This is a genomic window from Mucilaginibacter sp. P25 (genome assembly GCF_050859465.1).
Taxonomy (GTDB): Bacteria; Bacteroidota; Bacteroidia; order Sphingobacteriales; family Sphingobacteriaceae; genus Mucilaginibacter; species Mucilaginibacter gossypii.
The window spans coordinates 516,691-574,361 of sequence record NZ_CP193937.1 but is presented as its reverse complement, the minus strand read 5'-3'; the positions used below and the strand labels follow the sequence as shown (position 1 = coordinate 574,361).

Genomic DNA, 57,671 nt, shown 5'->3' with positions numbered 1-57,671 from the left:
CGTCTCTTTATCTTATTTCTTGTATCTCGACTCTTATAGTCTTGATTCTTGTTCCTTACTGTCTTGATTCTTTCTGAAGCTCCTGCTGAAGGCGGCTTATCACTTCCCTCATTTTGGCTGTTACTTTTTCTTTATACTGCTCGGTTAACTGCAGGTAAGCTTTCGCTTTTTCAAAATTACCACGCCTGATGCTGATATTGGCTACACTAACCAAAGCGGCTACGTGGTCATTAACCGAACGCAAAGGGTATTGTGCCGCTATTTCATAGTGCATTTCTGCCCCTTCAAAATCCTGCCTTTGCAGGCATAAACCGCCGTATATAAACTCATAATACCCCCTGCGGTTTTTGCTGAGCCATTCGGGTTTCATGATCTCGTTTAATGAAGCCGCGGTTTTATCATAATCCTTTACATGAAAATGTTTGGATGCTACAACCAACGTACCCTGTCTGAAATAATCCCAGATAAGTAGGATAATCATCATAGCTGCAACTGCCGCAAGCTCATAAATATGAAAATATACCAATATACCTAACGACAGCAGAAATATAAACGCAATAAATATACGTGTCCTGTTACTGAACATTAATGCTGGTTATCGGTAAATTTATACCCAACGCCACGAATGGAATGGAAATAAACCGGGTTTTTAGGATCTGGTTCAAAGTACTTACGGAAGGTTAGGATAAAATTGTCGATAGTACGGGTTGACGGATAAACGTCATAATTCCAAACGGTTTCCAGGATCTGCTCGCGCGATACGGCGTCATTACGACGCTCAATCAACAATTTAAGCAGCATGGTTTCCTTTTTGGTAAGGGCGGTAATGGAGCCATCTTCGTTAACCAGCTCAAATGAGTTAAAATGGATGGTTTTATCACCTATTTTATAGCTGTTAAACTCTTTCAGGTCTTCACCTTTCAGGCTGCGTTTCACCAGGTTGTTCACCCTTAAAATAAGCTCCTCGAGGTTAAACGGTTTGGTAAGATAATCATCAGCGCCTTTTTTAAGCCCGAGATCTTGTCCTCATTGGTGTTTTTAGCCGTAAGGAACATGATAGGTACTTCTGTATTTTCAAGCCTGATGGTTTCGGCAACAACAAAGCCGTCAATTTCGGGCATCATTACGTCCAATATCACCAGGTTAAAGCGTTCCTCTTTAAATAGCTGTAAAGCTTTTTTGCCGTTTTTGGCCGGAGAAACCTTGTAACCTTCCAGCTCAAGGTTAAGCTTAATTGCTTCTAACAAATGCTCTTCGTCTTCGGCCAATAAAATTCTTTTTTGTTTGGCATATTCATGTCTTAAATTTAGGTTAGTCCAAATGTAACTTCAAAAATACTACCAGCAGGGCGGTTATCTTTAACCCTGATGCTGGCCTGGTGTTTATCCAACACCTCCTTAACAATATAAAGACCCAGTCCGGTGCCTTTGGTGTTACGGGTTTCTTCACTGCCTACGCGGTAAAAACGGTCAAAAATGCGGGTTTTCTCCTCGTCGGCTATGCCGATACCATGATCAGATACCTGCAAGTAAACTTTATCATCTTTCGAAAACAGCTTTACCCCAACGGATGAGCAGGGGCTCGAATATTTTACAGCGTTTTCTATCAAATTGGTTACTACTGATGTAAGGGCAAATTTATCGCCCACAATCTCCACCTTAGGCTCAATCTCGGCCTCTATGATCTGCTGGTTGCAATCGCATTTGGAGATCTGCAGGCGGTTAACAATGCTATCAACCAAAACCGAAAGGTTAAAGCTGGCCTTAGGGAAACTGTATGAGCGGTTTTCGATCTTAGATGCAAGCAGCATATTCTCAACCATGTCATCCAAACGCTCAACATCGTTCAATGATTTTTCAATAAAATCAAGCAGTTGTTCTTTGGTTAGATGGCGTTTCTGGATAGTTTGCAGCAGGATTTTAATAGATGCCAGCGGTGACTTCAGCTCATGCGTAACCGAAAGCAGGAAGTTCTTTTTCTGCTCCTGTAACCTCCGTTCTTTATTGAAAGAACGGTGCAGGTTAATGGCGCCAATTAAAAATACGGCCACAAACATGGCCCCTTCGCCCAGGATCATACCGGTACGGCGCGGTTGCAGCGTAACCAGCATATAGCCCCACCATACCAGTTCGGCAACGGCGTAGGTGATGAGCGCGTAAAAAATAACAAATGACTTTTTCATATCAACCTCCTCTAAATCTCCTCCAAAGGAGGAGACTTCAAGACTTTATTTTTTTAGTCCTCCCCTTTGGGGAGGGTTGGGTGGGGTTATTTACCGTTAAATACTAAATCCAAACTATCAAATATAGCACGTTTTGTTTTCTCCAGGTCTGTTTTGGTATGGGCTGATGATATAAAGCCAACCTCATACCCCGACGGGCCTAAATAAATGCCCCTGTTCAACAATTCGCGGTGGAACTTTTTGAATTTTTCCATGCTTGATACATCAATATCTTCGGCTTTACGAATATACTCTTTATCTGTAAAAGCAAACCAAAATATGGAGCCAATGCCAAACACCTTAAACTTGTAATTGCGGGCGGTAGCAAAACGCTGAATGGCTTCTACGAACTCTTCTGTTTTATTGTTAAGGTCGCGGTAAAAGCCTGTGCGCAGCAGTTCACTTAATTGGGCAATACCGGCACCCATGGCAACCGGGTTGCCTGATAAGGTACCCGCCTGGTAAACCGAACCCTCTGGCGAGATATTGCTCATAATAGCTGCCGACGAACCATAAGCGCCAACCGGCATACCGCCACCGATAATTTTACCGTAAGTGATGATATCTGGTTTGATTTGGTAATAACCGGCAGCGCCTTCAAAGCCAACGCGGAAACCGGAGATCACCTCATCAAATATCAGCATGGTGCCGTTTTGCGTACAGATGTCGCGCAGGTATTGCAGGTATTCTTTTTCCTGCAACAGCAAACCGTTATTTGCCGGCACCGGCTCAATGATTACAGCGGCAATCTGGCCTTTAAATTCTTCAAAAGCTTTAGCTAATGCTTCTTTATCATTAAGTGCTACAACGATAGTTTCGTCGGCAACAGATTTAGGTACACCGGCTGATGAAGTTTCGCCGAAGGTAACCAGGCCCGAACCGGCTTTCACCAGTAAAGCATCGGCATGGCCATGATAGCAGCCTTCAAATTTCAGGATCTTATCGCGTTTGGTATATCCCCTGGCCAACCTGATTGCCGACATTACAGCCTCAGTACCAGAGCTTACAAAACGGATCTTTTCAATAAACTTATTGTTTTTCAGGATCAGCTCGGCTAGCTCATTCTCTAATGCGGTAGGGGCGCCGAAGCTCATGCCGTTTTGCATTACCTCGATAACTTTTTCCCTTACTTTTGCATTGTTGTGGCCAAGGATCAGTGGCCCCCATGAGCAGCAGTAATCGATAAATTCGTTACCGTCGGCATCCCAGATATGACTCCCATCACCTTTTTGAATAAACAGCGGCGTGCCATAAACAGATTTGAAAGCCCTTACCGGTGAGTTAACCCCACCCGGGAAATACGTTTGCGCCTTAGCATACAACTCGGCCGATTTTTCACGACTGATATCGGGCTTGCCCGTAGTATTTACCGGTTCATCCTCTGCAGAAAACATCTTTTTTATTGAATCGAACATTGTTATGAGCTTAAAGCTGAAAGCCAAAGGCTTAAAGCTGTTTTATCAAATTATTGAAGGCCTGAGCCTTTTACTTGGCATCTACCCAAGTCGTAATTATAATTGATGTCATGCTGAACTTGTTTCAGCACCACATCCGCTAAGCAATCATGCTAAGCAAATCGAAATAAATTCGGCATGACGGCGGTGATACTGCTTGGCTTCTAACCTTTCGCCTTTAACCTTTTTCCTTTCGCCTCTACCTACAACCACTTATTCTCCAAAACCTCTTTGGCATGGTAGGTTAAAATAGCAGTTGCACCGGCACGGCGGATACTGGTAAGTACCTCGGTAATGGCACGCTGCTCGTTTAGCCAGCCGCGTTGTATAGCAGCTTTGATCATGGCATATTCGCCGCTTACGTTGTAGGCTGCAACAGGCAATTCGGTATTATCTTTTATCAGTTTAATAACGTCAAGGTAGGGTAGGGCCGGTTTTACCATTAAAAAGTCAGCACCTTCCAGTTCATCCAGTTCAGCCTCTATCAAAGCTTCGCGTTGATTGGCCGGGTTCATCTGGTAGGTTTTTTTATCACCAAACTTTGGTGCCGAATTCAAGGCATCTCTGAACGGGCCATAAAAAGCGCTGGCGTATTTAGCCGAGTACGACATGATAGACACATTGGTAAAACCATTATCGTCCAATACATTGCGGATGTAACCCACGCGACCGTCCATCATATCCGAAGGGGCAATGATATCGGCGCCTGACTGTGCATGAGCCAAAGCCATTTTGCCTAAAATGTCAAGCGTTTCGTCGTTCAGGATCTCGCCGTTTTCCACAATGCCGTCGTGGCCGTCGCTACTGTATGGATCCATAGCAACGTCGGTAATTACACAGGCTTCAGGGAAGTTTTTCTTTACCTCGCGGATAGCACGCAGATACAAACTCTTGTCGCGGTAGCTTTCCGTAGCAAATTTGTCCTTCAACTCCTCGGCAATATTAGGGAACAGGTCGAAAGAGTTTAAGCCCAGTTTAAGGCAGCTTTCAATTTCGCGCAGCAGGTTATCGATAGAATAGCGGAAAATGCCCGGCATTGATGCCACTTCGCTTTTCTGGTTTACGCCATCAATAATAAACAGCGGGAAAATCAGGTTAGCAGCGCTAACATGCGTTTCCTGCACCATCTGGCGGATCACTTCATTTTTGCGGTTCCTTCTTGGTCGTTGTAACATAACTTTGGTCCATAGACCATGGTCGATAGTCCATGGTCAAAATAATATGCTTTTAAAGTCTATGGACTATCGACCATCGACCATGGACTTCAATTAAAGTCCAAACACTGCCTCTGCCAGCCCAACTTCGTCGGGCGAGTAGGGGAGCGTGTATTTTACACCCATTTCGTCAAATTTTTTGCCGGTTGATTTGCCTATGGCCACTACCTTTTGGTAAGGGTCGAGCAAATTATCGGCAAAGTAGGCTTCCACGTTCGATGGACTGGTAAACACCATCACATCTGCACCGCTGGCTTCCACATCTTCTTCCAGTACGGTTTCATATACGGGCAGGTCGATGATCTTGGTATCGGCAGATAAGCCTTGCTGAATACTCCTCATCGGGCTTTCGGCTCCGGGGAATAGCACAATCTTACCGTTAGCCAGCTTGGCAAATTCTTCAGCTACTTCGGCAGTATCGGTACCTTCGCCAACATAGTCGGTAAAGTGACCTTTGCGGCGCAGCATTTCTTCGCTGCCGCTGCCCATTACCCCAAATTTTACCTTTTAGGGAATTGTGGGTTTAACTGGAAAAAGTATTCAACAGCGTTTTTGCTGGAGAAGAATACCCAGTCAATATTTTTTAATATGTATGAGTCAAAGCGGGTGATTACCGGCACCGTACGGATGAGCGAACGGTCTTCTATTGCAATGCCATGTTTTTCAAGCGCTTTGCGGAAATAGCTTTGTTCGCCAAGCTCGCGCGAAATGAATACACTTGATGGATGCTTACGTTCTTTTGCAAATTTGGCTACTACCTTCTCAGCCAAACCTTCGGTAGTTGGCGCTTCTAAAAACAACCTGTCCGGAAATTCATCGCCTTCGTTGGCTTTAGAAGTAAACACCTGGAAAAGACCATCTTCTTTGCGGCAGTAACAGCCTAAAGGCAAGTGGCAACCACCGCCAAATAATTTCAATACGGTACGTTCAACAGCCAGCTCTTCGGCTACATCAGTATGGTGTAATGCCTGTAGTGCATTAAACAGCTCATGATCGGTTTCACGGATCTGGATAGCCAAAGCGCCTTGAGCAGGAGCCGGGATCAGTTCAACCGGGGTGATCTCTTCTACATGAAACTCGCTCAGGTCGAGGCCTAAACGGGTAACGCCGGCTTTAGCCAGCATAATGGCATCATATTTTTCATCGCGCAGCTTACCAATACGGGTGGGCACGTTACCGCGAAGTTCTTCAATTTCAAGATCGGGGCGGTGGGCCAGCAATTGCGCTTTGCGGCGGTTTGACGAAGTGCCCACAATAGCACCGTATTTAACAGACAATTTTTGATGCACATCGACACAATCTTTCAGGATCAACAACAGTTCAGCCGGGTCTTCCCGTTCTGAAACTGCAGCGATGATGAGTCCCGGAGGATTTTCAGTAGGCAGGTCCTTATGTGAGTGGACCGCGATATCAATAGTGCCGGCTATTAACTCTTCTTCTAATTCTTTGGTAAAAAAGCCTTTACCCTCCAACTTGTCAAAGCTGAGGTTCAGGATGCGGTCGCCCTGGGTTTTAATGATCTTTAACTCGGCGGTGATATTAATGGCAGCAAGGCTGTCTTTAACGAAATTGGCCTGCCATAAAGCCAATTCACTGCCACGGGTTCCTATAATCAGTTTTCTGTCCAAAAGAATGAATGTTTGCGGCTGCAAATTTAATTTTTTATGCCGATGATAAGGTACAACAACTTAATGAATTATTGTTAATTGCAACAAAATGACTGTAATGTGTGGGTTTTGATGGCTGAACAAATTTGCCTTGCATATCTCATACTTAGCATATTTACCACAAGGCACAGCCTTGCGGCCGCGGATGTAACTTTGTAACAAAGCGGGTGTCCCAATTTTTTGATTCCCCAAAAAAAATGAAAAAGTCCGCCGTCTATTTTCTTTAAAAATAGCCATGTTCCATTTTTTAAGAGTGAAACGATGAAACGGGTTAATGGCATTATTGATTGATAGTCAGTAGTTTAGGTTTTTATATAGAACATTGATAACTTGCTGATAATCAGTGTTTAAAATTTTAAGGCGTGTTTGTTTGGTGTTTCATGGCTGCTGAATATAGGAGCTGATTTTTGAATTGATTTTTATCGTTTTTTTGGGAGTTTTTTAAACCGGTGCGAATGTTTGAATTGGATGGTGACAAAGCCCTGCCACCATTTGTTAGGCAGGGATGCTTAGCTTTATACCTTCCTATCTGAATATCACGAAGCGTAGCTTCGTCAGCCGATTCATCTTGATCAGGAAAGGAATTGCAAATAAAATTTAAACGCGATCCGTCTGCTTCCGCACAATTACTGTCCGTAAACGGACAATGTTTACGTTTTTAAATAATATTACTATTTGATATACAGTTAATTATGTTGATGGTATAATTTTGGTAAAATAGCCGGAGTATCGGTAAGGATGACTTTTACCTATGCTAAAAACCGGTTCTGATTATCATTAACACTAAACTTAAACACTTATGCTAAAGATCAACCTCGTACTCGCTTTAAGGAATATTTTTCGCAACAAGCTTTACACAGCTATTAATATTATTGGGCTCGGTACAGCAAGCGCTTTTTGCATCCTGGTTTATCTGCATTTAAAAAACGAACAATCATTTGATAAATTTCATAACGATGCGGATCAGTTGTACCGGGTTGAAGAAACTGGTTTAAATCAGCCGGTAGCAGAAGATAAGAAAAGCAAAGGTTTTTTTCGATGTTAACAAAGAAAGAAGACGAGGAAAATACCATAGTTACCCCTCCAATTTTAGGGCCCGATCTGAAACGAAATTTTCCCGAAGTGGAAAGCGCCGTGAGGTTTGATGGTTATTACAAACCAGTTATTAAAGTAGGCAATCAGAATTTTCAAGAGGACGGGAATACACTTACTTTTGTAGATGCCGATTTTTTCAAGGTTTTTAATTTTCCCTTGTTGCAAGGCAATCCGGAAACTGTGCTATCGGGCCATAACGAGGCTGTGATCAGCGAACGTTTGGCAAAAAAATATTTCGGTAATGCCGATCCTGTTGGCAAAACAGTAATGGTCCCCGGCGAATCGAACCCGGTGCCGGTAAGCATTGTGGGCTTAATGAAAAATTTTCCGGCTAACTCAAGCATGCAGTTTGATATGGTGATGCCTATCACATCAATGGCAGGCTATAAAGACAAAATGGGTGCAGGCCTTAACTCATATAACGAAATATTGGTTATCAAATTAAAAAAGGAACTGATGCAGGCCGCTTTCAACATAAGCTGGATGAGTTTTCGAAAAAATACTTTAATCCCCAAACCGAAGCATCAAAAGCCCCGGCTAATAAAGTTTCTGATACCTATATCCGTTTAAGGCCCTTGGCCGATGCGCATTACAATATTAGCGGGGCTTGGGATCATTACACTAACTTGAAAAATATTTACCAGTTAAGCAGCCTCGCTGTGCTCATTTTGGTAATAGCCTGCTTTAATTATGTGCTGTTAACGCTAACCAACGCAGTTTCCCGCTCGCAGGATGTGGGTGTACGCAAAACGATAGGCGCAGGCCGTTTGCAAATTATATTTCAGTATTATACACAAACACAGGTGCTTGCATTTATATCTGTAGCAGTTGGCTTTTTGTTGGCCATTATCATAATGCCATTCTTTAACCATTTAACAGGGGCTACTATGTCATTCAGTAGTTTTAGGGTTATTGATATGTTGGTGTTGATAACGGTTTTGACTTTGGTACTCGGTTTCCTGGCGGGTATTTACCCGGCTTACGCCATGTCTGGGTTAAAGCCACTAAATATTATGCGCGGGTTTTCGGCTTATCGGATAAGCCCCGTACTATCAAAAAGCCTTATTGTGGTACAGTTTGGTGTTTGTGTGTTGCTGGTAATATCATCGCTCATTATCAATAAGCAAATGCATTTTGTTAGCCAAACCGAAATGGGTTTTGATAAGGACCAGGTGGTAGTGGTAGAAAATCCCTATTGGGGAGGTGATAAACAAATTTCTGCCGCATTACAACGCGAACTTTATCATTGGGCAGATACGCAGCCCTTTATAGCGGGTATTACAAGTACGTCATTTTCATTTGGCGGGGTTAGTAGAAATACACATACCATTAATGGTGAAAAAGTACCAATTGATTACCTGGATGCTGATTTTGAATATTTTAAATTTAACAAGATACCGATTTTACTTGGCCGCGACTTTTCGCGGGATATTGCGACAGACAGCGCCTCGTTCCAGTTAACGGATGATCAGAAAAAACCTCAGGGTACTAAATTAAGACATAATACCATCGTTAATCAAACCCTGTACAAATTGCTCGGTAAACCGGCCCTTAACGTGTATAACCCAACTATTGGCGGGATAATTATCGGTGTTTGTAAAGACTACCATAACCGAGACCTTACTCAGGCAATACAACCAGGCTATCACACCGTAAATCGTGACCATATCGGTTATTTCTGGTTCAGGATCAAAGCCCACCAGAGCATTCCGCCGGCTATGGAAAAACTGAAAGCCGAATGGAATATACTAACCAACAACCTGCCTTTAAATTACAGTTTTATGGATGAACAGATTGCCAGAAGCTACAACGCTTATTTACAATGGATGACCACAATCACCACATCATGCATCATAGCCATATTATTGGCCTGCCTTGGTTTATTCGGCTTGTCGGGACTTACTACTATTAACCGTACCAAAGAGATAGGCATCCGTAAAGTGCTGGGCGCGTCGGTAAGCAGTCTGTTTTTGCAGCTTAACCGCAGTACCATGTACCTTGCCGCCGCCGCATTTGTAATAGCAACCCCGTTGGCCTGGTACCTGTCTAACAGCTGGCTGCAAAATTTCGCATATCGCATTAAGCCCGATTGGCTGCTGTTTGTTACCGGGGCAGTAATATCAGTTATTACAGCGCTTGCATCGGTAAGCTATCACACATTGAAAGCTGCCAGGGCAAATCCTGCGGATAGTTTGAGAAGTGAATAATAACCTCAGCAATATGGCGTATGGGATAAGTATATTGAAAAGCAAAACGCCATTTTTGTTAACATCTGGCTGTTTTTTTACCAAATTAAAACAAGTCACTAAACAGATTACCAACCTGCTTCTCCAACATCTTTAAAAAATTTTGCGGTGACGCGTGGTTGGGATTGTGTTGCCAGCTTCACTATAGGTAGGGCGCCTTGTTCGGCAGTTTTTGCCCCCTGAAATTGATTAAGATCGGTAGCTGTATATCCCGGTGTAACACTATTAACACTAATGCCGGTATCATAAAGCTCATTTGCCAGCATTACCGTAAAAGCGTTTAAGGCTGTTTTTGACGAACCGTAAGCATGGTACTTAGCCCGGTTAGAATTTCTATCCGCAGCGGTGTGCACAACGAGGGAGCCGGTTTCACTGGAAACATTGATGATAGCCCCTGGCCCGATTTTTTCAGTAGCGGCAGAAACTCCTGTGTGGTTTGGACTGCACCAAAAAAATTGGTGTCGAATATCCTGCGTAGGTTTTCGATAGAAACTGCAGCGAGGTTTTGAGGCTGGTCGCCGGCTATTCCTGCATTATTTATTAAAATATCTAACGAACCAATTTTAACCTCCAATTCCGCTCTCGCCTCACGTACGCTTTTGATATCGGCCACATCTATTACTATGGTTTCTATATTGTTTAAACCCAGCTCTTTCAATTGCCTGAATGCTTCAAGCCCCTTTTCTTGATCCCTGCTGCCTAAATAAACATAATAATTTAGTTGTGACAGTTGCCTGGCGGTTTCAAAGCCGATCCCCTTATTTGCCCCGGTGATTAATACTGTTTTCATAGTGATGATTTTTGATTGTGTTTTCAGTAATTTTAGCTGAAGATATAAAGGCAAAAAAATATAATTGATTTATAAACCGCAATGCACAATCAATTGCAGTTATTGGATTATTCGTGGGTTGGCAGAATACCGGCGTTGGAAATCCTTCCAATAAAACCGGACACAACCGTCCGTTTTTATTACGGTAGCTTTGTGTGTAAAATATTATTTGAATTGTATATCAATGAGTTATGAAGTTGGAATAACCTTTGAAACAATAATATAACTTGACCGCGTATAGTTTCCATATCACCCTATATGACCTGGCGTTTTTGGCTGCGATATTTATCGGCCTCACGTTTAGCCTGTTGCTATGGTTTACCAAAAGCATTAACCTCTCTGCAAATCGTTTTCTGGCCCTTGCTATGCTAACCATTGTTTTATGGATGGCCTGGGTGTCGGGAAAAAGCGTTGAATTGAGCGCTTATTTTCCACATTGGAACCGGCTGCCGCTTCAATTTTCGCTGGCACTGGGCCCGTTCATTTATTTTTATGTGCTTAAGATAACCCGGCCGGGATATAAATTACATAGTACAGATTTGCTGCACTTTATCCCCTTGTTATTGCAACAGGGCATTTTTATATTGAAGATTGGGCAAAGCGTCGGCAACATCACGGCAACTTATCACACATCGGTCTTTCGGCAAACGGGCCTGGTACTGAATATGGCGACATTCATTTCGGTACTTGCCTATTTGTATATTTCATTTGGGTTGATTGAAAGCTATTACCAACAGTTGAAATTCAATCACGTAAATGACCGCTACCGCAACCAAATGCGCTGGCTGGTCCGGTTAATCAAAGCCTTTGGTTTTTTATGGTTATTATGGCTGCCATATGCCGTTGCAGATTTTTTTATTTCCACCAACGGTTAGGAATCCAAGCGTACTATCCCTTGTATTTGCTGTTAGCGGGAATGATGATTTGGATAGCGGCGACGGTTCATTCAAAACCAGGAACTTCAGTTATTGTGCAAGCCTCCCCGGTTTTGAAGGCACCGGTTTCAGCGGAGCTCAGGCAAAAAGGAACCTGGCTAAGGAAGGCTATGGAGGCCAACCGGTATTACCACGATGCCGAACTGAATTTGACCTCGCTTGCCGAAAAATTGGGCCTCACCGTTCATGAGCTATCCCGGATCATCAATGTGGCACTCAAGAAAAACTTTAACGATTTTATCAATGAATATCGCGTTGCGGAAGTAATCCGGAAAATGCGGGATCCTACTTTTGCCCATATAACCCTGCTTGGTATAGCACTGGAGTCGGGGTTTAATTCAAAATCTTCTTTTAACCGCATTTTTAAACAGATGACCGGCAAAAGTCCGGCGGAATATAAAAGTGAGCCCCAAAAAGAGTTCCCAAGTTATAACTTAAGACGACACACCCAGTTTGCAGGGGTAATTTCGAAGCATGAAACCACAATTATGTGGCCTTCCCGGAAATTAAACCGCAGCTATATGTTCAAAAATTATTTTAAGATCGCGTGGCGTAATATCACCCGTCACAAAAGTTACTCGGCCATTAATGTAGCCGGGCTGGCGGTGGGCATTGCGGCCTGCCTGCTGATATTTGTAGTTGTTCAATATGAGTTGAGCTTTGATACCTATCAACCCGGTTATAAAAGCACTTATCGCATCGTTACCAAAAAAGACAGGGAAGGCAATATCAGGTATAGTGCCGGGATCTCAACACCCGCTGTAGATGCTTTTCGTCTTTATTTCCCACAGGCTACCATTGCAGGTATCAACGCCATTTATGGCAGCCAGATCGTAGCCCCGGCGGCTAACGGGAACGCCGCCGGCGATAAAAAGTTTGTTGAGAACACCGGCATCATGTTTGCCGAACCTCAGCTTTTCGATATTTTTTCAGCAACCTGGCTTGCCGGCAGCGCGTTGGCTTTAAAAGATCCTAACATGGTGGTGATTGATAAAAGCAGCGCCGTAAAATATTTTGGTAACTGGCAAACGGCAGCAGGAAAAACACTTAGGATGGATAACCTGCTGACGCTAAAAGTAGCGGGTGTGATAAAGGATGTTCCCCCAAATACCGACCTGCCGCTCAAAGTGTTGATTTCGTACATCACCTGGAAGAAGAACCCCAAAAGCTACCATTACGCATATACCTGGGATGAAACCAGCAGCGACTGCCAGGTGTATATAAAATTTCCTGCAAATGTATTGCAAAGCAGCATCGAAAGTCAAATGCTCAGTTTTTCCGAAAAACAATTTAATAGTGATAGTAAACGCGCTGCCAGGAAAAGATATGCTGTAGCGCAACCCTTATCGGCAATCCATTTTGACACCAGTTTTGGCGGCACGCTGGGCGATCATGTAACCGGCAAGTCCACGCTGCGTACCTTGTCGCTTATCGCGGTGCTGATCATCGTTATGGCATCCATCAATTTCATTAACCTTTCAACCGCGCAATCCGTTGGCCGCTCCAAAGAGGTAGGCATCCGCAAAGTGCTGGGCAGCAGCCGCGGGCAATTGGTAGGCCTGGTAATGTGCGAAACGGCCATTATCGTACTAATTTCGGCCGGCCTTGCAATTTGCATAGCCGAAATTGCTTTACCATTACTCAAACATATCGCCAGCGTTCCGGATACCATTGGTTTGTTCAATCCCGGCATATTACTTTGCCTGGCCTGTGTAATAGTTGCAGTGATACTGCTTTCAGGAGTATATCCGGCAATTATCGTATCGGGATTTAAACCTGTTGAGGCGCTGAAAAATAAGATTAATTCGGCGGCTGTCGGTGGTATATCGCTCCGCCGTGTGCTGGTAGTTACCCAGTTTACCATTTCACAGTTGCTGATTATCGGAACAGCTATCGCCGTTAAACAAATGGATTTTGTAAACAATGCCGACCTCGGGTTTAATAAAGAAGCCGTATTGGCCATACCATGCCCTGCCGATAGCATCGGTTTATCACGAATGAACAGCTTTAAACAGCAGGTGCTTACCTTGCAGGGTGTAAAGGCAGCCAGTTTTTCGGCTGACGCGCCATCGTCATCGCATAATAATTCAAGCAATTTCTACTTCAATCATTCAGATAAAGATCCTGGCTTTGATATTTTCATGAAAGTGGCCGACGCGGATTACTTTAAAACTTTTGGCCTCAGGTTTATAGCAGGCAAAAGCTATGAACCCAGCGATACCGCACGAGAACTGGTGGTTAATGAAACTTTTATACACAAATTGGGTATTAAACGTGCAAATGATGCTTTAGGCAAAACCCTTACCTTTGATAGTTACGGAAACCTGCCCATAGCAGGTGTTGTTGCCGACTTTAAAACAAACTCCATGCGCGAGGAAGTTAAACCGCTGGTGATGTTCCCCTCAAAACAATCGGAACAGCAAATAGCGGTAAAAATTGAAAGCCGGAGACTTGCAAAAACGGTAGCATTGGTGCAAAGTGCCTGGGAAAAGAAATATCCAGAATATGCCTACACCGGCTTTTTTGTTGACGATAGCATTGCCAAATTTTACGAACAGGAAAACCAGCTTGAACTGATCTATAAAGTATTCGCGCTCATCGCTATTTTTATCTCCTGCCTTGGTTTGTACGGCCTGGTATCGTTTATGGCGGTACAGCGCACAAGAGAGGTAGGGATCCGAAAGATTTTAGGCGCATCAGTAAGCAGCATTGTGTACCTGTTTTCGAAGGAATTTTTAGCTCTTATCGTGGTGGCATTTATGATTGGCGCGCCCCTTGCCTGGTACCTGATGAACGGATGGCTGCAAACTTTCACCTATCGTATTTCGCCGGGCTTATGGGTTTTTGTGGCAGCCATTACAACTTCGTTATTGATAGGCTGGTTCACGGTAGGTTACAAAGCGTTAAAAGCCGCGCTGGCGAACCCTGTAAAAAGTTTGAGGACAGAATAATCAGGAAGATTATTGTGAGACTACCTTCTCATCAGGGTCTCTTGTAGAGGACCCTGATGTTTCCACTATCAGCCTTGATCATCTTACGAGAAAAGGCGTACCTGCTTGGCGAAGACATCAGGGTCCTCTACAAGAGACCCTGATGGAACGTAAAACTTGAGGACAGAATGATTCGGTAAGGCTTAATCAAATTAAAAAGCTGCTCCTCTATAAGCAAGGCAGCCTTTTATTTGATGGGCTCTATCGCAGGGTAGTAATGCCAGGCAGAAACGCACACCCGTTGTAACGTTTCCGAACGGCATTATAAATAAAATAACATTAATGTACTGTTTGTCAGTGTCTTAAATATGTGGCATGGGTTTTAGGCACTACCAGCGTATCAAATAGTTTATTTAAGTTTAACAACGTCTACAATCAGCATACCTATGTTCAAAACATATTTTAAACTGGCTTACCGAAATATAATAAAAGATAAAGCCTATTCCATAATCAATATATCAGGTTTAGCGATAGGCCTTGGTTCAAGTATCCTGATTTTGCTTTGGGTGCAAAATGAATTGAGCTATGATAAGTTCCATAAAAATGCCGGGCAGATCTATCGAATCGACAGCGATTTTGGTGATTCTAAAACCGCGGCAAGTTCGGCCGGGATGCCTTTTGGATTAAAATCGGAGATCCCTGCGGTTAAAAATGTAGCCCGTTTATATCCCGGTTTTCCATCTGTTTTATTCGAAATAAGTAACCGGAAATTTCAGGAAGAACATGTGTTTTATGCCGATCCCAATTTTATGGACATGTTTTCATATCCATTAATAAAAGGCGACCGCGCTACTGCTTTAAATCAGGCAAATGGTGTTTTAATAACAGAAGATATCGCCACAAAATACTTCGGAAAAGAAAACCCGATTGGCAAGGTAATACGAAAAGATAACAAAGAAAACCTGGTAGTAACAGGGGTTATGGCCAATATTCCGGCTAACTCCGATCTGCAATTTGATATCCTGCTTCCGATGGCTTTAATAGCACAAACCAATAACGATCTGAAGAATAATATCTGGGATAATTTTAATTTTTTTGGTTACGTACAGTTCGATAAAAGTTTTGACCCTTCCGCTGCTAACGTTGCCAAATTGGAAACGCAAATCGGGCAGATTTTTCACAAACATAGCCCGGATACCAAGGCAACGTTCAAATTACAGCCTTTAACCAAAATACACCTTGATCCCGAAAGATTAGGAGATTCGCCGGGGCATGGGAATGCGCAGTATGTAAGCATCTTTTTTGCGATCGCCATATTGATATTGATTGTGGCCTGCATCAATTTCATGAACCTGGCTACCGCACGTTCGGCACGCAGGGCCAAAGAAATAGGCTTACGTAAGGTAGCGGGTGCTGTTCGCGGGCAATTGGTCCTTCAGTTTTTAAGCGAGTCGGTATTTATCTCCTTTCTTTCCCTTTTACTCGCGCTTGTTATTGTTCGGATGTTTTTACCAGTGTTTAATGATCTGGCTAACAGGAAACTTGTTATTGATCTGTCGGATGCCAGGCTTTGGTTAAGTCTTACCGGTATTGCTTTAATAACTGGTCTTATCTCGGGAAGTTATCCTGCCTTATTTCTCTCTGGTTTTAACCCGGTTAAAGTGCTTAAGGGTAACGTGAAATCAATGGGAGGCAATTTGCTGTTCCGTAATGCTTTAGTTGTAGTTCAGTTTATGGTTTCCATTGTATTGTTAGTGGGTACGGTGGTGATCTATAATCAGCTTAAATTTATCAGGGACAGGAATCCCGGTTTCGAGAAAGCCAATCTTTTATACGTGCCAATGACGGGCGAGATCTGGCATAAGCAGGAGGCTTTGAAAAACATGTTAAGGCAAACGTCGCTTACGAGCGATTTTACAACGATTACAGATTTGCCAACTGAACTTGGCGGCTGGACACTTAATGTGCAGTGGAGCGGTAAGGACCCACGTTCGCAATTGTCTATCCCTGTAATGGCCGCCGATGAAGATTTTACGCACACGTTCAGAATGAAGTTAGCCGCCGGCCGAAGCTTTTCGGCAGGTTTTAAAACCGACTCGAATAATTACATGATCAACGAAAAAATGGCCAGCGTAATGGGCCTTACCGCCAGTACTGCAGTAGGCAAACCATTAGCGGTTTGGGGTAACAAGGGTACTATTGTAGGGGTTATAAAAGACTTTAATTTTAAGCCCGTTCAGCAAAGCATTGAGCCGTTGGTTATACCTTTCAATAAAATAGGCGGTTATGTGGTGATCAGGACCTTGCCCGGAAAAACTAATGCTACAATAAAGGCACTGGCGGCTATGAGCCAGGCGCTCAATCCAGCTTATCCCTTCAAATTTGATTTTATTGACCAGGAGTTATCCAAACTTTACAAAGGCGAACAACAAATGGGCAATATTTTTAATCTTTTTGCCGGTTTGGGGATCTTTATTTCGTGCCTGGGTTTATTTGGTTTATCAGCATTTATGGCCGAGCAGCGTACCAAGGAAATTGGCGTACGCAAAGTGTTAGGGGCATCTGTGGTAAACCTGGTTTACTTACTGTCATCAGGTATCACCAGGCTTATTTTGATTGCTATAGTTATCGCTATCCCACTTTCATGGTATGCGGTTAACAGCTGGCTGTCGGGTTTTGCTTATCATATCAATGCTGGCTGGCTGGTGTTCTTTATTGCCTCTGTAGCTGCATTGGGAATAGCCTGGATTACGGTTAGTTATGAATCTGTAAAAGCCGCGACAGTTAACCCGATAAAGAGTTTGAGGACGGAGTGATTGAATGTTTGTTTTACAAGGGAAATAAGCCCCAATAATAGCCAAATAGGTTTAACGAAAAATACCTGCGTTAGGGATGGGAGCGGCTACCGGCCAGCGAGCGTAAAGCCTGCAGGCGTATGAGTGTACAGCCCGGACCGGAGGTAACGCCCATATTCAGTTGGCAGTTATGAGTAAACAGTTTGCAGCATACATTTGATATTTTGCATGGTGATGATATGGTGTTCGGTTAAGCTGAAAGCTTAACTCATTTCAGGACGAAGTTACGCTTCGCTAAACTTCGACCAGTATTAGATAAAATCACAACCAATATTCTGATCAATTCTTAAATTCAAGTAATTCGGTTTCAGACAAAAGCAAGCATTCTGTCAATCCTCAAATCCCGTAAATTCTGATTCAGAAAGTTTTAGTTTTCATTGATCAATATATCTTTCGCCATAACCATGGGTACGCTGATATATTTTTTCTCCATGTAGTTGATCACCTTTTCCAGGATTTCGCGCGATTGCTCATCCAGGCCCTGTACTTCATCCGCAAAAACGGAGTTAATGGCGGTATTGCGGATCTCTTTGATTTTTTCAGGTACCTGGCGCATGGCTAATTCAATACGGCGCTGTTTAAGCTGCTGTACAAATTCGGCAATGTTTTGCTCAATGATAGCTTCGGCGTGTACCAGTTCGTGATAACGTTCCTGCAGGTTCTTTTTGGCAACTTCGTTAAGCGAGTGCACTTCGATAAAGTTAACCGGGAATTGCTCCAGCACTTCGGGAGCGGTATCATTAGGAATGGCAAGATCGACAATGGTTTTCCTGCCGGTTTCGCCGTTGAGCAGCGATTGGTAAATTTCGGTGGTGATGATTGGCTCAACTGCCGATGTGCAGGTGATAATGGCATCAAAACCTTTTTTATAGCTTTTCAAAGCTTCGAGGTCAAACGCTTCTCCGCCCAAATCGGCAGCTAATTTTTCGGCATTGGCCACGGTACGGTTAAATACCGCGAAGTTTGAAAATTTATGTTTTTGAAGATATTTGGAAATGTTACGGTTAGTTTCGCCTGCGCCGATGATCAAAACACGGGCATTTGAACAAAGATTAAGGTCTTTTAGCTTGCGGTAAGCCAGCGATACTACCGAGATTGGGTTTTTGGAGATGTTGGTATGCGTATAAACTTCCTTGGCTGTTTTTACCACGCAGTTCATGATCATGCGCATGGCATCGCCGGTTAGGCCGGCCTCTTTGCACTGTTCATATGCTTTGCGTAACTGGGCCAGGATCTCCTTTTCGCCTACGATCAAACTCTCCAGCGAACAAGAAGTACGCAATAGGTGCACCATGGCTTCCTGGTCTTCATAAATAGACGCGCTATCCATAAAGGTGCTTAGTGAATCATGGCAAAGCTCTGTGTTAAAGGCTTCTATGAATTTTTTGGCAAAATCTTTATCAACGGATTGTGGAGTTGTCATTACAAATTCCACACGGTTACAGGTAGCCAGGTAGAAGATCTCCGGGATGTTGAACTGCTTTTTAACTTGTGCAAGTTTATCTGTCAGATTTTCCTGGCAAACCACCAATCTACCCAATTCCTTCAGTTCAATCTGTTTGTGCGTAAAAGCTATTACCTTTAGATACTTCAAAGCAGTTTTAAAATTTGACCGAACAAAAGTATCACTATTCGGCACATCCAATGTCAACACTTTGTCAAACAGGCTTATTTGGAATGGTTATAAATTATAAAAACGGCTTGTTTTGCAGTATTTAAACTGTTTTGCAATACGTATCACAAAATATTTGTAAATTAAAACATGGATAAGTATAAAAAAATAAGCCTGGTAATACTCGTGGCGTTTTACGTGCTTGCAGGCCTTAATCACTTCCGTGACCCGGACTTCTATTATGCCGTAATGCCCAATAACCTGCTTTACCCTGAGACTGTTAACCTACTTGCCGGGATTGCCGAAATTTCATTAGGGTTGTTACTTATACCATCCAAAACAAGGTATTGGGCCGCCTGGGGAATTGTTTTAATGTTGATTGCCTTTTTGCAGATCCACGTGAGCATGGCATTTAAAGCGCCAATGAAGTTAAATTCCATAACAGTTACACCTTTTTTGGCATGGCTGCGCTTAGCACTGCAGTTTGTACTGATCTATTGGGCCTGGTGGCATACAACCGATGCTAAAAAAGCTTAAACCAAAACAGCGTTTGGCTGTTGCTATCGAAGCAAAATAAAAATATGGATCTGCAAAGTATTGAAATGCGCAACCTGGAAGTACAGGACTACCAGGAGCTAAAAAAGTCAATGAAATCGGCCTATATGGATATGGACGAGGACTATTGGGATGCCAATTCTATTCGCCGGCTCATCAAAATATTCCCCGAAGGGCAGATCTGCATCACCGTTAACGATACGGTTGTTGGCTGTGCATTGGCTATTATAGTCGATTACCAAAAATTTGGCGATAACCACACCTATAAGCAAATTACCGGCGATAGTACCTTTAAAACCCATAATGACAAAGGGGATGTACTTTACGGTATTGATGTGTTTATCCATCCTAAATATCGTGGATTGCGCCTTGCACGTCGCTTGTATGATGCCCGCAAGGCCCTTTGCGAAAAGCTGAACCTGAAAAGCATTATAGCAGGCGGCCGGATCCCCAATTATCAAAAATTTCAGAACGAGCTTACACCCCGTCAGTATATTGATAAAGTAAAATATAAGGAGATCTACGACCCTACTTTATCGTTCCAGCTATCTAACGATTTCCATGTGCGCAAGGTATTGAGGAATTATCTGCCCGAGGATAGTCGCTCAAAAGGCTTTGCTACACTTATTGAGTGGAATAATGTTTATTACGAAGAGGTAAGCGATGTTATTAACCATAAAACGGTGGTACGCATTGGCCTGGTTCAATGGCAGATGCGTTCGTACAGTAATATCAGTGAGCTGATGAAACACGCCGAATATTTTGTTGACGCCGTGAGCGATTACCAGGCCGATTTTATCCTGTTCCCCGAGCTGTTCAATACACCGCTTATGGCCGATTATAACCATATGGATTCGGCCAAGGCCATGCGTGAGCTGGCTAAATATACCCAGCCCATTATCGAGGAGTTTTCAAAGCTGGCGGTATCGTATAATGTGAATATCATCGCGGGCAGCATGCCTTATATTTTTGAGGAGTCGTTGTATAATGTTTCCTACCTGTTCAGGCGGAATGGCAGTATGGAAGAGGTATACAAAATTCACCCAACCCCGGCCGAGATCAGCTCATGGGGCATGCGCGGCGGCGATGAGGTTAAAGTATTTGATACGGATTGCGGCAAGGTTGGCATCCTGATCTGCTATGATGTTGAATTTCCTGAACTATCACGCATTTTGGCCGGTCAGGATATGCAGATCTTGTTTGTTCCCTTCCTTACCGATACGCAAAATGGTTACAACCGGGTTAAGTTTTGCGCCCAGGCCCGTGCAGTTGAAAACGAATGCTATGTGGCTATTGCCGGCTGCGTTGGTAACCTGCCTAATGTAAATAATATGGGCATCAGCTATGCACAGTCGGCGGTGTTTACACCTTCTGATTTTGGCTTCCCTACAAACGGAATCCAATCTGAGGCTACGCCAAATACCGAAATGATTGTTATTGCCGATGTTGACCTCTCATTGCTGGATGAGCTGCATGAGTATGGCAGCGTGCAAAATATCAAAGACAGGCGCACGGATTTGTATAACATTACTTTTAATGGGAAGAGGGTGTAGGTAGTATTTTTTATATGTGCTGTTCTATCAGGGTCTCTCACAGAGGACCCTGATGTTCTACGCTATTCCATGTTATTATGGATCTTAAAATGATGGGCAACCTCAGGGTCCTCTGCGAGAGACCCTGAGGGGACGGGAGGGGTTCAACTTATCAAGATTACCCAATTTGACTATTGATTTTATGGGTAAACTTAAACTGCGGGAGACCCTGATGGGACTGGAACGTTTTTAAATTTTGTGGTTGCTGTTGAATGAATCCCTGAATATTTTCCAGCCGGCTTTGGTGAGTTTCCACAATTTTAAATACTTCCCATCATCAAGAACTTTACCATTTGGGTCAAAAACCTGCCAGGTGCCTTCTTCGGTAATGTAAGCTTTACCATCGCCATAAATATTGTCCGTTTGGAATTTAACACCTTTCACTTTTCCTGCAACAAAGGTATCCTCGAAATCCTTTTTCAGTGCCTTTTTGCCATTTATAGGCAGCATATTCGGCGCCAATAAAATAGCATCATCAGTATACAGGTTTATGATTGAAGCATCACTTTTTGCAAATAGCTCATAATAAAGTGTATTTATTTTTTGAATTGAGCTTTTGATCTGCTGTAAGCCGGGATTATTTGCCTGGGCGATGCCGCTTTTATACGTTAAAAAAAGACACAGGCATATAATTGCTGTAGTTAAGGTTTTTTGTTTCATGATCCTTTAAATATTGAATGAATAATTAAAGCGAAATTATATCCATAAAATGGGCCGAAATTGTAAAAATCGGAACAGCTTAATTATTGAGCGCGGCAGAAAAATCGGTTGAACTTTCGGGCGAGAACCGGGAAGGGAGCGACCCGGTAAAGAATTTAAAATCCTTTATAAAATGCGACTGATCAAAGTACCCGCATTCATAAGCGATGGAGGTGAGCGATAGTTTGTTTTCGGCAACCCGGTAAAGGCTTTTCTGAAACCGTGCTATCTTAGTGTACAAGTTCGGGCTCAGCCCGGAGTAGTTTAAAAATATTTTCTGAAGGTAACGGGAGGAAAGACCGTATTTAGCTGCCACTGTATTGATATTCTCCAGAAAATCTTCTCGGCTTAAGTCAAGCATGATGTTGTTAATCAGCTTTAGCCTACTGAATTTAGGCCCTGATGCTAACAGTCTTTTCATCAGAAACTCTTCCACTAAATCTATTCTCCGGTCCGGCGTTTTGGCCTCCATTAATCTCAAATGTAACAAAGCAGCTTCCTTTCCACCCAGCTCTTTGAAATCAATGACCCGGTCATTAAATTCTTCTATCCGTTCATTAAAAAAACAGGCGGCGGTATGGGTGAAAAAACGGATCCCAAACATACAGTGCTTACCGTAAGAGGTAAAAGTAAATGGCTGTATAGTTTGCCCCCACAATTGTATATCGGGACAGGTTACCATTTCGCCATTTTTTATCTGCTGCGGGCCATCCGCTCCCAGGTTGAATAAGATCTCGATAGCGCCTGTAGCAAACACCTTGTCATCCGTCATAACAGGAATATCTGTCTCGCACACAAAATAACATTGTATGAAATCTTTTAGTATGCCATTAGGACGATATTCGGTATAGCGCATGTCGACTGCAAGCTAATATATTCAAAATTAATATAACTGTTTCGATGATTTTGCTTTTCAAGGTTAAATAAAATCTACGAAAGGCCTGAAAGGGACGGGAAGAGAAGGCTTCAGTCCAATTGCACTTACTTATTTCAATAATATTTTCGGCCTTTAATACTAAATTAGCCTCCATGATCAGGAAAGATAGTTTCACCCTTCCCGGCGCTAAAGGGCGGCCAATGCTTATGGATGTTACCTACGACGATGTTTTTAAAAATACGCCGCTGGTAATTTTTGCCCATGGTTTTAAAGGATTTAAAGATTGGGGCACGCATGATCTGTTAGCCCGGTATTTTGCCGAAAAGGGTTTTCGTTTCCTGAAATTTAACTTTTCGCATAATGGCACAACGCCCGCCAATCCCTTGGATTTTGCCGATCTGACGGCCTTTGCTGATAATACAGTCTCTATTGAATTGGAAGATTTGGATACCATCATTGATTTTGCCTGCAGCGGTGCAAGCATCCCTGTTGCAAATGGTGTATACCTCATTGGGCACAGCATGGGCGGCGGCGTAAGTATTATCAAAACTGCCGAAGATAGCCGGATTAAAAAGCTGGTAACTATGGCCTCCATATCCGGTTTTCGGAACCTGTGGCCAAAACAAATAGAACAGCAATGGCGTTTGCAAAGCGTTTTTTACTTTGAAAATAAACGTACCGAGCAGCAAATGCCTGTTAAATCAACCCTGCTTGATGATCTGGATAGTCATCCGCTCAGGCTGGATATCATCAGGCAGGCAAGCTTTGTAACGCAACCTTGGCTCATTGTTCATGGTGATGCCGACCCTACCGTACCTGCAAGCCACTCACAGCAATTGTATGAAGCTAATCCTGCTGCTCAATACATAGTGCAAAAAGGCGCAGATCATACTTTTGGTGGCGAACATCCTTTTACCGGAGATGCTTTGCCGGCTCCGCTTGTTGAGTTTTGTGATACGGCAATATCATTCTTAAGTAAATAAAGGCTGAGCCGCTTCAACCATTCGTAACTTTTTTGCGTTAGTTATATCATACCTGATATAAGTACTATAATTGCTGTTATGAGTTTACCCGCATCGCGAAAAAGAGGACGAAAATATCTCAATACCATACCTACTGATGAGGCCGGCTTTGGTAAAATGATTCCCATTTTAAGGGAGTACATGAACAACAAGGCCGAAAATACGCCTAAGAAAACTTTAGGCCCTTTTAAAACAGATCTATCGGTTTACAGTACTCCGCCCGCATCGGGTTTGCGCATTACCTGGGTTGGTCATTCCAGTATCCTGATTGAGATTGATGGCAAACGCATCCTTACCGACCCGGTTTGGAGCGAGCGGGTTTCGTTTTCGCAATCGTTTGGGCCGAAGCGGTTTTTTCAGCCGCCGATAGCTTTGGAAAATCTGCCTCCGCTGGATGCCGTGATCCAATCGCACGATCATTACGACCATCTGGATAAGGCTACCATTAAGTTTTTTGCGGATAAGAACATCCCTTTTTTCTGTTCGATAGGAGTAGCGCAATATTTAACCCGCTGGGGAATGGCTGCCAACTTTATCACAGAAATGGATTGGGGCGATAGCGCCATGATCGGTAACGGAATTGTACTTACTGCAACGCCCTCACGCCATTTTTCGGGCAGGGGCATTGTTGGGCGGAACGAAACACTGTGGTCGTCGTTCGTAATTAAAGGTCCGCAGCATAATATTTATTTTGGTGCCGATTCGGGTTACTCGCCCGAATTTAAGGCGATAGGAGAGGCTTTTGGTCCGTTTGATTTGACTATGCTGGAGATAGGTGCTTACGGAAAATTCTGGCCGGACATTCATATGGGGCCTGATAATGCTTCAAATGCCCATCTCGATCTGAAAGGCAAACTGATGATGCCCATCCATTACGGTACGTTTAACCTGGCCCCGCATGCCTGGTACGAGCCTATTGAATGGCTAACCGCTATGGCAAACCAAAAACACATCGATTTATTTGTACCCAAACCCGGTGAGCCAACCGAAGTAAAAGGTGCCTGTAATTCTGATTGGTGGAAGGAATATTTATCTTAGAGGGATAAAAAACAATAAAAAGCAATAAAAAACATGTCATTGCGAGCTTAGCGTGGCAATCGCACGGAGGCAGGTCCCGCCCTGTATAGTATGCGATTGCTCTCGTCGTGCCTCCTCGCAATGACATGGTTATGTAATCGACCATTCTATGTCCCAACCCTACATATTAGTCATCAACGGTAAGCCGGAAGGCCCTTTTACTATTCCCGAGCTAAAAAGCCGAGGCATTAAACCCGGTGATTTTGTTAAAACCGAGGATATGGTGGATTACAAGGAAGCCCAGGAAATAGCCGAGCTACGGGAGCTATTTGGCTTCGCCCGGCCTAAATTACTGATGCAATACTACGGCAGTTTTGACCAGCGCTGGCTGGCCTCGGCACTGGATTGGTTTATCGTGTTTGGCATATTTGTTTTACTGGCAGCAATGGCGGTGTTCCTGTTTATTACAGATAAGCAGGCGCGGATATACACCTCTATTGGCATCGTTGCTTTTACCCCCATTGGTAAATTAATTTATCATGTGTTGATGGAAAGTTCGGTTAAGCAGGCTACTTACGGCAAGCAAATGCTCAAAATAAAAGTGGTTGATATGGATGGTAATAGGATTAGTGTTGGTAAAGCCATTGGCCGCAACCTGGCCAAAATATTTTCGGTATTAACCTTTTTTATCGGCTACCTTATGGCTTTTTTTAATAAACAGCAGCAATGTTTACATGATATGATAGCGGGGACACTGGTAATTAAGGATAGGTTGGTGTGAGTGTTTTGTTTACAGAATTCTGTATATTAGCTATATAATTTAAATCAGATGAAAAAGACGACGGTGCTTGAAACCCTTGATTCATTTGAAGATGAGTTTGATACTGAAAAACTGATTGAGCGCCTTTTATTTGTTGAAAAAGTTGAGAAGGGTTTGCAGGACGTTAAAGAAGGCAAGGTAATGGACTATAAGGATGTAAAAGGAAATTCGCAGATAAGTGGAGCAAGTAAACATTGTTATCACTGAATCTGCTTATGACGATTTATTAGATATAGAAACATATATATCGCAAGATTCTGAGTTAATTGCCAGAAATTTTATCAATAAAATATTTGACAAGATCGATCAGCTTTATAAATATCCTACATCAGGAAAGTTTGTACCAGAGATAGCAGATAGATCAATCAGGGAATTATAATTAAACAAGTATAGAATCATCTACCAAATAGTTGATGATAAAAATATTAATGTGCTTAGAATTGTACACGGAGCAAGATTGCTGGATATCGAGCTATGAAAAACGTTAGTTGATTATGAAATCATTAATTGCACATCCGGAAAATAAAGAGCAATTAGATGCTTTAAAAAAGCTGTTCAAAGCTTTTAACATTTCATTCGATATTAAAAAGTCAGTAAAAAAACAAAAAGTTGATAAAGTAAAAGATGATTATAGCGAAAGGTCATTTACCTAATCTTTCCCGCCTTTAAACATTACAACTTCCTCCCATCAAACAACTTTCGTATTTTTGTAATCTAATTTCCATCATTGATGAATACTGATGCTGTTAAAGTGCTGCCCGGCCGTTATTGTAACTCGTTAACCGAATATTCACGCTTTATTACCCGCGAGGTTAATATTGGCGACGTGCCTATGGGCGGGAATAATCCAATCCGGATCCAAAGCATGACCACTACCGATACCATGGATACCATTGGTACGGTTGAGCAATCAATCCGCATGGTTGATGCGGGTTGCGAGTATGTGCGCATCACCGCACCCAGTATCAAAGAGGCCCAAAACCTGGCCGAAATTAAAAAGCAGCTTCGTGCACGGGGCTATACCGTGCCTTTGGTTGCTGATATCCATTTTACCCCAAATGCTGCCGAGGTAGCTGCACGTATTGTTGAAAAAGTGCGCGTAAACCCCGGCAACTACGCCGATAAAAAGAAATTCGATCAGATTGATTACACCGACCTGGAATACCAGGGCGAACTTGAACGCATCTTTCAGAAATTTACGCCGCTTGTAAAAGTTTGTAAAGAATATGGAACCGCTATGCGCATAGGTACCAACCATGGTTCACTGAGCGACAGGATTATGAGTCGTTATGGCGATACCCCGCAGGGCATGGTTGAATCGGCCATGGAATTTATGCGGATGTGCGAGCAGCTCAATTTTTATAACCTCGTAATCTCCATGAAATCGAGCAATCCACAGGTAATGGTACAGGCCTACCGTTTGCTGGTTGAAACCATGGTTGCCGAGGGTATGAACTATCCGTTGCACTTAGGTGTAACCGAGGCCGGCGATGGCGAAGACGGTCGCATAAAATCTGCCGTGGGCATTGGTACCTTGTTGGAAGACGGCCTTGGTGATACCGTACGCGTATCCCTTACCGAAGAGCCCGAAGCTGAAGCACCTGTCGCTATTGAACTGGTTCGCCGTTACACTATGAGGGAAAAGGCGAAAGGCGAAAGGCAAAAGGTAGCTGCGGAAGAAAAAAACCTTTCGCCTTTAACCTTTGACCTTTCACCTTCAAAACATAGCCCCTACGAATACAAAAAACGCGAAACCTACGAGGCTAACGCATTTATCGGTGGGCATTTAGTGCCGAGGGTTGTTGTTGATTTATCTAAAAAGAACCTGAAAGATCCGGCTGTGCTGAATGAAGCGGGATACCTGTATTCGCCGCTGCTGGATAAATACAACATGGCCGAGCAATCGGTTGATTTTGTTTACCTGGCTAATGAATTACCTTCATTTACTTTACCGGGCAATTTAAAGCAGTTATATAATTATAACACATGGCTTAAACTGGCTGATAAAACCAACTGTCACCCCGTATTCACATTGCAGGAATACATCGGGGATGTTGACCGCTCATCAAAACTGAACCTGGTACATTTAAAACCCGCTGATATTGATTCGGAAGATTTCGGCTCAATTCAACTGGATAAATCGCTGGTATTGGTATTGGAAACAGATGCGCTACATGGCATGGCCGAACAGCGTTCTTTCTTCTTCAAAATGGAAGAACTGGGTTTGGATGTACCGGTGATTGTAAAGAGAAGCTATTTGTTTGAGTCCGAAAGTGCGGAAGCCCATAGTCCATGGACCATGGACCATGGACAAACTCTTCTCCAACTCTACGCCTCTACTGATCTTGGCGCTTTATTAGTTGACGGTTTTGGCGATGGTATCTGGATAGATGCACCTGAATTACCTACCAGTGTAATTACTTCTACTGCTTTTGGTATTTTACAGGCTACCCGGTCAAGGATTTCTAAAACGGAATATATCTCCTGCCCAAGCTGTGGGCGTACCCTGTTCGATCTGATGGTTACTACCCAAATGATCCGCAGTCGTACCAGTCACCTTAAAGGGTTAAAGATTGGCATCATGGGCTGTATTGTAAATGGTCCCGGTGAAATGGCTGATGCCGATTACGGTTACGTAGGTTCTGGTACTGATAAAATTACCCTTTACCGGGGTAAAGAAGCTGTGAAGAAAAACATCAGTTCGGCCAATGCGCTTGATGAGCTAATCAATATCATCAAAGGTGATGGTAACTGGATAGATGCGGTGCAGGAATAATTGTCTGAACCGGGATTAAACCGATTTGTCGGATTCAAGGATTTTTAACGTCCCCTGAAATCTCTCCCAGAGGGATTTCAGGGGACATTCTTTTAGATTACCCACCATTTATCCGGGAAATCCATAAATCCTAAAAATCACGGTTCAGAAACTTTTGCCCCCTCAGGGTCTCTCGCAGAGGACCCTGAGGGAACGAGAAGCAAGGCAAAAATGACTCAATGACTAATGCCCCAATGACCTCTTAAAGAAGGTCAAAGCCAATATCTTTCCTAAAGTACATGCCATCATAATAAATCCGGCTTGCATCGGCAGTAGCCTGTTGCAGGGCGCTGAACATATCATCCTGTACGGTAGTAATAGCTAATACACGGCCGCCTGTGGTTATTACATCATTGCCATCCATTGAAGTGCCTGCGTGGAACACGATCGAGTCGCGCACGTTTTCGGTACCGGTAATCACCTTGTTTTTCAGGTATTCGCCGGGGTAACCTCCCGCAACCATGACTACGGTGGCCGCTGTTTTAGGGCTGATGATGATCTCTTTTTCGTTCAGGTTCCCTTCGGCAACGCCTAACAGCAAATCAACAAAGTCCGAATCGATACGGCGCATTACGCTCTCGGTTTCTGGGTCGCCCATACGGCAGTTGTATTCAATAACCCAGGGTTCACCATTGCTGTTCATCAGGCCAATAAAAATAAAACCTTTATAAGGGATGCCATCTTTCTTCAAACCTTCAATAGTAGGGATGATCACGCGCTCCTCTACCTTTTTCATGTAAGCAGCGTCGGCAAACGGAACGGGAGAGATAGAGCCCATACCACCGGTATTTAAGCCGGTGTCACCTTCGCCAATACGTTTATAATCTTTAGCCTCGGGTAAAATTTTATAGCTGTTGCCATCGGTCATCACAAAAACCGATAGTTCAATGCCTGTTAAAAATTGTTCAACAACCACGCGTGAGCTTGCTTCGCCAAATTTGGCATCGGCCAGCATCGCAGTAAGTTCGGTTTGTGCTTCCTCTAAAGTAAGGCAGATCAGTACGCCTTTGCCGGCTGCAAGGCCGTCGGCTTTCAATACCACCGGTAGTCCGGCGGTAGCTAAATAGGTTAGGCCATCTTGCAGGGTATCTTTGGTGAAAGTTCTATAAGCAGCGGTAGGGATGTTATGTCTCTCCATAAACTGCTTGGAAAAATCTTTACTGCCTTCCAGCTGTGCGCCTTCTTGCCGCGGGCCAACAACCGGGATGTTTTTCAATTGCTCATCGGCCAGGAAAAATCATGAACGCCTTTTACCAGGGGCTCTTCGGGGCCAACCAATACCAGGTTGATATCCTCTTTTAAAACAAGTGCTTTAATGCCTTCAAAGTCGGTAACTTTAATATTTACGTTTGTACCGTATTGGGTGGTGCCGGCATTGCCGGGAGCAATAAAAAGTTTGTCGCAATGAGCGCTTTGGGCTACTTTCCAGGCGAAGGCACTTTCCCTTCCGCCCGAACCAAGGATCAGAATGTTCATGCGGCAAAGATAGTTTTTTTAATAAGCCTTTAATACTATATATGAGGCTACTTGTGTTATAAGTAGTAAATTTACCCCATGGCCCGTAGACTCGAAAAGTTTGAAAAGCTCCCGGTATACCAAAAATCGCAGGAATTATTTGACCTGGCGGATGTAATTGCCGAATCATTAAAGGAAGACAGCATGAAAGAACATCTGGCCATACAGATGTGCAGTAATGCCGCTCTGATCCAGGCAAAAATTGCCGGCGCCGAAGGTGGTAGCCTGTATTCGCTGCGGATGCAAAATGCTGTGCTCATTAAACTTGCGGTGCAGGATATGTTTAATGCCGTATCTTTTGCATCAATGGTGAAAATTAATGAAGAGGACTATGTACAGTTGATGAGGGAAAAGGTAGAGGAGTTTCGCCTGGTTTTTGTAGAATGGATCAGGGGATTTGATAAAAGCTATGATATCCCCGACAATTGGGCCATCCGCTTTGACACCAGTACGCCCGAACAGGAAAAGATGGAAGAACTGATGTTTGATGAAGACCGCTTTTTTGGCGAATTTAATGAGGATGACGAAGACATGGGCAGCTTCGATGATTTTGACGATGATGAAGAGGATGAGGACAAAAACGACGACGATAAATAAAAGCAGAACGACATCGATTTGATTTCGGATATCTAATTTTTGATTTCGGATTTTGAATAACAAAACAAAAGAGCTGAAGGATTTTCCCTCAGCTCTTTTATGTTTTTTAGCTTTCTGCTTTAAGCCTTCGGCCTTCAGCTCAATTAGCAGTATTGTTCAAACGCGTCAATCAGGTTATCGGCAATCATTTGTGCCGGGCGGCCTTCTATCTGGTAGCGCTCAATTATATGCACCAGCTTGCCATCTTTAAACAGCGCCATGGCAGGTGACGATGGCGGGTAAGGCAGCATATAGTTACGCGCGGTATCAACAGCTTCTTTTTCCATGCCTGCAAAAACGGTTACCAGTCTATCTGGATGTTTGCCGTTTGCGGCGGCAATTTTTGCAGCTGGGCGTGCGTTTGCCGCAGCACAGCCACATACCGAGTTAACCATTACAAATACTGTACCTTCGCTTTCAATAGCGTTTTTTACAGCATCGGCATCTTTTAATTCTTCAAAACCAACCCTGGTCAGATCTTCCCGCATCGGGGCTACTAAATATTCCGGATACATCATTTTTTTTGCTTTACAATAAAATCAGTGTTACAAAAATAAGAAATGATACTTGGTTTACGTTTATAAAAACTCAATAATAACAATTGGTTGACGATTAACGTAGGAGGCTATTTCATTGATAGCCTGTTTACATACATTTAATATTGTTTTATTAACAGTAATTTTTAACTTGCATATCCCTAATTATTTTGAATTTGATGAAACTTAAAACACCTGATATTAGCACTGTTGTTATCATCAACAAAAATCAACAGCATACAAAATCATTACAAATAAAAACCAAGCATCTTAACAGGCTTAAACACTACGCGTGGAGCATAGCTGCTATTGTAGCCGTACTTGGTGGTTTGGTGTTTTACCTGCATCATAAAAGCACTGTACAGGAGGCCGAAAACCAGCAGTTACAGGCGCAGATAGCTAAACTTAAAGGCAGCATGCCGGTTGTTAATGCAGAGGTAAATACGCAGGGTACTGCCCAGTCGTACATTCAATCTATCGAGGGTAAACTTAAAACTATAAATGAGTATTTAAAAAGGCGCGGCCTTAAAGGTTTCACAGTAAAAGGAACCGGGGGCGATGGCAACAGGGAAGGAGTAAAACTACCCGATACTGAAGCTTACAGTCTGTATGACGATTACCTCAAGCGTTTAACAAGCACTATTGCGTTTACCCCGATGGGCTATCCGAGGATCAGCTCGTTTACTTCATTTTTTGGTTACAGGAGCGATCCTTTTGATTCGGAACATGCCGAGTTTCACCCTGGTATTGATTTTAAAGGTAACCGGGGCGATGCAGTAAAATGTACGGCCAGCGGCAAAGTTGTTTTTGCTGGATGGGCCGGTGGATATGGTAAATGTGTCAGGATTCAGCATATTAACAACCTGGAGACCTTGTACGGCCATCTTTCAAAAATTGAAGTGAAGGTAGGGCAGCAGGTTACCGTTGGTGATAACATAGGCAAGGTAGGTTCAACCGGGCACTCAACGGGGGCACATCTGCATTATGAAGTACGTAAAAACGGGAAGCCGGTTAACCCGGTAAATTTTTTAACCCTGAATAAATAAGTTCTAAGCAGGAAGTTTGTTAAGTCGGAAGTCTTAAGTCCTGAGTCGGAAGTTGACCATGGATTATTATGATGCAGATTTAGAACTATCGACTTCGGACTTAGAAGTTAAGACTTTAAAAACATGGCTATTTTTTCTAAAAAAGATAAAGTTGCGCTTGATTTACAGGCAATCTCGACCCTCATTAGCGAAGGCAGTGTATTAGAAGGTAACCTGAAAGCCCCGGCTTTTGCACGGATCGACGGACTTGTTAACGGCGATGTAATGGTTGATGAGGGCCTGATCCTTGGCGAAAAGGGAGAGGTTAAGGGAAATATAAGTACCAAAGAGATCTTTGTTTATGGCACGGTAAGGGGCGATATTAATACCTCCTCGCTTGAAATAAAAGCTACAGGCCGCATAACCGGCGACATCAAAACACAGAACCTGGCCGTTGAAAATGGCGGGGTTTATAATGGTAACCTGACCATGCAGCAGGGAGAGGTGCAAAAGCAGTTACAGGCATAGATAGCTTTTTTAAGTTCTTGCTGCTAAATAGCACAATTGCCCGTTCTTGTCAATGAAAACCAAACATTTCATTTTCACAAGGATATCAGTTAACTTTGCACTCTCAAAATAAAATCGATATGTCATCAGTAGAAACTGCATTCGTTAAATACAAAGTAAAAGATCTGTCGCTGGCAGAGTGGGGCCGGAAGGAAATTGAACTGGCTGAGGCTGAGATGCCCGGCTTAATGGCTTTACGTAAAGAGTACGGCCCAAGCCAGCCGCTTAAAGGCGCAAGGATTGCCGGTTGTTTGCACATGACCATCCAAACCGCTGTTTTAATTGAAACCCTGATTGCCCTTGGTGCCGAAGTTACCTGGTCGTCATGTAATATATTCTCAACGCAGGATCATGCTGCTGCTGCTATTGCTGCCGCCGGCATTTCTGTTTACGCCTGGAAAGGCATGAATGCCGAAGAATTTGACTGGTGCATTGAACAAACTTTATTTTTTGGCGAAGACCGCCAGCCGCTTAACATGATCCTTGATGATGGCGGTGATTTAACCAACATGGTATTGGATAAATACCCTGAGCTGGTTGCTGCTATCAAAGGCTTATCAGAAGAAACTACCACCGGCGTACACCGTTTATATGAGCGCATGAAAGCAGGAACCCTGCCAATGCCAGCTATTAACGTTAACGATTCGGTTACCAAATCAAAATTTGATAACAAATACGGTTGCCGCGAATCATTGGTTGACGCTATCCGTCGCGCTACCGACGTGATGATGGCCGGTAAAGTGGCCGTTGTTTGCGGTTATGGCGATGTTGGTAAAGGTTCGGCCGATTCTTTACGCAATTCCGGCGTACGTGTTATTGTTACCGAGATCGACCCGATCTGTGCTTTACAGGCTGCAATGGAAGGTTTTGAAGTTAAAAAACTAAGCACTGCTATCACTGAAGCTGATATCGTGGTTACTGCTACAGGCAACAAGAACATTGTTCGCGAGCAGCACTTCCGCGCGTTGAAAGATAAAGCAATCGTTTGTAACATCGGTCACTTTGATAACGAGATTGACATGGCCTGGTTAAACGGTGTTTATGGCAATACCAAAGTGGAAATTAAACCACAGGTTGATAAATATACCATTGAAGGTAAAGACGTTATTGTGTTAGCCGAAGGCCGTTTGGTTAACTTAGGTTGCGCTACCGGTCACCCAAGCTTTGTAATGAGTAACTCGTTCACCAACCAAACTTTAGCTCAGTTAGAGCTTTGGACAAATGGTGCCGCTTATGAAAACAAAGTTTACACCCTGCCAAAACACCTGGACGAAAAAGTAGCCCGCCTGCACCTTGCAAAAATCGGTGTTGAGCTGGAAGTACTTGACCAGGACCAGGCTGAGTACATCGGCGTAACGGTTGAAGGTCCGTTTAAACCGGAATATTACCGTTATTAATCTTTTTAAGGTTAAAGCATAAAGGCGAAAGCTGAAAGGTTTTTGCTTTGAAAATATGAGAGGCCGCATCACTTGTTTTTGGATACGGCCTTTTTTGATTTATATGATTTGATGTTTTTCATGAGTTAAGCCCGATGAACTATCCCGGGCATAATATGATCAACCGTTTTAGAAGTCGCGGTTGAGACGTGATTTTACACTTGAATAACCGCGCGCAGGCCCTGACAACGTAACTATAATTACACAATATATTTTTTACATAATTAAGTAATATTTATGTGTCCGTAACTGTTAATTGTTTGTCATTTGCTAATATTGACAATCGATTACAATGTGTGATCTGTGCACATTTATACCTGTTTTATGCGTAAATTATTTACTTTATTATTTGTTGTTATTGCATTTTCGGCCCGGAGCCAAACCAGGGGCGACTTTTCGGGCACCGTTACCGATAGCAAGAACCAGCCTATCGCGGGCGCTACGGTGTATTTGCTCAATACCAACTACCAAACCAGCGCCGACAGAAGCGGAAAATTTATTTTAAAAAGCATAACTGCCGGGAAATATACCTTGCATATCAGCGCTATTGGCTATGCGGCTAAAAATATCCCGGTAATTATAATCGGTACCAGTCGCCCAATAACAATTCAGTTGAATGATGCCAGCAACCAGTTGGATGAGGTTACAGTATCGGCGCAAAAAACAGAAGAACAGGCCCAACGTGTACCATTCAGTATTTCAACGCTCTCGGCCAAACAAATCCAGGATTACAGGCTTTGGGATTTAAAGGATCTTACTGCCATTGTACCTAACTTAAACTCGGGCGCCCCCGGCGATGGCCGTACCGTTACCGGCATCCGCGGTATTGTTACCACATCATATGACCCCGCCGTTGCAACCTATGTTGATGGTGTAAACCAATACGGACTGGATACCTATATCCCCCAATTGCTGGATGTGGATAGGATAGAAGTGCTTCGCGGCCCGCAGGGAACGCTTTATGGCCGTAATGCTACCGGCGGTGTTATCAATGTGATCACCAAGCAGCCATCAAACACCCTGAGCGGTTTTGCCGGTGTTGATGTGGGTAACTACAATCAGCAACGCTATACGTTAGGTATTAAAGCGCCGCTGGTAAAAGATAAATTCTATTTAGGCGTAGCAGGAATATATTCTGGCTTTAATGGTTTTTATACCAATACATTTAACAATACCCATTTTGATAAACAGCACTACTTTTTGGGTAACTACTACCTGAAGTTTTTGGCTACCCCCAAACTGGCCTTTACGCTGAATGTAAAAAACTACAACAACCGCAACAACGGCGCGTTCACCTTAGCAGGTTCGCCTGATGATGCTTTAAGCCATCCTTTTGAGGTTAACCAGAACGCTACGACTAAAATGGTTGATAATACTTTTCAGTCATCATTAACGGCCAACTACAGCGGCAATGATTTTAATTTCACTTCGCAAACATCCTACCAGGTAAACAACCGCTATTATACCACACCTATCGATGGCGATTTTTCTCCTATCGACGCCGTATCTATCATAAATAATTATGGCGGCAAATGGAACAAGGTAAAAACCACCATTCAGGAGTTCCGCTTTACTTCGCCGGCATCATCAACCTCAAAATTGAAATGGGCAGCCGGTACTTATGGCTTTTATCACTATGCGCCAAACAGGCAGGGTACTTACTTTGGTGACGATGCCGGCGCTGTTGGCTCACCGATGACTGATTTTACCAGTATCAATACCAATACCGACCGAAACTATGGCATAGCTGTTTACGGACAGGCTACTTATGCCGTGAATGAGCAGTTTGATATCACAGCTGGTTTGCGTTATGACTACGAGCATAAAAAGGAAAACGTAATGGGCGAGTTCCTGCCAAAGGGCGGCGAGTCGGTTGTTACCCGCTCGGATACTTCATCAACGGCGCACTATAAAGCATTTACGCCTAAGGTTAGCCTGGCTTATCATGTATCAGCACATAATAACCTGTTTGCTACTTACAGCCGCGGTTTTCGTGCGGGGGCATTACCGAATTAGGTTCTGATCCTTCTTCTCCGCCGCTTTATTCTTTCAAGCCCGAGTACAGCAATAATTTTGAAGTAGGATCAAAAAACGACTTTTTAGATAATCGGATCCGTGTAAACGTAACCGCGTTTTACACCCGCGTTACCGATGCCCAGGTACCAACACTGGTATTGCCTGATGCTATTACCATTACCAAAAACGCAGGCAAGTTAAGCAGCAAAGGTATCGAGGCCGAAATTAACGCCACCCCAATTAAAGGCCTGGAGTTTGATTACAATTTTGGTTACACCCACGCCCGTTATACTACTTTAGTAGTTGGCAGCAATGGTGAAGAAGTGAATTTAAAAGGCAACAAGCAAATTTATACGCCTAACATCACCAGCATGCTGGCCCTGCAATATGGCTATGATCTGGGCGGGCTGCTGAAAACTAAATTGATTGCCCGCGGCGAGTGGCGCTATCTTGGCGATCAGTATTTCGACCTGGCAAACCAGATAAAACAAAAAGGCTACAACAAGTTCAACGCGAGGGTAGGTGTAAGCACCAAAAGGTTTGGGTTGTTCTTTTGGGAAAGCAATATCGCCGACAAAAAATACATTGATTATGCCTATGATTTCGGCGCGACACACTTAGGCAACCCGCGGACCTATGGAGTGTCGCTGAATACTACTTTTTAAGTTAAACTTCTTATAGAAGAATGTCATTTCGACGAGCATAAAGGCCATAAGCGGTGGCTGCGAGGAGAAATCTTCTACGCTATGCTTAAAGCTGGTTTAGGCGTGTAAGGTTTCTCTTTCGCCCCGACGCACTGATCTCTACCGCTCCGTCGAAATGACATTTTTATTTTAAAACTTTCAGTTATTCTGGCCTATAATATCCCGGATATTTTTTGTTAATTCATTTAAAATCTGATTTATACAAAATCATCATCCGTATGAAAAAGAATATCCTGCCGCTGCTCATCGCTATAATTACCATTGCTATCACTTTTCCCGCGCATTCGCAGGTTATTACCAAATACGGAGATAACGTAAGCACGCTTGATGGCATCATGAAAGCTTATTACGATGTGGTCTCGGTTAAGAAAGGCGAAAAGGTAAGCTATGAGCGCGACAGCCTGCTGCATATTGCCAATGCTCATGTTGGTGCAGGCTATACCGATAAACAAGGCAAACAGCAGTTTAGCTATATGACGTTGAAGGAATACCACAAACTGGCCGACCCATCATTGTCAAAAAATGGTTTTGATGAGCGGGAGATAGCCCGCCGCGTTGAAAAATTTGGCAGTATTTACCATGTATGGAGTACCTATGAATCGCGCAACACAGCCGACGGCCCTGTAACCGAGCGCGGCATCAACAGCATTGAACTCTTTAACGATGGCACCCGTTTCTGGATTCTGGCATGGTTTTATGACGGTGAGCGCAAGGATAACCCGATACCAGCGGAGTATTTGAAATAGTTTTTAAGTCGATGGACCATAGTCGATAGACCATAGCCAAAATTAAGTGCCATGGACTATGGCCCATCGACCATGGACTTTTTCAACTTTCCAACTAAATACCTAACTTCACCGCCCTGAAATCATATACTTTAATTATGAAATTATTAGAAGGAAAAACCGCGTTGGTTACCGGCGCGTCAAAAGGAATAGGCCGCAAGATTGCCGAAAAATTTGCCGAGCATGGCGCTAATGTAGCTTTCACTTATTTGTCGTCTGTTGAAAAAGGCCAGGCCCTTGAGCAGGAGCTGCAAAGTTTTGGCACTAAAGTAAAAGGTTACCGTTCTGATGCTTCCAAATTTGACGAGGCTGATAAACTGATTACCGATATTGTTGCTGATTTCGGTACGCTTGATATTGTTGTCAACAATGCCGGTATCACTAAAGACGGTTTGCTGATGCGCATGACCGAAGAAAACTGGGACGAAGTGCTCGACGTAAACCTGAAATCGATATTTAATGTTACCAAGGCTGCCTCAAAAATCATGATGAAAAACCGTAAAGGTGTATTCATTAACATGAGCTCGGTTGTTGGTGTGCAGGGCAATGCCGGCCAGGCCAACTATGCTGCCTCAAAAGCAGGTATCATTGGTTTCTCTAAATCAGTAGCTAAAGAACTGGGCTCACGTAACATCCGTACCAACGTAGTTGCCCCGGGCTTTATCCGCACCGAAATGACCGAAGTGCTCGACCCTAAAGTTGTTGAAGGCTGGGCAGCAGGTATTCCGCTTAAACGCGCGGGTGAAACTGAGGACGTAGCCAATGCCTGTGTATTCCTTGCATCTGATATGGCCGCTTACATCACCGGACAGGTTATCCCTGTTGATGGTGGTATGTTGTAAGAATGCACCCCTCTAAATCTCCCCCAAAAGGGGAGACTTGAAAAAGCTTTTAAGCCCTCTCCTTTGGAGAGGGTTGGGTGAGGTTTAAAACTTATTCCCCTCCTTTCACAATAATTTCGCATTTTGCAGGTAATGTTTATTGGGCCGGATGATCTGCGCCCTGATGATACTATAGCTACAAATGTTTTCACTTACATGGGGTTCTGTTTCGGGATGGTGGTTGCCTGCCGGTTTATTGCTTGGCTTGGCATATGCCTGGCTCATGTATCGCAAGCCGGTTGATCTTGGTAAAAACTTACGCTATGTCCTTACCGCTATCCGCGCGGTTACCGTGTTTTTCATAACGGTGCTGCTCATCTCTCCCCTGGTAAAATCGGTTAAATATGAGCCGCAAAAGCCTTTAGTGCTTATTGCGCAGGATAATTCATCGTCCATCAATACTTTTAAACCTGCAGGCTTTAACTCATCTGTCTTTGTCGATGATCTGGCTAAACTAAAACAGGAACTTGGCGACAAGTATGATGTGCAGGAGTTTAATTTTGACAAAGCCCTGCATCCCAGTCTTTCAAAAAAATTTAATGGTAAGCAAACCGATATAGCAGGCGCGTTGCACCAGCTTAACGACAGGTTCACTAATCAAAACATCGGTGCGCTGATATTGGCAACTGACGGTTTATACAACCAGGGTAATGATCCGCAATATGAGGCCAGGAATATCAAAACCAGTATTTACACCATAGCCCTTGGCGATACTACGGCTAAGCGCGATCTGCTCATCGGAAATGTAAACTATAACAAAACGGCCTTTTTAGGAAATGATTTTGTGATAGAAGTGCTTGCCACGGCCTACCAAAGCAAGGGCGAAAGTATGAACCTGTCGGTTACCGAAGATGGTAAACAGGTGTACGCCCAAAGCATTGCGGTAACCGCAAACGATTTTAAAAAAATCGTCCCCATAAAGCTGAACGCAGCTAAAAAAGGCATCAGAAAATATACTATCAGCATTGCTCCTGTTAAGAACGAGCTATCCATCCAAAACAATACCGAAACTATTTATGTGGAAGTGCTTGATGCCCGGCAAAAGGTGCTGCTGTTATACAACGGTCCGCATCCCGATTTAACGGTGATTAAGCAGGCTATCGAAACCAATAAAAACTTTGAGGTAAAGGCAAGTTCACTTGCTGATGCTGCAAGCATTAAACCGGCAGATTATAGCCTGGTGATCCTGTACCAGCTTTCGGCAGGCGAATACCCGCCGGTAAAAAGCTTTATTGCTAAGAGCAAAACACCGGTTTGGTATATCGTTGGTTCACAAAGTAACCTGCAGGCCGTTAACAGTGAGCAAAACACGGTGCGCATAAGCGCAGGCCGTGCTGAAACCCAGGAAGTGATGCCCCTGCCAACTAATGATTTTACGGCTTTCACCCTCTCAGATTCAGCGCGAAAAAAGATTACCGCCTTTCCGCCATTAATAGCGCCGTTCGGCGGTTATGGAACCGCTGCAGGTGCTTCAGTTTTATTGAAACAAAAGATCGGGACTGTAGCTACTACCTATCCTTTACTGGCCTTTGGCGATGAGGCTGGCCGGCGTATAGCCGTATTAACCGGCGAAGGGCTGTGGCGCTGGCAACTGGCCGAATATCAAAACTATGGTAACCGCAACGCTATTGACGAATTGCTGAGCCAAACGGTACAGTATTTAACTGCCAACGCAAACCGTCAGCGTTTTCGTGTTTATCCGGCCCGTAATGTATTTGATGAAGGGGAAAACGTGATCCTTAATGCCGAGTTATATAATGAAGCCCTTGAGTTGATTAACATCCCTGATGTGAAGATAGAGCTGAAAAGCACGGCCGGAAAAAACTATAGCTTCCTGTTTACACGTACCGGGCAAAGCTATCAACTTGATGCGGGTACCCTCCCCATAGGCGAATACACCTACAATGCATCAACCCAAAACGGCAAACAGGAGTTTAAAGCTACCGGACAATTAACCATAAAACCGCTTAACCTCGAAACCCGCCAAAGCGCTGCTAATCATACATTGCTTAATACCCTGGCCAAACAAAGCGGCGGGCAAATGATCAAACCATCGCAGCTAAGCCAGCTTGCCGACCTGATCCGCAAAAATGAGAACATCAAAACGGTGGTTTATGAAGATAAGCATTACAGCGATTTGATAGATCTGAAATGGCTGTTTGGGTTGATCCTGCTGCTATTATCAACCGAGTGGTTTTTGAGGAAGCGGGAAGGGGAAGTGTAAGGTAGTAGAGTCAAGACCGCAAGAAGTAAGAGGCAGGGGAAGAAAGAAAAAAGCGGGGCATGTGCGATTTCAAGCCACTGTTTATTTCTTCTCAATGTCATTTCGATAGAGCTGGGGGGCTTGAGCGGTGTAGCGAAAGAGAAATCTTCTACATCAAGCTCTACACTGTACCTGTAAAAGCAAGGCGTAGAAGATTTCTCCTCGCCTCCGGGGCGCAAATCCCACCCTTGATCTCGTCGAAATGACATTCTTTTCTATTAATGATAACGTTAAAAAGATATGTACACAGTAGGTTCCAGTGGAGGGAATCGCACGGGCCCCAGCTTTACTACACTTTACTTCTCCCTCGTCTCCGGGATTACCACGTAAACATCCTCATTGGCTTTTTTCATGAGGTACTTTTCACGGGCAAATTTTTCCATTTGCTGTGGGTTGGTGGTTAATTCTTTAAGCTCTTTGGTCACCTGGTCGGTTTGGGCTTTGTAGAAATCGCGCTCGAGCCTTAGTTTTTTAACCTGCTGGTGGTATTGGTATTGCGAAAAAAGATCGTTCCTGTCAAAAAATATCATCCACACCACAAAAGCAATGGTAACCAGGAAAAACTTGTTCTTGAAAAGATCTATAAGGCGTTTCATTGATACCGGCTGGATAATTTTCATTTAAAGCTATTTAATTTTTTCGACCGTTACAAATATGCTTATTAACTTATTAACAGGAAAGTTTTTTGCGGTGAATGGTTGATTGAGTTGATTAGGTGAGTGGTTGGTTTTCGGAGATTATAACTACTCACTTAATCAATCATTCACTTAATCAACTTAATATTTATCCTCTTTTAGCTCCACTCATACCGCTGGCTCCGCCGCGACCAGCCTCTGAACGGCTGCCGCCTGATCTTTTATTGCCGCCTGAGCGGCCGTTACCGCCCGGACGGTTATTGCCGCCACCTCCTGACCTGCGGTTGCCGCCCCGGCCGCCACGCTGGCCGCCGCCCGAGCCACCTTTTTTAGGCGCTTCGTTTATTTTAGCTGCCATAGCTGCCGGACTAAGCGGGTATGGATGACCTTCCTCAATCGGAATCTGTTTGGCTATTAGCTTGTGGATATCTTTCAAAAATTCCAGCTCTTCAGCATCGCAAAATGAAAATGCTATGCCATTGGCACCAGCCCGGCCCGTACGGCCAATACGGTGTACATAAGTTTCGGGTACGTTTGGCAACTCGTAGTTGATAACATGGGTAAGGTCATCAATATCAATACCACGGGCCGCGATATCTGTAGCTATTAATACTCGGGTTGTGCGGTTTTTAAAGTTAGTTAAAGCACGCTGCCTTGCATTTTGTGATTTATTACCGTGGATGGCTTCGGCAGTGATACCTACACGGTTCAGGTCTTTAACCACTTTATCTGCACCGTGTTTGGTACGGGTAAATACCAAAACGGTTTTAATGTCCTTATCTTTCAGGATATGGATCAGCAACGATTTCTTATCTCCCTTATCCACATAATAAACTGCTTGCTGAATGGTATCCGCAGTTGATGAAACCGGGGTAACTTCAACTTTTTCGGGGTTATTCAGGATACTATCTGCCAGGCTTTGGATCTCTTTTGGCATGGTGGCCGAAAAGAACAATGTTTGCCTTTTTGCCGGTACTTTAGCTATGATCTTTTTAACATCGTTAACAAAGCCCATATCTAACATACGGTCGGCTTCATCCAGTATCAGGAATTTAACATGCTCCAGGTGAACATAACGCTGGTTCATTAAATCCAGCAAACGGCCCGGTGTTGCCACTAAAATATCAACACCGCGGCGCAAAGCATCAACCTGCGGGTTTTGTGATACACCACCAAATATAACCAGGTTTTTAAGGCCGGTATGTTTGCCATAATTGGTAAAACTTTCGCCAATTTGAAGGGCAAGCTCGCGGGTTGGGGTTAAAACCAATGCTTTAATGGTTTTTTGCTCTTTGTGGGCTATCCTGTCCTGGTGTAATAATTGCAGGGTGGGGATAGCAAAGGCCGCTGTTTTGCCTGTACCGGTTTGGGCACAGCCCAATAAGTCCCGGTGTTGTAATATGATAGGAATGGCTTGTGCCTGTATTGGAGTAGGTGTGGTATATCCCTCTGTTTTTAAAGCCTTGAGGATGGGCTCAATTAAATTTAAATTTTCGAATGACATTCTGATTGTTTGTAATATATAATGTGCTAACGCGAAAGCATAAGCGGATCTGAAGAGTTTGCTGGGCTCAAAACCGTAAGCGAACGGGTAATTAGCTGCAAAGATACGCTTTTTATTGTTAAGAAATTTTTAAGAGCAAGAACTGCACCGGATTAGGCTGCCAGCGTTTCGGTATCAGGGGTTCCTTGTTCCTTTTTGGCCTTACGATCTTTTTGCCATGATTCCAACAGGATTAAGCCCATACCTATCATAATAGATACATCGGCCACGTTGAATACGCCGGTTTGAAAGATCCCGAAGTTCATGTGCATAAAGTCTGTTACACTGCCGTATAGCACCCTGTCGTATAAATTACCTGCACCACCGGCAATAACCAAAACGATACCTGTGGTGGTTAATTTACCTATCGACGGTTTTAGCATGACATAAAAAACGCCAAAGGCAAGGGCCAGTAAAGGCAGCAACGATAGCAGTATGAATTTCCATGGGTTTTGCAGCGAATCGCCAAGACTTAAAAAAGCTCCCGTGTTTTCGGCATGCAGAATGGTGAAAAAGTTTTTGATAACAAAAATGTTATCGGTGATGTGAATATGCTCCCTAACGTAAATTTTAGTAACCCTGTCAAGCCCGATGCTTAAAACTAATACCAGCACTATACCCAATATCCTCAAAATCCCTTTTTTGTTCATTAGTTTATTTTAACAAGTTATTATAACGTGGTTGCCTTAGTTTAATTATATGGCTTTAGTTGCAGGAGGCAAAGGTATGAAAAAATAGGTGATTGAGATAGATAACTATAACAATGCACATCTATCAAGGTGTCATGCTGAGTGTTTAAATCCGGTGGCCTCTGAAGGTAAAATGACATCTGCGTCACGTCATTGCTGTAAGGAATGAAGCAACCCCCGACAGGCTGGTAACGGGCTTCATTAGTATTTGACTTACATCGTCGCGCTCCTGGCCGCGCGGGGCCAATTACTTTTGTCGCCACAAAAGTAACCAAAAAGGCTTGCAGCAGAGAGGCTTCTTTGCGCACAATCTGGCCCCATAGCCATCGGCGCGGCCTTCACCCTGCAAAACGAATAGAACCACGGGCTGCAATTATTTTGCCCCGATTCGCACGCAATGCCTCCGCTTCTGCAAAAACTTGCCATGGCACCGCCAGCATCGTTCTGCTCGTTTTCACCCGAAGCTGATCTGCTGCGAAAAACCACATTTTTTATCTTGTCATGGGTAGGTACTCGAAGCATGTGGGTAGGCCTCTGCGCGCGACCCTTCGACGGGCTCAGGGTGACGGCCCTCTTTTTTTAGCTAAAACAAAAAAGGCCACCTGCTTTACACAGATGGCCTTTCATATCGTCAAAAATTACTTTTTAAAGTATTTGAAATCTTTACCGATGAATTTAGCGTTAGAGCCTAATTCTTCTTCGATACGTAATAACTGGTTGTATTTAGCGATCCTGTCTGAACGTGAAGCCGAACCGGTTTTGATCTGGCCGCAGTTTAATGCAACAGCAAGGTCAGCAATGGTTGAATCTTCAGTTTCGCCAGAGCGGTGGCTCATTACTGAGGTGAAACCGTTAGTTTGAGCTAAAGTAACCGCGTTGATAGTTTCGGTTAGTGAACCGATTTGGTTTACTTTTACCAGGATTGAGTTAGCAATACCTTCGCTAACACCTCTTTGTAAACGTTTAGTGTTGGTTACAAATAAATCGTCACCTACTAACTGTACTTTTTTACCGATTTTGTCGGTTAAGATTTTCCAGCCTTCCCAATCGTCTTCTGCCATACCGTCTTCGATAGAAATAACAGGGTATTTCTCAACTAATTCGGCAAGGTAATCAGCCTGCTCAGCGCTGGTGCGGATAGCACCTTTTTCGCCTTCAAATTTAGTATAGTCGTATTTACCGTCTTTGTAAAATTCAGATGCAGCACAGTCAAAAGCGATGAAGATATCTTCGCCGGCTTTGTACCCTGCTTTTTCAATAGCTTTTAAAATGGTTTCAACACCATCTTCAGTACCTTCAAAAGTTGGAGCAAAACCACCTTCATCACCTACTGCAGTTGATAAACCGCGGTCATGAAGAATTTTTTCAGGTTGTGGAATACTTCGGTACCCCAACGTAAAGCCTCAGAGAATGAAGGAGCGCCAACCGGCATGATCATAAATTCCTGGAAAGCGATAGGGGCATCAGAGTGTGAACCACCGTTAACGATGTTCATCATCGGGATTGGCAGCGTGTTAGCATTTACACCACCAATGTAGCGGTATAAAGGTTGGCGGCTTTCCTGGGCAGCAGCTTTAGCTACAGCTAATGAAACGCCTAATATAGCGTTGGCACCAATTTTACCTTTGTTTTCGGTACCGTCAATTTCAATCATTAAAGCGTCGATAGCATTTTGTTCAAACACATCGATACCTTTTAATTCAGGAGCCAAAACTTCGTTTACATTTTCAACGGCTTTTAAAACGCCTTTGCCCATGTATTTTGATTTGTCGTTATCGCGAAGCTCAACAGCTTCGTGAACGCCGGTTGATGCACCTGAAGGTACAGCAGCGCGACCAAATGCGCCGTTCTCGGTTAAAACTTCTACCTCAATAGTAGGGTTACCGCGCGAATCTAAGATCTGGCGGGCATGCACATCAATTATTATGCTCATAGTGAATTGTCAGAGTGTGGTTTGAATGAATACTATTAATAACGGCGGCTAAGTTAATGCCTAAATAAGGAAAACGCAATTGAAATTTTGTATTTGTAACGATTATAGGCAATTAATGATGCGATTTAACATGAAATTAATATAGAATGAGTGGTTTTTTCATGAAAACGGATGTCTGAACCGGGATTTGGGTGGATTTTTATGATTTATAGGATTTTTCTTTCCTTGCTTCCCCGGTTGCCGTGTTTCCACGGCAACCGGGGAAGGTTTGAAATTTGGTTGCCGTGGAGACACGGCAACCGGGAGTAGGTTTTTTAATTCAGTTTAAAAAAATCGGTGTAATCAGAAAAAGAATCAGTGTAATCCCAGAAATAAAATCAACGTAATCATCCCACTCAATGGTGATTAATCGCTCGTAGTAGGGACGTGCTCACGCTGCACGGCATTTTTACGCTGGATGCGGTACATCAGGATGAGCATAATATTGTCCTTATCGCTTTTAGCGGCAGCCGAATAATTATATTGGTTGATCCAGCCAGTCTGTAAGATCCACGATTTATCAAACTGATAACCTACTGCGGCCGATATCCGATTACGTTCAAAGTTAGGTACCTTATTATTAAGGAATACTTCGTCGAAAACAGAAATGAACCAGGTTTTGGCTTCAATTTTGGTACTGTTTAAAGGCACAAATACGTTAAGTCTATAGCGGAAACGGTTACGGTAATCGCCGTTAACCCAGCGCTGCTCTACCCGATAGCGGTGTTCCAATTTTATGCGGTACAGGAACTGGTTGCTGGTAATCTGTTCCCAAAAACGGGTTTCGGTAGTTGTAGGGCCTTTACCAATATCCATATAATCAAAAGTAGTGTAGCGGCCGGTACCTAAAAGCGCGGTAAAGTTTCTGTCTATATCATAACTCACACCAGCCTTAACCTCATAATATTGAAACTGGCTGAATACATTATTGGTACGGGTTTGAAACTCGGTATAACCACCCCATTTGTGGGAACTATCGCCCGGCAAAACTACGGTTACTATGCCCCAGGTGCCTACTTTTGAATCTTGCGCCTTAACAGTAATTGAACATATAGTTAATAAAAAGAGCACTAAAGCGATGGAATTGACGGACTTGATTGTCATTGCAGAGATTATTTCTGCAAATATATTTCCTAAATGTTATATTAATGTTAATATTAACACCGTTAATGTTAAAATAATGTTAAGTATTTGGGTTTAGATTCTGGTGGTAATATGGTTGAGACTTACAAAGTTTCTAAAACTTCGTAAGTCTGGATTTTAAAATTTGGGGTAGTACGAAGCAAAAAGGCGTCAAGCGCGGTTATTCGGAAATCTCAAATCCTGCATCTTTCCTGCTATTCCCACTTAAACGTTTTTACGGCCACCGCATAGATTCCGATAAACCAGGCAAAAAGAATCAGTAACTGGTGTGTAACGTCACCTAAACCCGCGCCCTCAAAAGCCACTTTGCGCATGGCATCGTTTAAATGGGTAAGCGGTAATACCTTGCTGATATATTGCAGCCAGTTGGGGAAGGCGGTGATGGAAAAAAAGTGCCCGAAAGCAGGAACTGCGGCAATGTGATAATATTGGAAAGCGGCGGCACCGAACTTTCGTTTTTGGCGATGCCAGATACAGTAAAGCCGAATCCCATGAAAATGATCAACCCGATGGCCGAAAGTACCATCATATTTAGTACAGTTGTTACGCCGTGGATCAGCGTAAAACCAAACATGTAATGCCCAACCAGTATAATAAATAACGAACCTAACAGGGAAAAGGCCAGCCTCGCAATAGCCTCGCCCAAAACAATGCTGTAACGTTTAACCGGGGTTGCAAAAAAGCGTTTGATAACCAATGTTAACCGTAAGCTCAGAAATACGAAAGCTGTACCAAAAACACCACTGCTTAGCAACGAAAAGCCCAGTTGGCCGGGTAAAATAAAATCGATGTATTTATATGGGCGGCCGCTTATGGTTTCTTCTTTAAGGTCGATCAGGTTGGGGACTTTAACTGTGGTGTACGACTGAATGCGTTTCAATTCTTCCGACTGAATACGATAAAAAATGTTGTTCAGGGCTGATTTTAATACACTTCCTTTATCGCCCGATGCCTGGCTGTACTGTACATGAACGGTCATCGAAGCAGGGGGAGCAAAGGGTTTAAGATCAAGTATTGCATCAAGGTTACCTTTTGCCAGGTTTTTGCTCATTTCATCAGCCGTTTGATCATGGATAAGGTGCATGATCTTGTTTTTTTAAGCGCAGTGTAAACCGGGTTATTGGCGGATGTATCGCTGCCTTTGGCTACGCCCACATCTATCGACATACCGCCACCCCCAATATTAGCAAAAACAATGATAAATATTAATGGGAAAGCCAGCGTAAACACCACCGCCGAAGGGCTGCGTAATATCGACCGGAAACTGGCTTTGGCAATGGCCAGGGTTGCTTTTGTATTGCTGTATTTATTGTTCATCCTTTTATGTCATTTGCCATTAGGCGTCATTAGGTCATTGAGTCATTTTGCCTGTCAGCGTCATTGGGGCATGGAGCATTTTAGAGTGCTAACTGCAAACTCAAAACTGCATACTGGCTCCCCCGTCAGGGGGCTGGGGAGCTATCCTTCCCGCCATTCCTTGCCGGTTAAATTAATGAATACATCCTCCAGGTTGGCCAGTTTTACCTGCTTTTTGCGTTCAAAGCCTGTGGCTACAAGCTCGTCGATAAAATGGTCGGGGGTATCAATGCCAATGATGTAGCCGCCGTCGACAAAGGCAACACGGTCGCATAGTACTTCGGCTTCATCCATATAGTGGGTAGTGATCACTACAGTGGTTCCCTGGTCGCGGATCTCGCGGATCAAATCCCAAAGGTTACGGCGGGCCTGCGGGTCTAGGCCGGTTGTGGGCTCATCCAGAAATATGATCCTTGGGTTATTGATTAATGTAGTGGCGATAGAAAAACGCTGTTTTTGCCCCCGGAAAGGTCTTTATATTTAGCCTTTGCTTTATCGGTAAGGGCAACTTTTTCCAGCATCTCCATCGGTGTTTTGTCGATACCGTACAGGCCCGAAAACAATACGATCAACTCCGACAGGTTGAGGTTGGGGTAATAACCGGCGGCTTGTAACTGTACGCCTATACGTTTTTTGATGCTGTCGGCATCGGTTTCAATGTCGAAGCCATCAACAATGATGCTGCCGGATGTTTTATCGCGAAGGGTTTCAATAATTTCGAGGGTAGTGGTTTTACCGGCACCGTTGGGGCCAAGCAGGCCGAAGATCTCGCCTTCGTAAACTTCAAAACTAATGCCTTTAACGGCTGCAAAATCGCCATAGTTTTTTACCAGGTTGTTTACAGTGATGATAGGTTGTTTTGTCATAGGGTAAAAATGCATCACATTCATGAAATAACCATGAGTTTTTCGGCGAAGTGCGCAATTTTTACGGTGAAAGCGGATTGGAAGATAAAAAAGGGTGTCATGGGTAGCCCGTCGAAGCATGGTGGGCAGGCCTCTGCGCGAGTCTTCGACAGGCTCAGACTGACAGGCCCTCTTTTGTCATTTCACCTTCAGAGGCCTCCGGATTTAAACACTCAGGATGACAAGCCCTCCACACCTAATATCATTCGAATTCAGAGGCCAGGGATTTAAGCGACTCAACGCACAAAAAAGCCCGAATGATTATCATCCAGGCTTGCAATACCCTTTGCAAAAGTTCCTCCAATCAGGGAGCCTTTATTTCACTTTCAGATTTCAGCACTTTGCTGCCGTTTTTCTGTTCAATTTCATAAGCCGGCTCCTGTTTGCTGGCATTGCGTTTAACTTTTGCGCCTTTTATAGTTTTGCTTACCGGCTTATCATGCTTTTTAACGATATGGCCTTCAGCTTGGGATTTTCCCCATTTCCAGGTTACTTCATCTCCTTTTTTCATACGCTGTACCTTTTTAAGATAACATGCGTTTTGGGTTATTGATTTATCAAAGGTGAAAGAACCATCCCTCGGGGTGCCGGGACATTATTTTATTAAATGACCTATAGAATGAACGATAACAACGGCATGTTCCGCGGCTTTCATAACTAAATGGATCAATTGAATTGCGAGTAAAGTTTTCATGGCATTTATTTGTTGTTGTTTAGTGATCCAAAATTGCACACAAAAGGCACCCTGCCGTTAGGTTTATTAGGCGAAGCAAGTGCGGTTATCGGTGAACGGCAGTAAAACATCGGAGAAATACCGGTAAAAAAGTGATATCGTCGGTAAAACTTTGGGGAGTAAAAAGCAAAAACCTCAGAAGGGATATTAACTTTGAGAGTAGGTGTTAACAATCTAACTTATATGGATTACTATTTAGATGAGCTTATAATAAATTTAAACGGTATAAATGCTGCCGGCTTAATGGATACCTGGTTATGGTTGATAAAAGATTTCAAGGAAATTTTAATGATATCAAAGCTGGGCGATCTGTTCTTTATAGGATATGATGATTGTATTTACTGGCTTGCAACGGATATGTGTGATTTATCGAAAGTTGCTGATGATAAACAAGAGTTTTACAGCTTTTTAAATGACGATGAAAAAGTGGATAACTGGTTCATGCCTCAATTGTTAAAGGAACTTGAAGATGCCTGTATTTATTTAGGTGATCACCAGGTTTACAGCTATAAGAAAATGCCGGTTTTAGGAGGAGAATATACAGTTAACAATCTTAAGCCTGTCGATGTTAAAATTCATTTCGAATTCATCGGTATTATTGGTGAGCAAATTAAAGATCTACCCAATGGAACAAACGTCAAAATTAAAATAGTCGACTAATTGAGGTTTTAAATAAATTTTGAATATTAAAAAGCCGCTTTGCAATCTTGCAAAGCGGCTTTGTTTTTCATAGGCAGATGAATATATTAACTGATCAGGTTAGCCAACGCCTGGATAACGGTTACCGTATGCTCCTGCAGGGAGATCATAACAGCTATAAGTGGATTGTAGAATGTTTTCATGATAATGTTATTTGCCGCAAAGATGTGCCGTTAGCTCATTGTTTAACAGTTATTTTAGGTGAAACGGCATAAAATGTCGGTGAACGAGTTTCAGGTAAGGGAGAAGCGCTTTTAAACAAGCTTCTACGACCAAAAACCCTGTATCCTGATCTGGCTTGACGGGTACCCCTGCAGTTTTAATAATTTACGTAATTCGCCAACCATGGTATGGTTGCCGGCAATGTAAAATACTGAATGTTCAAGGTTATACTGTTGTTCCATTACCCACTGGATGAGGCTGTGGTGGCCGTATACATCATTACGTTCAATAGGCTTTAAGGGCGATTTGAAATACTCTCCAAACAAACCCCTGTGATTTTCATCCGCCATAACTATAGCGCCCGAAAAACGCGTTGCGGGTAATACCATTTGCTGTAAGGCCAGCATATGCCCCATGCTGCTTTCATCGCCAAGGCCTATTATAGCCGGGGTACCGGCCGGTGCGTGCCGGGTAGAACGGATTTTTAAATAGCGTACGGTATCGTTTTTTTGAAGTTGTTTAGCCCATTTACTGCCGGGGCCGCTATGAGCAGCATCAACATACAGAGTGCAGGTGCTGGTTTCGGCATCCCAGCCGGCTGGGGTATAATCGCGATAGGTGAGGTTATCAACTTTTATTTTTATGTAGGGTATTTCGTGCCAGCTTTGCATATCGGCCTGTGGTAAGTGCAAGTCGATCTCAATCATGGTCGACGGCTCCCAGTGCCTTACTTCAAGCACCCTGCCGCTTTGTAAAAGTTGGTTTTCAAACAAGCTGCCAGCCTTTCTTTTTAATTTATGAAGAGTGGATGTTTCCATGGTGTAGTGTTTTGATACTACAAAGAAACATTGAATTTTAGCCTCCTGAAATAGTAAATTCGGGGTAAATATTGGATTATTTATGGTGTTTGTCCCTGAACTCAAGTGGGGTAATGCATGCAGCTTTTTTAAACAGCCGGGAAAAATAGGTATGGTCATCATAGCCCAGTGCATGCGCAATCTCCTTTACGTTGAGGCCGCTGTAATACAGTAATCTTTTTGCTTCCAGCATTACTTCCTGAGTTATCCAGTAACTTACCGGGAAACCGGTGGTTTTCTTTAAAACCTCGTTAAGATATGATTCGGAAACATTAAGCATACCCGCGTATGCCGAAGGGCCTTTAATTGTGCGCACATGCCTCAACAACAACTTTTTAAACTGATGTGAAATTTGTGCCGGCCTTGAAAGCTGCTTTTCGGGCGTATAAACATTACTGAAAGTGGCTGCTGCCATGCCGGTAAATGATTGTATGAGCGATTGCAAAACCGGCAAAAAGAAAGCGCTGTTATCATCTTCACTATTTTTTTCGCGCAACAGGCAAAGGAGCTGCTGGTATTGCTTTAATTCAATATCGTTGAGCTGATAAGGCTGTTGCAAAAAAAGCTGGTTTTCAAAAATATTGCGGAAGTCGGCCGGAATATGCTGTGAATCGATGGCTACATACCAGCCGGCGGCAAGTGCATTATTTATCCGGTGATGTACCTGTCCTGGCAGAATATAATAAAATGTGTTTTCGCAAAAATGAACTTCGTTAAAATCTATCATCAGCGATGCTGATCCGTTTTCAATCAAAAAAACAGGTAATGATCGTCGCGATGGGCGCCCATCGGCACTTTTTTGAATCTTCGCCGCTTTCAAAGTGCCTGATTTCAAAGCCTATGTTTGATCGTTCATGTAGCTGGTGTACAGGGATATCTTTCATTTTGCAGGGTAGTTATTGTATTATGGTAACGCGATCTTTAACCGGGAGGTACATTTTCTCCAGGCCAAGGAATTTATTTTATATAGAATCTGTTAATTTATTCAGCTAAATTAACTTTTGGCTTTGTGCATTCTGCTTTCAGCTATATAATTACAATAATTCGGGGATTTATTTACCGCCATCAACCAGTGCATAAATCTCCTGCATATAAATAGCTTCATCCATTGCAACATGAAAGTCTTCCCACTCATCAACAGTAAAGGTAAGCTGGATATCATTGACCGGCGTACGCATCACCACGCGTTCCTGTCCGTCGGGAAATGGGAAAGAATGATCACCGAAATCAAGATCGATAGCGAAATTTTTAAACTGGATAAATTGATCGGGTGTAAAGCTAAGGATCAGGTTATGGTGCCATATAAATAGGCATTGGCATTCGGAGCAACGGCTTACTACCGATGTTCCCTTTTGGCTGAGTATTTTAGCATCGCACATAAATTCCGGTAATTAAAAATGAATTGGTGCCTGCTCTGCTGATTAAATGTTTGATATAAACAATTAAACTACAGAACAGGACTTTATATTTTAAGCATTAATAATCAATAATTGTTAATGGGCTGGCGGCTTCTGTGTTGCGCAAGTGTATTAACAGCAACAAAGAAATACGTTATTTAGAATAAATCCAAATAAAAATAAAGAAAACTCCAAAAAGCATTCAGAATTAAATACTTTGAGTTTATTTTTTTAATATATGACCTATTATATCCCTGAAATTTGTGTAGCATTGCTGTTGTTTAGACTGATTATTGATTGAAAAAGACCTTTGCCATTGTAATGTTAGTTACCCATATGCTCAATTTGCTGGGGTACATGGCGCTTAATCAATATTTTTTTAACAGATCAAACAAAGTAATTGCCCGGCAAATTGCCAGGGGTAAATATGATACGCGCGATCTCATTGAAATTAAGATTGGCCAAAACCTGCCCTTTATACATGATTGGGACAGTTATGTGAATGTTTCTGGGCAGTTACAGTTGGATGGTGTTTCGTACAACTATGTAAAACTAAGGGTTACCCGCGATACGCTGTATGTGCAGTGCATTCCCAACTATGAAACTACCAGGTTGCTGAATGAAAATGTGATCTGCGCTAAAAAGCTATATAGTAAACCTATCAGCAAACGCACACATGAATCATCAGAAAAAAATTGGGTAGCGACGCTAAGTATAATTACCCTGAAATTTCATACGCTTTTATAAAACCGGCAGAGCCTGTTCAGCCTCCCGGCACATTTATTTATATAAGTATACCTGATGCTGTTGTATCTGTCGGCGGTCGGCCTCCGGAAATGGCGCTTGCCTAAATTATATCCGGTAATTAACTTGTTCCCTCAATCTTGATAACTCGCATTGATATGCCTGTAATACGCTGCGCGTATGCATTGCCCGTTAATCATTATTGTGCCTGAGCAGCATCCCCCAAAATCTTTTTATTTGAATAAATGAATACCCTTTATAAAATTTCATTACCCGTGCTATTTATGTGTTGCGCGGGCTTTGCCCGGGCACAGCATAAAAGCGTTAAAGATACCCTGCAGCTTGACAGTGTTATTATTAAAGAAAGCAGGCTAAAACATTTGCCCAATGTATCCGGTACCAACATTTTTGCCGGGAAAAAAACCTTTGATATTTTTCTTGACGCCGGAAAAGCAAACTTGGCTAATAATAATGCCCGTATGACCTTTGCAAAAATTCCCGGCGTTAACATCTGGGAGATGGACGGTGCCGGTTTACAGCTCAATATCGGTACCCGGGGTACGGACACCCACCGCTCTATCGAAACCAATGTCAGGCAAAATGGCTATAACACCAACTCGGATATGTTTGGCTATCCCGAAAATCATTATAATGTGCCATTCCAGGCGGTAAGCGAAATTCAGATAGTGCGAGGTTCGGCGGCATTACAATTTGGCAGCCAGTTTGGCGGCATGGTTAACTTCAAACTTAAAGAAGGCGACAGCACTAAGGTGCTGGGTTTTGAAAGCGAACAATCGGCCGGTTCAAACAGGTTTTTCAATTCGTATAACGCCATTGGCGGCAAAGCGGGCAAGGTTAGTTATTATGCTTTTTACAGCGCCCGCACCGGCGACGGCTGGCGGCCTGATGCCACTTTTAACTCCCGCGCTTACTACGCCAGCCTCAAATACCAGTTTAATGATCAGGGCAGCATAGCTTTCCAGTTTTCACGATCAGATTACAGGCAGCAAATAGCCGGTGGTTTAACCGACGTACAATTTGAAGCAAACAATCGTCAGTCGACCCGTGCGCGTAATTTTTTTAATCCTGAAATTAATGTCCCGGCATTGTTGTTCAATTACCGGTTTGATAAAAATACCAGGCTGGAAGTTACCTCGCATGTACTGTTTGGTCAGCGTAATAGTGTGCAGTTCATTAACACGGCCAATATACCTGATACAGTTAATACAAGTTTGAAAACGTTTAATCCGCGCCAGGTCGACCGTGATTATTATGCCGGTTTCACTACCGAAGCCCGCTTGCTGCATACGTACAAACTCGGTAATCTCAGCAGCTCGTTTACCGCAGGTATAAGGTATTTTGAAGAAACTACCAAACGTAAGCAAAAAGGCACAGGCACGGCAGCATCTGATTTTGACCTGCGCCTGGTTAAAGATTATGGCATCGACCTGAGATTGCATACTTTAAACTATGCAGCCTTTGCCGAAAATATGTTCCAGCTAACTCAGGCATTTACAGTTACCCCCGGTATGCGTTTTGAGCAGATCAATACCACTACTTCGGGTGTTATTGTAAACCGTACGGTGCCTGTAAGCTATAAGGATAATCGCAACTTTCCGCTGTTTGGTACTGGTTTGCAATACCAGTTTGCCGGCGGAAACCAGCTTTACGGTAATATTGCACAGGCTTACCGCCCTTATATTTATGCTGCCGTTACCCCGGCAGATCAGTTGACCATTATCGATCCGAACATCAAGGACAGCAAAGGTTATGATGCCGACCTGGGTTACCGCGGCCATATCAGCACAGTATTTAGTTTTGATGTTAATGCTTTTTACGTTTACTACGGAAACAGGGCAGGTACATTGACCCAAACTGATGCCAATAACGTAACCCATCTTTACATGACCAACATTGGTAATGGCGTGGCTAAAGGTATTGAGGCCTTTACCGAAGTTTCGCTGATCCGCCCGTTTGATAAATCTTCGGGGAGTGATCTCCGTGTGTTCAATTCGCTATCGTACACGCATGGTCGTTACACCAGTGGTTCTATCAATCAAAATGGTAAAAATGTAAGTTTGAAGGATAACAACCTGGAAGGCACTCCCTATTGGATAGACCGTGCAGGTTTAACGTTTTTAAGCGGCCATGTAAGCAGCACACTGCAATACAGCTATGTAGGAAAAAGCTTTAGTGATGCCAATAATACTACTTTTAATGCCACAGGCGCTACCGGCATAGTGCCCGCGTATCATTTGTTCGACTGGGCTTTCAATTATGGTTTTCTAAAAAACTACCATCTCACAGCCAGTGTGAACAACTTATTTAACGCTAAATATTTTACACGCCGTATTAACATGTACCCCGGACCGGGCATTTTACCGGCCGACGGGCGTACGTTTAATATTGGGTTTGGCGTGAAAATATAGCCCGGGCTCCAAAACCTCTCAAGAGAGGGGGAGTGCTTAAAGTGTTCAACGGCATTTCTTCAAAAGTCCTCTTCTTTTGGAGCGGATTTAGGTGAGGCCTAACAAAACGGCCCTTCAAATTAATGGAGGGCCGTTTTATTTATACTGATAAGGATTGCTTACTTGATATGCTTTTTTACGATCTCTGAAAGAGATGTCAGATCAAATGGCTTGGCAAGGTACCCATCGGCGTTACCGGCTTTGGCAATTTCTTTGATATTGCTCACGGCCGAAATAATGATCACGGGGATGTGGCTGGTAGCCGGATTGTCTTTTATACTTTTACTTAGCTGTTGCCCGTTGGCGTCACTGCTCCAATCGGTAAGCCAGTTATCAAGCAAAATAAGGTCGGGGTTAATAGTAGTCAGGGTACGCAGGATTCGGGCATTGTCGGATTGTACTACTTCGTAACCTTCTTCCTCCAATACATACACCACGGTATCGCGAATATCTTTATCGTCCTCTATAACTAAAACCTTTTTTGCCATAAGCTTGATTGCTTTATACTTTATTAAAGCACCTTCTTTTTGAAGCTGCTGTGTTTAAGTACATAACAATCAAATACCCGGTATTTGTTTTAGTTATAGTATTAAATAAAAAATATATTATTTAATTAAATGTTAACCAGCAACGGTATTGTAGCATGCCCGGCAGCGGGGCTCATAGCTTTCCTTCTCGCCTAATAATATTTTTGAATTATCATGTACCAGGCGGTACGAGTATTGGGCCGGGTTGCCGCACCTTACGCAAACGGCCTGCAGTTTCGTTACCGATTCGGCAATGGCCATAATGTTGGGCATAGAGCCAAATGGACGGCCCTTAAAATCCATGTCCAAACCGGCTACAATTACACGTACGCCGCGGTTGGCCAATACGGTACATACCTCGGGGAGTTCATCGTCAAAAAATTGCGCTTCATCAACACCTATCACATGGGCATCACTGGCCAGCAGTAAGATAGCCGAAGCGCTATCAACCGGGGTAGAGGTTATTTTGCTGGCATTGTGCGAAATAATGGCATCTTCGCCATAACGGGTATCGGCTTTGGGGCTAAAAATCTCAACCTTAAGCTTGGCAATGCGGGCACGGTTAAGCCTCCTGATCAGCTCTTCGGTTTTGCCCGAGAACATTGATCCGCAGATAACCTCAATACTGCCGCCTACTTCGCTTTTACGCCTGAAAACCTCTTCGTGATATACCATTTATGACTTTTATAGTCGGCAAATATCAGAATTTAATCCTATTTTTGGTAAGCATTTTCCTAACATTGAGGCCATGAAGCAAATGGATGTATTTAAAAAGATAGGTGGGATTTTAAAAGAGCTTAATGATCAATACGACTACCTTGCAGCTGATCCCAGCGAACTTAACGAGCTTGAATTAGAACTTTTTGTAGCCAATGCCCATTTTTTAAAAGACCATGCCGAAATACTGCGTCGCATCAACGAGCGCACGGCAGCTCCTTCACTGCTTGCAGAAAAAACCAGCCGGCAGCTGAAGAACATACACCGGTAACTCTGGTGTTACCTCCCGCTCCGGTGCCGGTAAC

50 protein-coding genes and 7 pseudogenes (1 of these 57 running past the window's edge) are annotated in these 57,671 nt (G+C 43.4%); 29 read left to right on the top strand and 28 right to left on the bottom strand.

What is annotated here, in order from left to right:
• Positions 1–55 precede the first annotated feature (55 nt).
• The 6 genes and pseudogenes from ACRQ5D_RS02950 to hemC form a co-directional block, all read right to left on the bottom strand.
• Positions 56–484: a hypothetical protein gene (locus ACRQ5D_RS02950; RefSeq protein ID WP_432328434.1), complete on the bottom strand. Its 429-nt coding sequence runs from the start codon at positions 482–484 to the stop codon at positions 56–58.
• A gap of 101 nt (positions 485–585) precedes the next feature.
• Positions 586–1,322: pseudogene (locus ACRQ5D_RS02945) on the bottom strand (response regulator transcription factor).
• On the bottom strand, positions 1,307–2,182 hold the full coding sequence (locus ACRQ5D_RS02940; protein ID WP_090529091.1) for a sensor histidine kinase: 876 nt from the start codon (positions 2,180–2,182) through the stop codon (positions 1,307–1,309). Before ACRQ5D_RS02940 ends, ACRQ5D_RS02945 begins: the two are co-directional and overlap by 16 nt.
• An 86-nt stretch (positions 2,183–2,268) precedes the next feature.
• Positions 2,269–3,636: a glutamate-1-semialdehyde 2,1-aminomutase gene (hemL, locus tag ACRQ5D_RS02935; protein WP_091165543.1), complete on the bottom strand. Its 1,368-nt coding sequence runs from the start codon at positions 3,634–3,636 to the stop codon at positions 2,269–2,271.
• Positions 3,637–3,878: 242 nt separating this feature from the next.
• Entirely contained in the window at positions 3,879–4,850 is a 972-nt protein-coding gene (hemB, locus tag ACRQ5D_RS02930) for a porphobilinogen synthase (protein ID WP_091165545.1), read from the bottom strand.
• Positions 4,851–4,943: 93 nt separating this feature from the next.
• A pseudogene (gene hemC, locus ACRQ5D_RS02925) lies at positions 4,944–6,517 on the bottom strand (hydroxymethylbilane synthase).
• A gap of 838 nt (positions 6,518–7,355) precedes the next feature.
• Between hemC and ACRQ5D_RS02920 the strand changes: the two are divergent.
• The 3 genes from ACRQ5D_RS02920 to ACRQ5D_RS02910 are packed head-to-tail and all read left to right on the top strand — an operon-like array spanning position 7,356 to position 9,858.
• Complete coding sequence (locus tag ACRQ5D_RS02920; protein ID WP_432328433.1) at positions 7,356–7,601, top strand: hypothetical protein; 246 nt, start codon at positions 7,356–7,358, stop codon at positions 7,599–7,601.
• On the top strand, positions 7,595–8,221 hold the full coding sequence (locus ACRQ5D_RS02915) for an ABC transporter permease (RefSeq protein ID WP_432328432.1): 627 nt from the start codon (positions 7,595–7,597) through the stop codon (positions 8,219–8,221). Before ACRQ5D_RS02920 ends, ACRQ5D_RS02915 begins: the two co-directional genes overlap by 7 nt.
• A 56-nt stretch (positions 8,222–8,277) precedes the next feature.
• Complete coding sequence (locus tag ACRQ5D_RS02910) at positions 8,278–9,858, top strand: FtsX-like permease family protein (RefSeq protein WP_432328431.1); 1,581 nt, start codon at positions 8,278–8,280, stop codon at positions 9,856–9,858.
• Between the two features lie 107 nt (positions 9,859–9,965).
• Here ACRQ5D_RS02910 and ACRQ5D_RS02905 read toward each other — a convergent pair.
• Positions 9,966–10,687 (bottom strand): annotated as a pseudogene (locus ACRQ5D_RS02905) (SDR family NAD(P)-dependent oxidoreductase).
• Positions 10,688–10,953: 266 nt separating this feature from the next.
• Here ACRQ5D_RS02905 and ACRQ5D_RS02900 point away from each other — a divergent pair.
• The 3 genes from ACRQ5D_RS02900 to ACRQ5D_RS02890 all read left to right on the top strand — a co-directional run bounded on the left by ACRQ5D_RS02900 (position 10,954) and on the right by ACRQ5D_RS02890 (position 17,407).
• On the top strand, positions 10,954–11,601 hold the full coding sequence (locus ACRQ5D_RS02900) for a hypothetical protein (RefSeq protein ID WP_431199063.1): 648 nt from the start codon (positions 10,954–10,956) through the stop codon (positions 11,599–11,601).
• 41 nt (positions 11,602–11,642) lie between these two features.
• On the top strand, positions 11,643–14,612 hold the full coding sequence (locus ACRQ5D_RS02895) for an ABC transporter permease (protein WP_431199062.1): 2,970 nt from the start codon (positions 11,643–11,645) through the stop codon (positions 14,610–14,612).
• 425 nt (positions 14,613–15,037) lie between these two features.
• Positions 15,038–17,407, top strand: coding sequence for an ABC transporter permease (locus tag ACRQ5D_RS02890; RefSeq protein ID WP_091165558.1), 2,370 nt, complete (start codon positions 15,038–15,040; stop codon positions 17,405–17,407).
• 406 nt (positions 17,408–17,813) lie between these two features.
• Here ACRQ5D_RS02890 and hemA read toward each other — a convergent pair whose 3' ends face one another.
• A complete protein-coding gene (gene hemA, locus ACRQ5D_RS02885; RefSeq protein WP_432328430.1) occupies positions 17,814–19,040 on the bottom strand; it encodes a glutamyl-tRNA reductase in 1,227 nt (408 codons plus the stop codon).
• A 168-nt stretch (positions 19,041–19,208) separates the two neighbouring features.
• On the opposite strand from hemA, the gene ACRQ5D_RS02880 reads away from it, so the two are divergent.
• The gene (locus ACRQ5D_RS02880; RefSeq protein ID WP_091165562.1) at positions 19,209–19,595 is read left to right on the top strand and encodes a DoxX family protein; all 387 of its coding nucleotides are present in this window, start codon (positions 19,209–19,211) and stop codon (positions 19,593–19,595) included.
• Positions 19,596–19,639: 44 nt separating this feature from the next.
• Complete coding sequence (locus ACRQ5D_RS02875; RefSeq protein WP_091165564.1) at positions 19,640–21,166, top strand: carbon-nitrogen hydrolase family protein; 1,527 nt, start codon at positions 19,640–19,642, stop codon at positions 21,164–21,166.
• Positions 21,167–21,394: 228 nt separating this feature from the next.
• On the opposite strand, the gene ACRQ5D_RS02870 is transcribed toward ACRQ5D_RS02875, so the two are convergent.
• Both ACRQ5D_RS02870 and ACRQ5D_RS02865 read right to left on the bottom strand, forming a co-directional pair.
• The gene (locus ACRQ5D_RS02870; protein ID WP_091165567.1) at positions 21,395–21,865 is read right to left on the bottom strand and encodes a YybH family protein; all 471 of its coding nucleotides are present in this window, start codon (positions 21,863–21,865) and stop codon (positions 21,395–21,397) included.
• A gap of 79 nt (positions 21,866–21,944) precedes the next feature.
• The gene (locus ACRQ5D_RS02865) at positions 21,945–22,760 is read right to left on the bottom strand and encodes a helix-turn-helix transcriptional regulator (protein ID WP_091165571.1); all 816 of its coding nucleotides are present in this window, start codon (positions 22,758–22,760) and stop codon (positions 21,945–21,947) included.
• A gap of 173 nt (positions 22,761–22,933) precedes the next feature.
• Here ACRQ5D_RS02865 and ACRQ5D_RS02860 point away from each other — a divergent pair, with 173 nt between their 5' ends.
• The 7 genes and pseudogenes from ACRQ5D_RS02860 to ispG all read left to right on the top strand — a co-directional run bounded on the left by ACRQ5D_RS02860 (position 22,934) and on the right by ispG (position 28,416).
• Positions 22,934–23,764: an alpha/beta hydrolase family protein gene (locus ACRQ5D_RS02860; protein ID WP_091165574.1), complete on the top strand. Its 831-nt coding sequence runs from the start codon at positions 22,934–22,936 to the stop codon at positions 23,762–23,764.
• Between the two features lie 78 nt (positions 23,765–23,842).
• On the top strand, positions 23,843–24,841 hold the full coding sequence (locus ACRQ5D_RS02855; protein ID WP_091165577.1) for an MBL fold metallo-hydrolase: 999 nt from the start codon (positions 23,843–23,845) through the stop codon (positions 24,839–24,841).
• A 148-nt stretch (positions 24,842–24,989) separates the two neighbouring features.
• Positions 24,990–25,601: an RDD family protein gene (locus tag ACRQ5D_RS02850; protein WP_091165580.1), complete on the top strand. Its 612-nt coding sequence runs from the start codon at positions 24,990–24,992 to the stop codon at positions 25,599–25,601.
• Between the two features lie 48 nt (positions 25,602–25,649).
• On the top strand, positions 25,650–25,847 hold the full coding sequence (locus tag ACRQ5D_RS02845; protein WP_432328428.1) for a hypothetical protein: 198 nt from the start codon (positions 25,650–25,652) through the stop codon (positions 25,845–25,847).
• A pseudogene (locus ACRQ5D_RS02840) lies at positions 25,819–26,118 on the top strand (type II toxin-antitoxin system RelE/ParE family toxin). Before ACRQ5D_RS02845 ends, ACRQ5D_RS02840 begins: the two are co-directional and overlap by 29 nt.
• A gap of 16 nt (positions 26,119–26,134) precedes the next feature.
• The gene (locus ACRQ5D_RS02835; RefSeq protein WP_176844429.1) at positions 26,135–26,293 is read left to right on the top strand and encodes a DUF2683 family protein; all 159 of its coding nucleotides are present in this window, start codon (positions 26,135–26,137) and stop codon (positions 26,291–26,293) included.
• A gap of 77 nt (positions 26,294–26,370) precedes the next feature.
• Positions 26,371–28,416: a (E)-4-hydroxy-3-methylbut-2-enyl-diphosphate synthase gene (gene ispG, locus ACRQ5D_RS02830; RefSeq protein ID WP_091165589.1), complete on the top strand. Its 2,046-nt coding sequence runs from the start codon at positions 26,371–26,373 to the stop codon at positions 28,414–28,416.
• Between the two features lie 241 nt (positions 28,417–28,657).
• Here the strand turns inward: ispG and purD are convergent.
• Positions 28,658–29,931 (bottom strand): annotated as a pseudogene (purD, locus tag ACRQ5D_RS02825) (phosphoribosylamine--glycine ligase).
• 78 nt (positions 29,932–30,009) lie between these two features.
• Here purD and ACRQ5D_RS02820 point away from each other — a divergent pair.
• Positions 30,010–30,567 (top strand): hypothetical protein, encoded by a 558-nt coding sequence (locus ACRQ5D_RS02820; RefSeq protein ID WP_091165595.1) that lies wholly within the window; start codon positions 30,010–30,012, stop codon positions 30,565–30,567.
• Between the two features lie 143 nt (positions 30,568–30,710).
• Here ACRQ5D_RS02820 and ACRQ5D_RS02815 read toward each other — a convergent pair whose 3' ends face one another.
• Positions 30,711–31,121, bottom strand: coding sequence for a BrxA/BrxB family bacilliredoxin (locus tag ACRQ5D_RS02815; RefSeq protein ID WP_091166947.1), 411 nt, complete (start codon positions 31,119–31,121; stop codon positions 30,711–30,713).
• A 200-nt stretch (positions 31,122–31,321) separates the two neighbouring features.
• Between ACRQ5D_RS02815 and ACRQ5D_RS02810 the strand changes: the two genes are divergently transcribed.
• The 8 genes from ACRQ5D_RS02810 to ACRQ5D_RS02775 all read left to right on the top strand — a co-directional run bounded on the left by ACRQ5D_RS02810 (position 31,322) and on the right by ACRQ5D_RS02775 (position 40,780).
• A complete protein-coding gene (locus ACRQ5D_RS02810; RefSeq protein WP_091165599.1) occupies positions 31,322–32,188 on the top strand; it encodes a M23 family metallopeptidase in 867 nt (288 codons plus the stop codon).
• Between the two features lie 123 nt (positions 32,189–32,311).
• Complete coding sequence (locus ACRQ5D_RS02805; RefSeq protein WP_091165603.1) at positions 32,312–32,695, top strand: bactofilin family protein; 384 nt, start codon at positions 32,312–32,314, stop codon at positions 32,693–32,695.
• 119 nt (positions 32,696–32,814) lie between these two features.
• Complete coding sequence (gene ahcY / locus ACRQ5D_RS02800) at positions 32,815–34,131, top strand: adenosylhomocysteinase (RefSeq protein ID WP_091165610.1); 1,317 nt, start codon at positions 32,815–32,817, stop codon at positions 34,129–34,131.
• A gap of 363 nt (positions 34,132–34,494) precedes the next feature.
• Positions 34,495–36,186 (top strand): TonB-dependent receptor, encoded by a 1,692-nt coding sequence (locus ACRQ5D_RS02795; protein WP_431199061.1) that lies wholly within the window; start codon positions 34,495–34,497, stop codon positions 36,184–36,186.
• The gene (locus ACRQ5D_RS02790) at positions 36,174–36,851 is read left to right on the top strand and encodes a TonB-dependent receptor domain-containing protein (RefSeq protein WP_431200936.1); all 678 of its coding nucleotides are present in this window, start codon (positions 36,174–36,176) and stop codon (positions 36,849–36,851) included. Before ACRQ5D_RS02795 ends, ACRQ5D_RS02790 begins: the two co-directional genes overlap by 13 nt.
• A gap of 257 nt (positions 36,852–37,108) precedes the next feature.
• Positions 37,109–37,636: a hypothetical protein gene (locus ACRQ5D_RS02785; protein ID WP_091165618.1), complete on the top strand. Its 528-nt coding sequence runs from the start codon at positions 37,109–37,111 to the stop codon at positions 37,634–37,636.
• A gap of 137 nt (positions 37,637–37,773) precedes the next feature.
• A complete protein-coding gene (fabG, locus tag ACRQ5D_RS02780) occupies positions 37,774–38,517 on the top strand; it encodes a 3-oxoacyl-[acyl-carrier-protein] reductase (protein WP_090529006.1) in 744 nt (247 codons plus the stop codon).
• A 181-nt stretch (positions 38,518–38,698) separates the two neighbouring features.
• Positions 38,699–40,780, top strand: a complete 2,082-nt coding sequence (locus ACRQ5D_RS02775) for a hypothetical protein (protein ID WP_143020727.1) — start codon at positions 38,699–38,701, stop codon at positions 40,778–40,780.
• Positions 40,781–41,115: 335 nt separating this feature from the next.
• Here the strand turns inward: ACRQ5D_RS02775 and ACRQ5D_RS02770 are convergent, their stop codons facing one another.
• The 11 genes and pseudogenes from ACRQ5D_RS02770 to ACRQ5D_RS02720 form a co-directional block, all read right to left on the bottom strand.
• Positions 41,116–41,439, bottom strand: a complete 324-nt coding sequence (locus tag ACRQ5D_RS02770; protein WP_223266154.1) for an FtsB family cell division protein — start codon at positions 41,437–41,439, stop codon at positions 41,116–41,118.
• Positions 41,440–41,602: 163 nt separating this feature from the next.
• The gene (locus ACRQ5D_RS02765) at positions 41,603–42,958 is read right to left on the bottom strand and encodes a DEAD/DEAH box helicase (RefSeq protein WP_091165625.1); all 1,356 of its coding nucleotides are present in this window, start codon (positions 42,956–42,958) and stop codon (positions 41,603–41,605) included.
• A 152-nt stretch (positions 42,959–43,110) separates the two neighbouring features.
• On the bottom strand, positions 43,111–43,647 hold the full coding sequence (lspA, locus tag ACRQ5D_RS02760) for a signal peptidase II (protein WP_091165628.1): 537 nt from the start codon (positions 43,645–43,647) through the stop codon (positions 43,111–43,113).
• A 252-nt stretch (positions 43,648–43,899) separates the two neighbouring features.
• Positions 43,900–44,208 (bottom strand): hypothetical protein, encoded by a 309-nt coding sequence (locus tag ACRQ5D_RS02755; protein ID WP_176844430.1) that lies wholly within the window; start codon positions 44,206–44,208, stop codon positions 43,900–43,902.
• A 116-nt stretch (positions 44,209–44,324) separates the two neighbouring features.
• A pseudogene (eno, locus tag ACRQ5D_RS02750) lies at positions 44,325–45,619 on the bottom strand (phosphopyruvate hydratase).
• Positions 45,620–46,024: 405 nt separating this feature from the next.
• Positions 46,025–46,762, bottom strand: coding sequence for a DUF2490 domain-containing protein (locus ACRQ5D_RS02745; RefSeq protein ID WP_091165636.1), 738 nt, complete (start codon positions 46,760–46,762; stop codon positions 46,025–46,027).
• Positions 46,763–47,123: 361 nt separating this feature from the next.
• Positions 47,124–47,885 carry an ABC transporter permease gene (locus ACRQ5D_RS02740; protein ID WP_432328426.1) on the bottom strand — a complete coding sequence of 254 codons (762 nt, stop codon included), beginning with the start codon at positions 47,883–47,885 and terminating at the stop codon, positions 47,124–47,126.
• A complete protein-coding gene (locus tag ACRQ5D_RS02735) occupies positions 47,849–48,118 on the bottom strand; it encodes a hypothetical protein (protein WP_432328425.1) in 270 nt (89 codons plus the stop codon). The genes ACRQ5D_RS02740 and ACRQ5D_RS02735 overlap by 37 nt, the downstream gene beginning before the upstream one ends.
• 141 nt (positions 48,119–48,259) lie before the next feature.
• On the bottom strand, positions 48,260–48,505 hold the full coding sequence (locus ACRQ5D_RS02730; protein ID WP_432329972.1) for a hypothetical protein: 246 nt from the start codon (positions 48,503–48,505) through the stop codon (positions 48,260–48,262).
• 9 nt (positions 48,506–48,514) lie between these two features.
• Positions 48,515–49,023: pseudogene (locus ACRQ5D_RS02725) on the bottom strand (ABC transporter ATP-binding protein); the annotation flags it as partial.
• 343 nt (positions 49,024–49,366) lie between these two features.
• A complete protein-coding gene (locus ACRQ5D_RS02720) occupies positions 49,367–49,573 on the bottom strand; it encodes a DUF2945 domain-containing protein (protein ID WP_091165643.1) in 207 nt (68 codons plus the stop codon).
• 405 nt (positions 49,574–49,978) lie between these two features.
• On the opposite strand from ACRQ5D_RS02720, the gene ACRQ5D_RS02715 reads away from it, so the two are divergent.
• Positions 49,979–50,455, top strand: a complete 477-nt coding sequence (locus ACRQ5D_RS02715) for a T6SS immunity protein Tdi1 domain-containing protein (protein WP_091165646.1) — start codon at positions 49,979–49,981, stop codon at positions 50,453–50,455.
• Between the two features lie 305 nt (positions 50,456–50,760).
• Here the strand turns inward: ACRQ5D_RS02715 and ACRQ5D_RS02710 are convergent, their stop codons facing one another.
• The 3 genes from ACRQ5D_RS02710 to ACRQ5D_RS02700 all read right to left on the bottom strand — a co-directional run bounded on the left by ACRQ5D_RS02710 (position 50,761) and on the right by ACRQ5D_RS02700 (position 52,892).
• Positions 50,761–51,474, bottom strand: a complete 714-nt coding sequence (locus ACRQ5D_RS02710) for an SIP domain-containing protein (RefSeq protein ID WP_091165649.1) — start codon at positions 51,472–51,474, stop codon at positions 50,761–50,763.
• A gap of 76 nt (positions 51,475–51,550) precedes the next feature.
• A complete protein-coding gene (locus ACRQ5D_RS02705) occupies positions 51,551–52,348 on the bottom strand; it encodes a helix-turn-helix domain-containing protein (protein WP_432328424.1) in 798 nt (265 codons plus the stop codon).
• Positions 52,349–52,565: 217 nt separating this feature from the next.
• Complete coding sequence (locus ACRQ5D_RS02700) at positions 52,566–52,892, bottom strand: DUF6686 family protein (RefSeq protein ID WP_090528970.1); 327 nt, start codon at positions 52,890–52,892, stop codon at positions 52,566–52,568.
• Positions 52,893–53,207: 315 nt separating this feature from the next.
• Between ACRQ5D_RS02700 and ACRQ5D_RS02695 the strand changes: the two genes are divergently transcribed.
• Positions 53,208–53,657, top strand: coding sequence for a hypothetical protein (locus tag ACRQ5D_RS02695; RefSeq protein WP_431199053.1), 450 nt, complete (start codon positions 53,208–53,210; stop codon positions 53,655–53,657).
• A 242-nt stretch (positions 53,658–53,899) separates the two neighbouring features.
• Positions 53,900–56,083, top strand: a complete 2,184-nt coding sequence (locus tag ACRQ5D_RS02690; protein ID WP_091165659.1) for a TonB-dependent receptor family protein — start codon at positions 53,900–53,902, stop codon at positions 56,081–56,083.
• 158 nt (positions 56,084–56,241) lie between these two features.
• On the opposite strand, the gene ACRQ5D_RS02685 is transcribed toward ACRQ5D_RS02690, so the two are convergent.
• Positions 56,242–56,610 (bottom strand): response regulator, encoded by a 369-nt coding sequence (locus ACRQ5D_RS02685; RefSeq protein WP_090528968.1) that lies wholly within the window; start codon positions 56,608–56,610, stop codon positions 56,242–56,244.
• A gap of 132 nt (positions 56,611–56,742) precedes the next feature.
• Positions 56,743–57,324 (bottom strand): thymidine kinase, encoded by a 582-nt coding sequence (locus ACRQ5D_RS02680; RefSeq protein ID WP_090528965.1) that lies wholly within the window; start codon positions 57,322–57,324, stop codon positions 56,743–56,745.
• Positions 57,325–57,397: 73 nt separating this feature from the next.
• Here ACRQ5D_RS02680 and ACRQ5D_RS02675 point away from each other — a divergent pair, with 73 nt between their 5' ends.
• On the top strand, positions 57,398–57,637 hold the full coding sequence (locus ACRQ5D_RS02675; RefSeq protein ID WP_432328423.1) for a hypothetical protein: 240 nt from the start codon (positions 57,398–57,400) through the stop codon (positions 57,635–57,637).
• A 5-nt stretch (positions 57,638–57,642) separates the two neighbouring features.
• Positions 57,643–57,671, top strand: partial view of a hypothetical protein gene (locus ACRQ5D_RS02670; protein WP_431199050.1) — the 5' end (the start) only. It continues 799 nt past the right edge of the window; 29 of the gene's 828 nt are visible here — the first part of the coding sequence; the start codon lies at positions 57,643–57,645; the stop codon falls past the right edge of the window.

What these genes read in the sequence shown, in the direction of transcription:
- ACRQ5D_RS02870 (WP_091165567.1), bottom strand. Translation starts at nt 21,865, where the DNA reads ATGAAACAAAAAACCTTAACTACAGCAATTATATGCCTGTGTCTTTTT.
- ACRQ5D_RS02865 (WP_091165571.1), bottom strand. Translation starts at nt 22,760, where the DNA reads ATGCGCTATACCGAATATCGTCCTAATGGCATACTAAAAGATTTCATA.
- ACRQ5D_RS02785 (WP_091165618.1), top strand. Translation starts at nt 37,109, where the DNA reads ATGAAAAAGAATATCCTGCCGCTGCTCATCGCTATAATTACCATTGCT.
- ACRQ5D_RS02950 (WP_432328434.1), bottom strand. Translation starts at nt 484, where the DNA reads ATGATGATTATCCTACTTATCTGGGATTATTTCAGACAGGGTACGTTG.
- ACRQ5D_RS02920 (WP_432328433.1), top strand. Translation starts at nt 7,356, where the DNA reads ATGCTAAAGATCAACCTCGTACTCGCTTTAAGGAATATTTTTCGCAAC.
- ACRQ5D_RS02880 (WP_091165562.1), top strand. Translation starts at nt 19,209, where the DNA reads ATGGATAAGTATAAAAAAATAAGCCTGGTAATACTCGTGGCGTTTTAC.
- ACRQ5D_RS02710 (WP_091165649.1), bottom strand. Translation starts at nt 51,474, where the DNA reads ATGGAAACATCCACTCTTCATAAATTAAAAAGAAAGGCTGGCAGCTTG.
- ACRQ5D_RS02675 (WP_432328423.1), top strand. Translation starts at nt 57,398, where the DNA reads ATGAAGCAAATGGATGTATTTAAAAAGATAGGTGGGATTTTAAAAGAG.
- ACRQ5D_RS02680 (WP_090528965.1), bottom strand. Translation starts at nt 57,324, where the DNA reads ATGGTATATCACGAAGAGGTTTTCAGGCGTAAAAGCGAAGTAGGCGGC.
- ACRQ5D_RS02795 (WP_431199061.1), top strand. Translation starts at nt 34,495, where the DNA reads ATGCGTAAATTATTTACTTTATTATTTGTTGTTATTGCATTTTCGGCC.
- hemL (WP_091165543.1), bottom strand. Translation starts at nt 3,636, where the DNA reads ATGTTCGATTCAATAAAAAAGATGTTTTCTGCAGAGGATGAACCGGTA.
- ACRQ5D_RS02715 (WP_091165646.1), top strand. Translation starts at nt 49,979, where the DNA reads ATGGATTACTATTTAGATGAGCTTATAATAAATTTAAACGGTATAAAT.
- ACRQ5D_RS02735 (WP_432328425.1), bottom strand. Translation starts at nt 48,118, where the DNA reads ATGAACAATAAATACAGCAATACAAAAGCAACCCTGGCCATTGCCAAA.
- ACRQ5D_RS02845 (WP_432328428.1), top strand. Translation starts at nt 25,650, where the DNA reads ATGAAAAAGACGACGGTGCTTGAAACCCTTGATTCATTTGAAGATGAG.
- ACRQ5D_RS02850 (WP_091165580.1), top strand. Translation starts at nt 24,990, where the DNA reads ATGTCCCAACCCTACATATTAGTCATCAACGGTAAGCCGGAAGGCCCT.
- ACRQ5D_RS02690 (WP_091165659.1), top strand. Translation starts at nt 53,900, where the DNA reads ATGAATACCCTTTATAAAATTTCATTACCCGTGCTATTTATGTGTTGC.
- ACRQ5D_RS02805 (WP_091165603.1), top strand. Translation starts at nt 32,312, where the DNA reads ATGGCTATTTTTTCTAAAAAAGATAAAGTTGCGCTTGATTTACAGGCA.
- ACRQ5D_RS02875 (WP_091165564.1), top strand. Translation starts at nt 19,640, where the DNA reads ATGGATCTGCAAAGTATTGAAATGCGCAACCTGGAAGTACAGGACTAC.
- ACRQ5D_RS02745 (WP_091165636.1), bottom strand. Translation starts at nt 46,762, where the DNA reads ATGACAATCAAGTCCGTCAATTCCATCGCTTTAGTGCTCTTTTTATTA.
- ACRQ5D_RS02755 (WP_176844430.1), bottom strand. Translation starts at nt 44,208, where the DNA reads ATGCTTCGAGTACCTACCCATGACAAGATAAAAAATGTGGTTTTTCGC.
- ACRQ5D_RS02895 (WP_431199062.1), top strand. Translation starts at nt 11,643, where the DNA reads ATGATGATTTGGATAGCGGCGACGGTTCATTCAAAACCAGGAACTTCA.
- ACRQ5D_RS02720 (WP_091165643.1), bottom strand. Translation starts at nt 49,573, where the DNA reads ATGAAAAAAGGAGATGAAGTAACCTGGAAATGGGGAAAATCCCAAGCT.
- ACRQ5D_RS02740 (WP_432328426.1), bottom strand. Translation starts at nt 47,885, where the DNA reads ATGCACCTTATCCATGATCAAACGGCTGATGAAATGAGCAAAAACCTG.
- ACRQ5D_RS02765 (WP_091165625.1), bottom strand. Translation starts at nt 42,958, where the DNA reads ATGTCATTCGAAAATTTAAATTTAATTGAGCCCATCCTCAAGGCTTTA.
- ispG (WP_091165589.1), top strand. Translation starts at nt 26,371, where the DNA reads ATGAATACTGATGCTGTTAAAGTGCTGCCCGGCCGTTATTGTAACTCG.
- ACRQ5D_RS02940 (WP_090529091.1), bottom strand. Translation starts at nt 2,182, where the DNA reads ATGAAAAAGTCATTTGTTATTTTTTACGCGCTCATCACCTACGCCGTT.
- ACRQ5D_RS02770 (WP_223266154.1), bottom strand. Translation starts at nt 41,439, where the DNA reads ATGAAAATTATCCAGCCGGTATCAATGAAACGCCTTATAGATCTTTTC.
- ACRQ5D_RS02835 (WP_176844429.1), top strand. Translation starts at nt 26,135, where the DNA reads ATGAAATCATTAATTGCACATCCGGAAAATAAAGAGCAATTAGATGCT.
- ACRQ5D_RS02815 (WP_091166947.1), bottom strand. Translation starts at nt 31,121, where the DNA reads ATGTATCCGGAATATTTAGTAGCCCCGATGCGGGAAGATCTGACCAGG.
- ACRQ5D_RS02775 (WP_143020727.1), top strand. Translation starts at nt 38,699, where the DNA reads ATGTTTTCACTTACATGGGGTTCTGTTTCGGGATGGTGGTTGCCTGCC.
- ACRQ5D_RS02700 (WP_090528970.1), bottom strand. Translation starts at nt 52,892, where the DNA reads ATGTGCGATGCTAAAATACTCAGCCAAAAGGGAACATCGGTAGTAAGC.
- ACRQ5D_RS02820 (WP_091165595.1), top strand. Translation starts at nt 30,010, where the DNA reads ATGGCCCGTAGACTCGAAAAGTTTGAAAAGCTCCCGGTATACCAAAAA.
- ACRQ5D_RS02855 (WP_091165577.1), top strand. Translation starts at nt 23,843, where the DNA reads ATGAGTTTACCCGCATCGCGAAAAAGAGGACGAAAATATCTCAATACC.
- ACRQ5D_RS02860 (WP_091165574.1), top strand. Translation starts at nt 22,934, where the DNA reads ATGATCAGGAAAGATAGTTTCACCCTTCCCGGCGCTAAAGGGCGGCCA.
- ACRQ5D_RS02685 (WP_090528968.1), bottom strand. Translation starts at nt 56,610, where the DNA reads ATGGCAAAAAAGGTTTTAGTTATAGAGGACGATAAAGATATTCGCGAT.
- ahcY (WP_091165610.1), top strand. Translation starts at nt 32,815, where the DNA reads ATGTCATCAGTAGAAACTGCATTCGTTAAATACAAAGTAAAAGATCTG.
- lspA (WP_091165628.1), bottom strand. Translation starts at nt 43,647, where the DNA reads ATGAACAAAAAAGGGATTTTGAGGATATTGGGTATAGTGCTGGTATTA.
- ACRQ5D_RS02890 (WP_091165558.1), top strand. Translation starts at nt 15,038, where the DNA reads ATGTTCAAAACATATTTTAAACTGGCTTACCGAAATATAATAAAAGAT.
- ACRQ5D_RS02810 (WP_091165599.1), top strand. Translation starts at nt 31,322, where the DNA reads ATGAAACTTAAAACACCTGATATTAGCACTGTTGTTATCATCAACAAA.
- hemB (WP_091165545.1), bottom strand. Translation starts at nt 4,850, where the DNA reads ATGTTACAACGACCAAGAAGGAACCGCAAAAATGAAGTGATCCGCCAG.
- ACRQ5D_RS02915 (WP_432328432.1), top strand. Translation starts at nt 7,595, where the DNA reads ATGTTAACAAAGAAAGAAGACGAGGAAAATACCATAGTTACCCCTCCA.
- fabG (WP_090529006.1), top strand. Translation starts at nt 37,774, where the DNA reads ATGAAATTATTAGAAGGAAAAACCGCGTTGGTTACCGGCGCGTCAAAA.